The organism is Cyanobium sp. LEGE 06113 (assembly GCF_015207615.1).
Genome location: NZ_JADEWM010000004.1, coordinates 1 through 55611 on the forward strand (window position 1 = coordinate 1; position 55611 = coordinate 55611).

At 67.2% G+C, this 55611-nt stretch carries 50 protein-coding genes, 2 tRNA genes, 2 rRNA genes and 3 pseudogenes (1 of these 57 only partly in view); 27 read left to right on the plus strand and 30 right to left on the minus strand.

Going from position 1 to position 55611, the window contains the following annotated elements; genetic code table 11:
* Positions 1-200: 200 nt before the first annotated feature.
* The 6 genes from IQ220_RS07850 (at position 201) to IQ220_RS07875 (ending at position 5613) form a co-directional block, all read left to right on the plus strand.
* Positions 201-273, plus strand: a tRNA-OTHER gene (locus IQ220_RS07850).
* Positions 274-282: 9 nt separating this feature from the next.
* Positions 283-355 (plus strand) — tRNA-Ala (locus IQ220_RS07855).
* Positions 356-850: 495 nt separating this feature from the next.
* A 23S ribosomal RNA gene (locus IQ220_RS07860) occupies positions 851-3737 on the plus strand.
* A gap of 146 nt (positions 3738-3883) precedes the next feature.
* Positions 3884-4000, plus strand: a 5S ribosomal RNA gene (rrf, locus tag IQ220_RS07865).
* A gap of 174 nt (positions 4001-4174) precedes the next feature.
* Positions 4175-5065, plus strand: coding sequence for a YhjD/YihY/BrkB family envelope integrity protein (locus IQ220_RS07870; protein WP_228009020.1), 891 nt, complete (start codon positions 4175-4177; stop codon positions 5063-5065).
* 143 nt (positions 5066-5208) lie between these two features.
* Entirely contained in the window at positions 5209-5613 is a 405-nt protein-coding gene (locus tag IQ220_RS07875) for a hypothetical protein (protein ID WP_193914225.1), read from the plus strand.
* Between the two features lie 81 nt (positions 5614-5694).
* On the opposite strand, the gene IQ220_RS07880 is transcribed toward IQ220_RS07875, so the two are convergent.
* Genes IQ220_RS07880 through IQ220_RS07910 form a run of 7 tightly spaced genes read right to left on the minus strand, consistent with a single transcriptional unit; the run spans position 5695 to position 11124 of the window.
* Positions 5695-6087 (minus strand): DUF2834 domain-containing protein, encoded by a 393-nt coding sequence (locus IQ220_RS07880; protein ID WP_193914228.1) that lies wholly within the window; start codon positions 6085-6087, stop codon positions 5695-5697.
* Entirely contained in the window at positions 6084-6341 is a 258-nt protein-coding gene (gene xseB, locus IQ220_RS07885; RefSeq protein WP_186698491.1) for an exodeoxyribonuclease VII small subunit, read from the minus strand. Before xseB ends, IQ220_RS07880 begins: the two co-directional genes overlap by 4 nt.
* Positions 6342-6343: 2 nt before the next feature.
* Positions 6344-7543: an exodeoxyribonuclease VII large subunit gene (gene xseA, locus IQ220_RS07890; protein ID WP_193914230.1), complete on the minus strand. Its 1200-nt coding sequence runs from the start codon at positions 7541-7543 to the stop codon at positions 6344-6346.
* A gap of 4 nt (positions 7544-7547) precedes the next feature.
* A complete protein-coding gene (locus IQ220_RS07895) occupies positions 7548-7742 on the minus strand; it encodes a hypothetical protein (RefSeq protein WP_186698495.1) in 195 nt (64 codons plus the stop codon).
* Between the two features lie 18 nt (positions 7743-7760).
* Positions 7761-10325, minus strand: a complete 2565-nt coding sequence (hrpB, locus tag IQ220_RS07900) for an ATP-dependent helicase HrpB (protein ID WP_193914232.1) — start codon at positions 10323-10325, stop codon at positions 7761-7763.
* Positions 10326-10380: 55 nt separating this feature from the next.
* Positions 10381-10764: a hypothetical protein gene (locus IQ220_RS07905; RefSeq protein ID WP_186698499.1), complete on the minus strand. Its 384-nt coding sequence runs from the start codon at positions 10762-10764 to the stop codon at positions 10381-10383.
* Positions 10765-10821: 57 nt separating this feature from the next.
* Positions 10822-11124 (minus strand): DUF2973 domain-containing protein, encoded by a 303-nt coding sequence (locus IQ220_RS07910; RefSeq protein ID WP_193914234.1) that lies wholly within the window; start codon positions 11122-11124, stop codon positions 10822-10824.
* Between the two features lie 474 nt (positions 11125-11598).
* Here IQ220_RS07910 and IQ220_RS07915 point away from each other — a divergent pair, with 474 nt between their 5' ends.
* Complete coding sequence (locus tag IQ220_RS07915; protein WP_193914236.1) at positions 11599-12717, plus strand: trypsin-like peptidase domain-containing protein; 1119 nt, start codon at positions 11599-11601, stop codon at positions 12715-12717.
* A 25-nt stretch (positions 12718-12742) separates the two neighbouring features.
* Here the strand turns inward: IQ220_RS07915 and IQ220_RS07920 are convergent, their stop codons facing one another.
* The 4 genes from IQ220_RS07920 to IQ220_RS07935 all read right to left on the minus strand — a co-directional run bounded on the left by IQ220_RS07920 (position 12743) and on the right by IQ220_RS07935 (position 15844).
* Positions 12743-12970 (minus strand): hypothetical protein, encoded by a 228-nt coding sequence (locus tag IQ220_RS07920; RefSeq protein ID WP_193815399.1) that lies wholly within the window; start codon positions 12968-12970, stop codon positions 12743-12745.
* Between the two features lie 128 nt (positions 12971-13098).
* Positions 13099-14832, minus strand: coding sequence for an ABC-F family ATP-binding cassette domain-containing protein (locus IQ220_RS07925; RefSeq protein WP_193914238.1), 1734 nt, complete (start codon positions 14830-14832; stop codon positions 13099-13101).
* Positions 14833-15234: 402 nt separating this feature from the next.
* A complete protein-coding gene (locus IQ220_RS07930) occupies positions 15235-15498 on the minus strand; it encodes a hypothetical protein (RefSeq protein WP_193815401.1) in 264 nt (87 codons plus the stop codon).
* 94 nt (positions 15499-15592) lie between these two features.
* Positions 15593-15844, minus strand: a complete 252-nt coding sequence (locus IQ220_RS07935; RefSeq protein ID WP_186698509.1) for a hypothetical protein — start codon at positions 15842-15844, stop codon at positions 15593-15595.
* A 200-nt stretch (positions 15845-16044) separates the two neighbouring features.
* Here IQ220_RS07935 and IQ220_RS07940 point away from each other — a divergent pair, with 200 nt between their 5' ends.
* Positions 16045-16365, plus strand: a complete 321-nt coding sequence (locus tag IQ220_RS07940) for a hypothetical protein (protein ID WP_193815875.1) — start codon at positions 16045-16047, stop codon at positions 16363-16365.
* Here IQ220_RS07940 and IQ220_RS07945 read toward each other — a convergent pair.
* From IQ220_RS07945 to IQ220_RS07960, 5 genes and pseudogenes are all read right to left on the minus strand, one after another.
* Positions 16351-17544 carry an anhydro-N-acetylmuramic acid kinase gene (locus tag IQ220_RS07945; RefSeq protein WP_193914541.1) on the minus strand — a complete coding sequence of 398 codons (1194 nt, stop codon included), beginning with the start codon at positions 17542-17544 and terminating at the stop codon, positions 16351-16353. The genes IQ220_RS07940 and IQ220_RS07945 overlap by 15 nt on opposite strands.
* Positions 17545-17585: 41 nt before the next feature.
* The gene (locus IQ220_RS15705; protein WP_228009045.1) at positions 17586-18221 is read right to left on the minus strand and encodes a peroxiredoxin; all 636 of its coding nucleotides are present in this window, start codon (positions 18219-18221) and stop codon (positions 17586-17588) included.
* Positions 18222-18383: 162 nt separating this feature from the next.
* A pseudogene (hflX, locus tag IQ220_RS15710) lies at positions 18384-20045 on the minus strand (GTPase HflX); the annotation flags it as partial.
* Positions 19964-20602 carry an HAD-IA family hydrolase gene (locus tag IQ220_RS07955; protein ID WP_193914242.1) on the minus strand — a complete coding sequence of 213 codons (639 nt, stop codon included), beginning with the start codon at positions 20600-20602 and terminating at the stop codon, positions 19964-19966. The gene IQ220_RS07955 and the pseudogene hflX, both read right to left, overlap by 82 nt.
* Positions 20592-21815, minus strand: a complete 1224-nt coding sequence (locus IQ220_RS07960) for an NAD(P)/FAD-dependent oxidoreductase (protein ID WP_193914244.1) — start codon at positions 21813-21815, stop codon at positions 20592-20594. The genes IQ220_RS07955 and IQ220_RS07960 overlap by 11 nt, the downstream gene beginning before the upstream one ends.
* 73 nt (positions 21816-21888) lie before the next feature.
* Here IQ220_RS07960 and IQ220_RS07965 point away from each other — a divergent pair, with 73 nt between their 5' ends.
* Entirely contained in the window at positions 21889-22656 is a 768-nt protein-coding gene (locus IQ220_RS07965; protein WP_193914246.1) for a phosphoadenylyl-sulfate reductase, read from the plus strand.
* The gene (locus IQ220_RS07970; protein WP_193914248.1) at positions 22643-23344 is read left to right on the plus strand and encodes a type III pantothenate kinase; all 702 of its coding nucleotides are present in this window, start codon (positions 22643-22645) and stop codon (positions 23342-23344) included. The genes IQ220_RS07965 and IQ220_RS07970 overlap by 14 nt, the downstream gene beginning before the upstream one ends.
* Here the strand turns inward: IQ220_RS07970 and bcp are convergent.
* Complete coding sequence (gene bcp, locus IQ220_RS07975; protein ID WP_193914250.1) at positions 23322-23789, minus strand: thioredoxin-dependent thiol peroxidase; 468 nt, start codon at positions 23787-23789, stop codon at positions 23322-23324. The two genes, IQ220_RS07970 and bcp, sit on opposite strands and share 23 nt — an antisense overlap.
* A gap of 176 nt (positions 23790-23965) precedes the next feature.
* Here bcp and IQ220_RS07980 point away from each other — a divergent pair, with 176 nt between their 5' ends.
* Entirely contained in the window at positions 23966-24751 is a 786-nt protein-coding gene (locus IQ220_RS07980) for an alpha/beta hydrolase (protein WP_193914252.1), read from the plus strand.
* Here the strand turns inward: IQ220_RS07980 and IQ220_RS07985 are convergent.
* The gene (locus IQ220_RS07985) at positions 24708-26936 is read right to left on the minus strand and encodes an AAA family ATPase (RefSeq protein WP_228009022.1); all 2229 of its coding nucleotides are present in this window, start codon (positions 26934-26936) and stop codon (positions 24708-24710) included. The two genes, IQ220_RS07980 and IQ220_RS07985, sit on opposite strands and share 44 nt — an antisense overlap.
* 140 nt (positions 26937-27076) lie before the next feature.
* On the opposite strand from IQ220_RS07985, the gene IQ220_RS07990 reads away from it, so the two are divergent.
* The 5 genes and pseudogenes from IQ220_RS07990 to IQ220_RS08010 all read left to right on the plus strand — a co-directional run bounded on the left by IQ220_RS07990 (position 27077) and on the right by IQ220_RS08010 (position 36435).
* Positions 27077-28144 (plus strand): efflux RND transporter periplasmic adaptor subunit, encoded by a 1068-nt coding sequence (locus IQ220_RS07990; protein WP_370566381.1) that lies wholly within the window; start codon positions 27077-27079, stop codon positions 28142-28144.
* Between the two features lie 114 nt (positions 28145-28258).
* Positions 28259-31626 (plus strand): annotated as a pseudogene (locus IQ220_RS07995) (efflux RND transporter permease subunit).
* Positions 31627-31635: 9 nt separating this feature from the next.
* On the plus strand, positions 31636-31935 hold the full coding sequence (locus tag IQ220_RS08000) for a hypothetical protein (protein WP_193914258.1): 300 nt from the start codon (positions 31636-31638) through the stop codon (positions 31933-31935).
* Positions 31936-32101: 166 nt separating this feature from the next.
* Positions 32102-33130, plus strand: coding sequence for an efflux RND transporter periplasmic adaptor subunit (locus IQ220_RS08005; RefSeq protein ID WP_370566382.1), 1029 nt, complete (start codon positions 32102-32104; stop codon positions 33128-33130).
* A gap of 6 nt (positions 33131-33136) precedes the next feature.
* A pseudogene (locus IQ220_RS08010) lies at positions 33137-36435 on the plus strand (efflux RND transporter permease subunit).
* Between the two features lie 19 nt (positions 36436-36454).
* On the opposite strand, the gene IQ220_RS08015 reads toward IQ220_RS08010, so the two are convergent.
* Positions 36455-38143 carry an alpha-D-glucose phosphate-specific phosphoglucomutase gene (locus IQ220_RS08015; protein WP_193914262.1) on the minus strand — a complete coding sequence of 563 codons (1689 nt, stop codon included), beginning with the start codon at positions 38141-38143 and terminating at the stop codon, positions 36455-36457.
* 223 nt (positions 38144-38366) lie between these two features.
* Between IQ220_RS08015 and IQ220_RS08020 the strand changes: the two genes are divergently transcribed.
* Positions 38367-38693, plus strand: a complete 327-nt coding sequence (locus tag IQ220_RS08020) for a hypothetical protein (protein ID WP_228009023.1) — start codon at positions 38367-38369, stop codon at positions 38691-38693.
* Between the two features lie 27 nt (positions 38694-38720).
* Here IQ220_RS08020 and IQ220_RS08025 read toward each other — a convergent pair whose 3' ends face one another.
* The 8 genes from IQ220_RS08025 to IQ220_RS08060 form a co-directional block, all read right to left on the minus strand.
* On the minus strand, positions 38721-39149 hold the full coding sequence (locus IQ220_RS08025; RefSeq protein WP_186698539.1) for a hypothetical protein: 429 nt from the start codon (positions 39147-39149) through the stop codon (positions 38721-38723).
* A gap of 115 nt (positions 39150-39264) precedes the next feature.
* Positions 39265-40482, minus strand: a complete 1218-nt coding sequence (locus IQ220_RS08030; protein WP_186698541.1) for an FAD-dependent monooxygenase — start codon at positions 40480-40482, stop codon at positions 39265-39267.
* Positions 40483-40522: 40 nt separating this feature from the next.
* The gene (locus IQ220_RS08035; protein WP_186698543.1) at positions 40523-40765 is read right to left on the minus strand and encodes a hypothetical protein; all 243 of its coding nucleotides are present in this window, start codon (positions 40763-40765) and stop codon (positions 40523-40525) included.
* Between the two features lie 16 nt (positions 40766-40781).
* A complete protein-coding gene (locus tag IQ220_RS08040; RefSeq protein ID WP_193914265.1) occupies positions 40782-42203 on the minus strand; it encodes a phosphatidylserine/phosphatidylglycerophosphate/cardiolipin synthase family protein in 1422 nt (473 codons plus the stop codon).
* Positions 42204-42262: 59 nt separating this feature from the next.
* Entirely contained in the window at positions 42263-42436 is a 174-nt protein-coding gene (locus IQ220_RS08045) for a hypothetical protein (RefSeq protein ID WP_193914267.1), read from the minus strand.
* A gap of 33 nt (positions 42437-42469) precedes the next feature.
* Complete coding sequence (locus IQ220_RS08050) at positions 42470-43585, minus strand: DUF4912 domain-containing protein (protein WP_186700100.1); 1116 nt, start codon at positions 43583-43585, stop codon at positions 42470-42472.
* A gap of 251 nt (positions 43586-43836) precedes the next feature.
* Positions 43837-44595 (minus strand): phycobilisome rod-core linker polypeptide, encoded by a 759-nt coding sequence (locus IQ220_RS08055; protein ID WP_186698546.1) that lies wholly within the window; start codon positions 44593-44595, stop codon positions 43837-43839.
* Between the two features lie 88 nt (positions 44596-44683).
* On the minus strand, positions 44684-45289 hold the full coding sequence (locus IQ220_RS08060) for a phycobiliprotein lyase (RefSeq protein ID WP_186698548.1): 606 nt from the start codon (positions 45287-45289) through the stop codon (positions 44684-44686).
* A gap of 49 nt (positions 45290-45338) precedes the next feature.
* Between IQ220_RS08060 and IQ220_RS08065 the strand changes: the two genes are divergently transcribed.
* The gene (locus tag IQ220_RS08065) at positions 45339-46094 is read left to right on the plus strand and encodes an EamA family transporter (RefSeq protein ID WP_370566383.1); all 756 of its coding nucleotides are present in this window, start codon (positions 45339-45341) and stop codon (positions 46092-46094) included.
* Positions 46013-46246 (plus strand): EamA family transporter, encoded by a 234-nt coding sequence (locus tag IQ220_RS15715; RefSeq protein WP_228009024.1) that lies wholly within the window; start codon positions 46013-46015, stop codon positions 46244-46246. Before IQ220_RS08065 ends, IQ220_RS15715 begins: the two co-directional genes overlap by 82 nt.
* Positions 46247-46273: 27 nt before the next feature.
* On the opposite strand, the gene IQ220_RS08070 is transcribed toward IQ220_RS15715, so the two are convergent.
* Together IQ220_RS08070 and sufR are read right to left on the minus strand one after the other, a co-directional pair.
* Entirely contained in the window at positions 46274-46642 is a 369-nt protein-coding gene (locus IQ220_RS08070) for a hypothetical protein (protein ID WP_193914269.1), read from the minus strand.
* 35 nt (positions 46643-46677) lie between these two features.
* Positions 46678-47328 carry an iron-sulfur cluster biosynthesis transcriptional regulator SufR gene (gene sufR / locus IQ220_RS08075; protein WP_186698554.1) on the minus strand — a complete coding sequence of 217 codons (651 nt, stop codon included), beginning with the start codon at positions 47326-47328 and terminating at the stop codon, positions 46678-46680.
* Positions 47329-47795: 467 nt separating this feature from the next.
* Here sufR and IQ220_RS08080 point away from each other — a divergent pair, with 467 nt between their 5' ends.
* The 8 genes from IQ220_RS08080 (at position 47796) to IQ220_RS08115 (ending at position 55573) form a co-directional block, all read left to right on the plus strand.
* Positions 47796-48158: a ferredoxin-thioredoxin reductase catalytic domain-containing protein gene (locus IQ220_RS08080; protein WP_193814438.1), complete on the plus strand. Its 363-nt coding sequence runs from the start codon at positions 47796-47798 to the stop codon at positions 48156-48158.
* A gap of 18 nt (positions 48159-48176) precedes the next feature.
* Positions 48177-49616, plus strand: a complete 1440-nt coding sequence (sufB, locus tag IQ220_RS08085; RefSeq protein WP_193814439.1) for a Fe-S cluster assembly protein SufB — start codon at positions 48177-48179, stop codon at positions 49614-49616.
* Between the two features lie 85 nt (positions 49617-49701).
* The gene (gene sufC, locus IQ220_RS08090) at positions 49702-50517 is read left to right on the plus strand and encodes a Fe-S cluster assembly ATPase SufC (protein WP_193914272.1); all 816 of its coding nucleotides are present in this window, start codon (positions 49702-49704) and stop codon (positions 50515-50517) included.
* Complete coding sequence (sufD, locus tag IQ220_RS08095; RefSeq protein ID WP_193914274.1) at positions 50517-51656, plus strand: Fe-S cluster assembly protein SufD; 1140 nt, start codon at positions 50517-50519, stop codon at positions 51654-51656. The genes sufC and sufD overlap by 1 nt, the downstream gene beginning before the upstream one ends.
* Before the next feature lie 92 nt (positions 51657-51748).
* The gene (locus IQ220_RS08100) at positions 51749-52999 is read left to right on the plus strand and encodes a SufS family cysteine desulfurase (protein ID WP_193914276.1); all 1251 of its coding nucleotides are present in this window, start codon (positions 51749-51751) and stop codon (positions 52997-52999) included.
* Between the two features lie 32 nt (positions 53000-53031).
* Entirely contained in the window at positions 53032-53667 is a 636-nt protein-coding gene (locus IQ220_RS08105; protein ID WP_186698562.1) for a sulfotransferase family 2 domain-containing protein, read from the plus strand.
* Positions 53657-54808, plus strand: coding sequence for an S-methyl-5-thioribose-1-phosphate isomerase (mtnA, locus tag IQ220_RS08110; RefSeq protein WP_193914278.1), 1152 nt, complete (start codon positions 53657-53659; stop codon positions 54806-54808). The genes IQ220_RS08105 and mtnA overlap by 11 nt, the downstream gene beginning before the upstream one ends.
* Before the next feature lie 90 nt (positions 54809-54898).
* Entirely contained in the window at positions 54899-55573 is a 675-nt protein-coding gene (locus tag IQ220_RS08115; RefSeq protein ID WP_193914280.1) for a class II aldolase/adducin family protein, read from the plus strand.
* Between the two features lie 26 nt (positions 55574-55599).
* On the opposite strand, the gene IQ220_RS08120 is transcribed toward IQ220_RS08115, so the two are convergent.
* Positions 55600-55611: the 3' portion of a sodium:solute symporter gene (locus IQ220_RS08120; protein ID WP_370566384.1), read on the minus strand. Its footprint extends 1389 nt past the window's final position; the window shows 12 of its 1401 coding nt (coding positions 1390-1401); its start codon lies off the right edge, out of view; it ends in the stop codon at positions 55600-55602.

Here is a 55611-nt window from a genome sequence, read left to right on the forward strand (position 1 = left end):
GGCAAGCGCAGAACAGATCCGGCATGCAAGCCAGGTTGTCATCAGGGATCAGCACACCGCAAGGTGAGTTGAGATCAGGTGATGCCTTGGTGGAAGTGTTGTGGTGTGGGAGAGCGTGAAGCCTTTTTCAGTTCCTAAACGTTGTCTAGGTCACCCCCTGAGGGTAAGCCCAAGCCGTGTGATCGGTTTGGAAATCTCCTGGGCCATTAGCTCAGGTGGTTAGAGCGCACCCTGATAAGGGTGAGGTCCCTGGTTCAAGTCCAGGATGGCCCATTCATGTCTGGGGGTTTAGCTCAGTTGGTAGAGCGCCTGCTTTGCAAGCAGGATGTCAGCGGTTCGAGTCCGCTAACCTCCATTCAAGTGTAGGTTCTCAGACTAGTTCTCAGATCAATTCTCAGAGTAGTTCTCAGAAACAGGAGATCAGTCCTGAGGGAGACGTGACCAAGACGGTATCGGTAACAGGACAGTATCGGTAAACCGGTATTGGTGTGAGCCCAAGCGCGACTCCAGCCTCATGCCTCCATCTTTTCAGGTGGTGGCATGATGCTGGACTCCCAGTAGCTAGAGCATTTTAGATGTTTTAGCGGCTGAGGGTTTGGCGAAGAACCTTGACAACTGCATAGGTGAATCTGGAAATAAAGCATCTCATGGATGTTTGATTTCAGATGGATTGAAAGATCCAGATGAGATCAAATCAATTCTATGAAGTTAAGAGCCGAGAACTTCCAGTGTTCTTAGCACTCCGCCGAGGAGTGAAGAGTTTGATCCTTCATTCAAACCGCAACCGCAAGGGAGCAGGTGAATGTTGAGAGAATAGGCCTCAACAGCCTGAAGCACTGGGAGATGAAATGGTCAAGCTACAAAGGGCTCACGGTGGATACCTTGGCACACAGAGGCGATGAAGGACGTAGTTACCTGCGATAAGTCTCGGGGAGCTGGAAACACGCATTGATCCGGGAATTTCCGAATGGGGCAACCCCTAGAACGGCCACCTGAATCCATAGGGTGGCGCGAGCCAACCCAGCGAACTGAAACATCTTAGTAGCTGGAGGAAAGGAAAGTAAAAACGACTCCCTCAGTAGCGGCGAGCGAACGGGGAAGAGCCTAAACCGATGCTTTCGAGCATCGGGGTTGTGGGACAGCAACGTGGACCAGGGACGTTAGGAGAAGCGTTTGAATGGCGCGCCATAGAGGGTGAAAGCCCCGTAACCGAAAACGAAACTGGCCTAGCTGAATCCCGAGTAGCACGGAGCACGTGAAATTCCGTGTGAATCCGCGAGGACCACCTCGTAAGGCTAAGTACTCCTGTGTGACCGATAGCGCAACAGTACCGCGAGGGAAAGGTGAAAAGAACCCCGGGAGGGGAGTGAAATAGAACATGAAACCGTGAGCTTACAAGCAATGGGAGCCCGACTGATCGGGTGACCGTGTGCCTGTTGAAGAATGAGCCGGCGACTTATAGGCACTGGCAGGTTAAACCGGAAATGGTGGAGCCATAGCGAAAGCGAGTCTGAATAGGGCGTTGGTCAGTGTTTATAGACCCGAACCCGGGTGATCTAACCATGGCCAGGATGAAGCTTGGGTGATACCAAGTGGAGGTCCGAACCGACTGGTGTTGAAAAACCAGCGGATGAGCTGTGGTTAGGGGTGAAATGCCAATCGAACCCGGAGCTAGCTGGTTCTCCCCGAAATACGTTGAGGCGTAGCGTCTTGTGCTCCAGCAGGGGGGTAAAGCCACCGTTTCGGTGCGGGCTGCGAGAGCGGTACCAAATCGAGACGAACTCTGAATACCCTGTGTGTAGCAAGGCAGTCAGACTGTGGGGGATAAGCTCCATGGTCGAAAGGGAAACAGCCCAGACCGCCAGCTAAGGTCCCCAAATCAATGCTGAGTGATAAAGGAGGTGGGATTGCCCAGACAACCAGGAGGTTTGCCCAGAAGCAGCCATCCTCAAAGGAGTGCGTAATAGCTCACTGGTCGAGCGATCCTGCGCCGAAAATGAACGGGGCTAAGCATTGTACCGAAGCTGCGGATTTAATTGTTCTTAGGAACAATCAAGTGGTAGGGGAGCGTTCCATGTGGGGTGAAGCGTTAGCGTAAGCGGGCGTGGACTGCATGGAAGTGAGAATGTCGGCTTGAGTAGCGAAAACATGGGTGAGAATCCCATGCCCCGAAACCCTAAGGGTTCCTCCGGCAGGCTCGTCCGCGGAGGGTTAGTCAGGACCTAAGGCGAGGCCGAAAGGCGTAGTCGATGGACAACAGGTTAACATTCCTGTACCTGTCATGTTTTGGGAAGGGGGACGGAGAAGGCTAGCCCAGCCAGACGTTGGTTACTGGTTCAAGCGTTCGAGGCGTTGAGGGGTGGAGAAAACATCCTGAGCTGAGGCGTGAGTACGAGCTGCTACGGCAGCGAAGTGGGTGACGTCAAGCTTCCAAGAAAAGCCCTATACCCGTTAAGGCATGATGGCCTGTACCCGAAACCGACACAGGTGGGGTGGTAGAGAATACCGAGGGGCGCGAGATAACTCTCTCTAAGGAACTCGGCAAAATGGCCCCGTAACTTCGGGAGAAGGGGTGCCACCGCAAGGTGGTCGCAGTGAAGAGGCCCAGGCGACTGTTTACCAAAAACACAGGTCTCCGCTAAGTCGCAAGACGATGTATGGGGGCTGACGCCTGCCCAGTGCCGGAAGGTTAAGGAAGCTGGTCAGCGTAAGCGAAGCTAGCGACTGAAGCCCCGGTGAACGGCGGCCGTAACTATAACGGTCCTAAGGTAGCGAAATTCCTTGTCGGGTAAGTTCCGACCCGCACGAAAGGCGTAACGATCTGGGCGCTGTCTCGGAGAGAGGCTCGGCGAAATAGAATTGTCTGTGAAGATGCGGACTACGTGCACCCGGACAGAAAGACCCTATGAAGCTTTACTGTAGCTTGGTATTGTGCTCGGGCTCGGAATGCGCAGGATAGGTGGGAGGCTATGAACCATTGCTTGTGGGTGATGGTGAGCCACTGGTGAGATACCACTCTTTCCGAGCTAGAGTTCTAACAGCCACCCGTTATCCGGGGGCTGGACAGTATCAGGTGGGCAGTTTGACTGGGGCGGTCGCCTCCTAAAAGGTAACGGAGGCGCGCAAAGGTTTGCTCAGGCTGGTTGGAAATCAGCGACGAGTGTAAAAGCAGAAGCAAGCTTGACTGTGAGACCTACAAGTCGAACAGGGAGGAAACTCGGCTTTAGTGATCCGACGGTTCTGCGTGGAAGGGCCGTCGCTCAACGGATAAAAGTTACTCTAGGGATAACAGGCTGATCTCCCCCAAGAGTTCACATCGACGGGGAGGTTTGGCACCTCGATGTCGGCTCATCGCAACCTGGGGCTGAAGTCGGTCCCAAGGGTTGGGCTGTTCGCCCATTAAAGCGGTACGCGAGCTGGGTTCAGAACGTCGTGAGACAGTTCGGTCCATATCCGGTGCATGCGCAGGAATATTGAGAGGATTTCTCCCTAGTACGAGAGGACCGGGAGGAACGCACCTCTGGTGTACCAGTTATCGTGCCAACGGTAAACGCTGGGTAGCCATGTGCGGAGAGGATAACCGCTGAAAGCATCTAAGTGGGAAGCCCACCTCAAGATGAGTATTCCCATGGGTTAACCCAGTAAGGTCACGGGAAGAACACCCGTTGATAGGCTCTACGTGGAAGCGCAGTAATGTGTGAAGCGGAGGAGTACTAATAGACCGAGGGCTTGACCATCAACTCGAGCTCTTAACAGCTTGTTTCCAGAGGATGAGCAAGAGATGACCATCAAGGTTGTCTGGAGCTGATCTAACCTATGCAGTTCTCAGGGTTCAACCTGAGAGCAAGACAAGAAGCAGAAGACTCCATCATGAGTCTTCTATCCTGGTGTCCATGGCGCAGTGGAACCACACCGATCCATCTCGAACTCGGTTGTGAAACGCTGCAGCGCCGACGATAGTTGGGGGGAAGCCCCCTGAGAAAATAGGTCGATGCCAGGTAAAACCTTTTTTGTGCTTTGCTCCGATGATCAAAAGGTCACCCTGTGGGTGGCCTTTTTTTGTGCCGATTGTCCGTAGCGCCCATCGGTTGTTGGTTGCTGCGGCATGGTGGACACCTGTCCATGGGAGGAAGCGTTGCCCGCAAGCCCAGGCTCGGTTCGATCGAAGCTGCCCATGAGACTGCCCATGAGATGGGTGCGGGCCCTCTGGGCTGCTCTGCGCCTGTGGTTTCACCACGATTGTGTGGACCTCAGTGCGGCCTTTGCCTATCACGCGATGCAGTCGGTGTTTCCGATCGGCCTGATTGCCTTGTCGTTGGCTGCGCGGGTGCTGGGCCAGGATGAAGGCTTGGTGGATCGGCTTTTGAGCGGAGCCCGCCAAGTTCTGCCCGGCACGGCCATGCCTGCCGTGACCTCAGGCTTGAATGCCTTCCTGCGTCAGGGCGGGGGGGCTGGATTGTTGGGTGTGGTGGTGCTGGTGCTGACGGCCAGCAATGCCTATCTCACCCTGCAGCGGGGCGCTGACCGTATCTGGTGGAGTCGACCCGATGGTCCTGGTGAGATCGGCTGGCGCCGCCTGCTCTGGCGCTTCTTCGCGCTGCGGCTCAAGGCCCTGGCTCTGATGGGCTTGCTGGCGCTGGTGATCGTGATGGATCGGCTGGCTCATCAATCGACCCTCCCCGGCAGCCTGGTGCTCAGGGATCTGCTGCCCACGATCTTTCCCCGGATGCTGGACTTTCAGCGTCCCTTCGATTTAGGGGTGGGGCTTCTCAGCACCTTGGGATTTAGTCTGCTGGCGTCGCTTCTGCTGCTCTGGATGCTTCCTTCGCGTCATGTGCCCTGGCGTGATCTCTTGCCTGGAGCCGGCTTTCTCGCTGCTTCATTCACTCTGCTCAACCTCTTGCTGGGCCGGGTGCTTGTGGCCCTTGGTCTGCGATTTCAGGCCTATGGGCTGGTGGGTGGCGTGCTGGTGTTTGGCCTCTGGGTGTGGCTGATCGGCGTGCTCATTTATTACTCCCAGTGCCTCAGTGTGGTCATCCGCCGCCCCAGCCGCGCGCGGCCCTGAAGCACCCCGCTCACGTTCCCAACGCAGCGACGCCAGGGCTCCCGATCATGTCGATGCCCGCTGCGCCGGCCCTGCCAGGCCAGGATGGAACGGTGTGGAGCTCAAGGCTTGACACCGCCAGCCCCTTGCATCGTCCTGGAATCATGCCGAGGTCATTCCCATGGGTGTGGATCGGCCTGCTGGGGCTGTTGCTGCTCGCGCCCTCTCCCGCCGGCCGCGTGCTGTTGGACGTGCTCGGTGGCATCACCCTCACCCTGCTGCTGTTGCCGCTGTTCCTGGCTGGCGCGGGTGTGGTGGCCTGGCAGCTGTTGAAGCGGCGCATCAGGGTGTGTCCCAGCTGCGGCCTGACCAGCTTCGGGGCCCCTGTCTGCCCGGCCTGCGGCACCGGGCTGGACGCTGACGCCGTTGGCGTTGAGCAGGCCCAGGTGTTCGGGGGTGATGCCTTCACGTGCCGTGCATCTGGAGGCGTTGATGCCGCCTCGGCCACGATCGATGTGGATGTGGTGTCCTCCCAGGACCTGGATGACGAGGGAACGTCACCGCGCTGATCATGCATCTCCGTGCTGATGCAGCCTCGACAGCTGAGCAGCGGGCCATCGCTGGGCCCGGTCCAGGCGCTCACAACGCCCTCAGGCACTGGAGAGTTCGTCGAGCCGTCGCTCGCGCAGATAGAGAAACAGGGGGGCGCCGCAGGCGAAGGCGATCAGGAGGCAGGCCGCGATCACCAGGGGCAGCCCACGCATCTTCAGGCGGCGGCTTTCCTGCACGATCCAGATCAGCACCGCCGTGGCCCCGATCGCCAGATCCCGCGACAGGGAGGCGGCGGCTGGGTTGGCGTTGGCCAGGCCGATGAACTGGCCCAGATCAAAGCTGCCGCCATAGGCGCGCATGTAGTCGAGATTGGCGAGCCAGGGCAGCACCGCCCCCGCCACGGCCAGGCCCAGGTAGAGCCAACGCAGCCAGGCGCTGGGGGGCTGCTCGGGCCTGAGGGCAGCCGGGGCTGGGCTGGGAGACGGGGTCATGGCGTGTAGGGGGTGGGGTCGCTGTTGTCATCGCCGCTGGGATCCCAGAGCAGCACCTCCTGCTCCACCTTGCTGAGGATCTGTTCACAGCGCTCGGCATAGGCCTGGGCCCGCCGGTAGTGGCCAGTCATCTCCTCCACATCCAGATCAGGGCTCTGCAGCTCGGCCAGAATCAGCTCCAGAGCCGTGTGGGCCTCGCGGTAACTGAGGCCGGCCGCGATCGTTTCGGCGCTGCGGGATCTCTTGCTGGCCATGGTCAGGATCGGGGCTGGTCCGCAGAGGGCTTGGGCCCAATCTCGCGCACCTCGGCCACGGCCCGACCATCGGCCCATTCCAGCATCACCTGGGAGCCAGGTCGCACCGCCCCGACCGACCGCAGCAGCTCCCCCTCAGCTGAGCGGATCAGGCTGAAGCCCCGCCTGAGCACCTGCTCGGGGGAGAGGGCTCGCAGCAGGGCCTGGGTCTGCCGGAGGGTCTGGCGGCGTTGCTGCAGCAGCTGGCGGGGGTGCAGCTGCTGCAGGCGTTCCTCAAGCCGCCCGACCTGCTGGCGCTGGCCCTGCAGGTGCCAGCGGATCAGCTGTCCGAGCTGTCGGCGCGTCTGCAACAGGCTGGCCAGCACGCTCTGACGCTCCGGCAGCAGAGCCACCAGGGCGGCGGTGGGTGTGGCGGCGCGGTAGTCGGCCACCAGATCGGCGATGGTGGTGTCGTCCTCATGGCCGATGCCGCTCACCAGAGGCACCGGGCTCTCGGCCAGGAGCCGGGCCAGGTCTTCTCCGTCAAAGACGGCGAGGTCTTCGCGGCTGCCGCCGCCGCGGGCCAGCACGATGGCCTCGATGCCCTCCCGGGCCACCCGGCCATAGAGGCTGCGCAGCGCGGCGCAGATGCGGGCCTCCACGCCTCCCTGCACAGGGATCGGCACCAGCAGCACGGCCGTGGCCGGCCAGCGCTCCGCCGCCGTGCGCAGCATGTCGGCCAGGGCGGAGCTGGGCACGCTGGTGAGCAGGGCGATGCGCTGGGGGGCGTGGGGCAGGGGCCGCTTGCGCTCCTCATCGAACAGCCCCTCACCGATCAGCGCCCCCCGCACCTGCTCGAAGCGGCGCATCACGCTGCTGAGGCTTGGCCTGAGGTCCAGCACCTGCACGCACAGGGAGGCGCGGCTGGCCCAGAAGTTGATCTTGCCCACCACCACCACCCCATCGCCATCAGCGGGCTGCAGGCTGAGCTTCTGTCGTTGGGAGGCCCACACCACGGCCGAGATCGAGGCCTGCTCATCCACCAGGGTCATCCACAGGTGCCCCTTCTTGAGCTGGGGCCTGCTGACGGTGGCCTCCAGCAGAAAGCGGGGGGCAAAGCCCCGCTCGATCAGCGCCCCGATGGCGGCATTGAGCTCCCTGACGCTGTAGCGCGGCAGGGCCTGGCCTGGGGGCCAGGGGGCCGGGGAAGGGACCGCCAGCATCGGCTCAGGACTGCAGCTGCTGGTAACAGCGCCACCAGTAGAGGCTCACCAGGCCCGCCAGGAGGGCCAGCAGCTGGCCGGCGGGGTGGTCGAGCCGTACCAGGCCGATGCAGCAGATCACCAGGGCACTGCTCAGCAGCCTGGATCCATCCCGCCGGTTCCCCGGGAACAACGGCCTGCCGGCCAGGAAGCGCGCCATCGCCACCACCACTCATCACTACGACGTGGCACCACTCTGACCGAGGGCCGCCTTGGTGAGGCGGGTGGGCTGGGCCCGGGCACCGTCCTCGGGCCAGGGATGTCTGGGATAGCGGCCACGCAGCTCCCGTCGCACCTCCCGATAGCCGGCGGCCCAGAACCCCGCCAGATCCGAGGTGATCGCCGCTGGCCGCCCCGCCGGACTCAGCAGGTGCAGGGTCACCGGCAGCCTGCCGCCGAGCACGGTCGGCCCCTCTGCGACCCCAAAGAACTCCTGCAGCTTCGCCGCCAGCACCGGCGCTCCGCCGCTGTAGTCGAGGCGCACCTGGCGCCCTGTCGGCAGGGTGAGGCTTCCAGGCAGCAGCTGATCCAGCTCGCGCCGCCGCGACCAGGGGAGCTCAGCCCAGAGCGCCTCGGCCAGGTCGAGCTGGGCCAGGTCGCCGAGGCTGCGCATCCCCACCAGGGATGGCCCCAGCCAGCTGCCGAGCTGCTCCAGCAAGGCGCTGTCCTTTCGGTCTGGCCAGGGCGCCCCCAGGTACTGGTGAGCCAGGTTGAGCCGCTGCTGCAGCTGGCGTGTGGCCGCGGTCCAGGGCAGGGCCGTCAGCCCCCGCTGGCACAGCCCCTCCTGCAGGGCAGCCGCCACCGCGGCGGCGTCGGCCTGGGGCCAGGGCCTGCGCTCCAGCACCAGGGCATCGAGCCGCAGGGTCCGCTCGCAGCGCACCCTGCCGGCGCTGGCATCCCAACGGGCCTGCTCCAGCCACTGCCCCTGCTGCTCCGCCAGGGCCTGCAGCTGCTCCAGCGGCAGCGGCACCGCCAGCAGGATGCGCGCATCCTGCTGGGCTCCATCGAGCACCGCCACGGCCAGGGCCGGCTCCCCCACCAGCGGGTCCTGGGGGTGGAGGGTGGCTCCGCGGCCGCTGCGCAGCAGGAAGCGACCGCGGCCATCGGGCCGGGCCAGGGCGAGCCGTTCCGGATAGGCGGCTGCCACCAGGCGGGCCGTGAGCGTGGCGTCATCCCCGGGGGTGTTGCCGGGCAGCCCGGACAGATGCATAGCGGGATCCGAGGCCTTGCCCGCTGCGGCCAGGCGCAGCCACTGGGCCTGGAGCCGGCGCAGGGGGTGGCCGCTCGACTGGCGGCGCAGCCAGTCCAGCCGGGCGAGCAGATCGCTGCCGGCCTCCTGGCGGCCGAGGGGGTCGCGCTCGCTCAGCAGCACGGCCAGGGCACTGGCCAGGGGCTGCGCTCCCCACTGCTCCGCCACCACCAGCATGTGGCCGAGCCGGGGGTGCAGGCCCAGCTCCGCCAGGCGGCGGCCGTGGCGGCTCAGCCTGCCGTTGGCCTCGATGGCCTGCAGCTGCTCCAACCGCTGCAGGGCCTCTGCCAGGGCCGCGGCGGGCGGCGGATCGAGCCAGGCCAGCGCCGTGCCGAGGGGATCGCCCCACCTGGCCAGCTGCAGGGCCAGGGGAAGAGGGTCGGCCTCCAGCAGCGCCGCAGGGTCGTGGGCGGGGCGTCGCTGCTGCTCGGCGGGGGACCAGAGCCGCACGCAGTGCCCCGGTCCCAGCCTGCCGGCCCGCCCGGTGCGCTGCTCGGCACTGGCCTGGCTGGCCGGCAGGGTCACCAGGCCCTCCAGGCCGGTACCCGGATCGAAGCGACTACGGCGGCTGAGGCCGGCATCGATCACCAGGCCCACACCGGCGATGGTGAGGGAGCTCTCGGCCAGGCTGGTGGCCAGCACCACCTTGGGGCGCCCGGGCCTGGCGGCGGCGATGGCGATGCTCTGCTGTTCCAGGGGCAGGCTGCCGTGCAGGGCCACCCAGTCGATGGCATCGCCCCAGCCGCAGGCCTCCAGGGCCCGCCCGCAGGCGTGGATCTCCGCCTGACCTGGCAGGAACACCAGGGCGGTGGTGCCCAGTGCGGCATCGGCTGCAACAGGGTCATGGGGCCAGCCCTGGCTTTCGAGGGCGCGCACCACCTGCCGGGCCAGGGGCTCGTCTGGGCGGGGCAGCTGGTGCGCCACGCTCACCGGATGGCTGCGGCCGGCGCTGCGCAACACGCTGGCCTCGGGCATCTGGGCGGCCAGGGCCTCGAGTTCCAGCGTGGCTGACATCACCACCAGGCGCAGGTCGGGAGCCAGCAGCTCCCGGGCCTGGCGCACCAGGGCCAGGGCCAGGTCGGTGTCGGCATGGCGCTCGTGGAACTCATCGAGTATCAGACAACCCACTCCCTCCAGGGCCGGATCCGCCTGGAGCCGGCGCAGGAACAGGCCGCCGGTGAGCACCTCGATGCGGGTGGCCGCACTGACGCGCCGCTCCAGCCTCACGCTGTAGCCCACCCGCTGGCCCACCGGTTCGCCCAGCTCAGCAGCCAGCCGCTGGGCTGCAGCCCGGGCGGCGAGACGCCGTGGCTCCACCATCCACACCCGTGGCGTGGCCGGGCCAGCGCCGGTGTTGAGGGCGCCCAGCGCGGCTCCCGGCACCCGGGTGGTCTTGCCGGCACCGGGTGGGGCCTGAAGCAGCAGGGTGGCGCCCGGCAGGGCCAGGGTGGCCTCGATGCTGCCCAGCAGAGCATCGATCGGCAGCGGCTCCATCAGCCTGCCAGTCCAGGCCGGGGCCGCGCCGGCGGCCTGATCGCAGACTCCGGCGTCAGCGCACGTGCCTCACGCCATCCACCGGGTGGTAGGCCTCGCCGGTGAGTTCTTCGTAGACCACGGCGGGCAGCCCGGTCTCGAACATCGTCTGCAGGGCCTCCTTGAGGTAAGGGTTCCAGCCGCCGGTGCTCACCTTGCCGTGGCGCACAGTCCAGTCCCAGGTGCCCTGGAGATCCCTGGGAATGCGGCCTTCCCGGTCGCGTCGGGCCACCAGGTCCTGGGATTCCACCAGGCCCACCAGCACTGGCGCCTTGCCATAGGCGGGGGTGAGGCTCAGCTCCAGCCGGATCGGATCGTCCTTCACCAGTTTGAGGCGAAAGCGAGGAGGCAGCTTGAGGTTCCGCAACAGTGCCGCCACGATGCGCGTGCGTGGATCCAAATGCTCGCCCTCCCTGAAATCACGTGCTCAACGGTGAGCCTATTCAGTGATGGGGCCTCAGCCGGGATCGCCGGGGAAGGCGGGCCGCTCGTTGTCACCGCTGAAGCGCACGGTGAGCAGATCTTCATCGGTGAGCTGGCCTTGGGCGTCCAGCAGTTCGGGGTGGATGGTGAGCCGTCCCGTGCGATCGGCGGCCCCGGGAACGGAGGGGGCGCCAGCGTTGGCGCGTTGCGGCGGGCGATCCCCGGGGGCCGAGACGGCCCTGAAGCCCTGGCCCATCACCCGGAAGGCCTGCCAGAGCAGGGCCAGGAAACAGATGCCGTAGAGGATCGGAAAGATCTGGGAGAGGATCGCGTTCATGGCCTGGGGCCTGCTGCAGTTGGACTCGGACGGACCGTCTGCCCCATCATTGCCTGGATTGACTGGAATTGGCTCCGCTGTTGGCCAGCATCCAGGCCCACAGGGTGGTGCAGGCAGCGCCAAAGGTCAGAAAGGCGAGTAGCAGTCGCTCGGTGTCCATGGGTCGATACAAATCTTTGCTTAATCTAGGGGGTGGTGTGGCGCTGCGGCGTCTGGAGCGCCAGGGAGCGTTCCGTCTGCTGGCCTGCCTACGGTTGGAATGTCATCTCCTGTCGGTTCGCCGCTTCCCTTCGCTGGTCAGCCCATCGCTGGCTCCGAGTTGCCTTCACCGCCCCCAGATGTTCTGATCTGATCGCCATGGCCCACCTGCGCCTGCGTTCCATCCCCGTCCGCTCCCGGGCCGTTCGAGCCAGGGCCAGCCGCTCCGGGGCTGCTCTGCCCGGTCTCACAGCGTCCCTGCTGGTTTCGGGGTCCATGTTGGCTGTCCTGGTCGCTCCTCCGGGGTCGCTGAGGCCTTTCAGCCAGCCGCTGGCGCCCGCCGCCTCGGCCCAGTCCAGGGGATCGGCTGCAGGGGCGGCCCTGGGCCGTCAGTCGTTCGTGGCCGCAGCCGTGCGCCGCGCTGGCCCCTCCGTGGTGACGATCGACACCGAGCGCACCGTGCTGGTGCGGGGCGGCCGGGGTGGCGCCTCCAGCTCGCTGCTCAACGATCCGGCCTTTCGCCAGTTCTTCGGGCTGCCTCAGCAACGGGCCGCACCCCCTTCCCAGCGCACCGAGCGAGGCCAGGGCAGTGGCTTCATCATTCAGCCTGACGGCCTCATCCTCACCAACGCCCACGTGGTCGAGAAGACCGACAGGGTGACGGTGGGGCTGCAGGACGGCCGGCGGGTGGAGGGCACGGTGGTGGGGCTCGACCGCCTCACGGACCTGGCGGTGGTGCGGCTCGCTGGACGGGGACCCTGGCCCGTGGCCCCCCTCGGCGATTCAGAGGACCTGCAGGTGGGTGACTGGGCGATCGCGGTGGGCAACCCCTACGGCCTCGACAACACCGTGACCATGGGGATCATCAGCAATCTCAACCGCAACGCCGCCAAGCTGGGCATCACCGACAAGCGGCTGGAGCTGATCCAGACCGATGCCGCCATCAACCCCGGCAACTCCGGTGGACCGCTGCTCAACGCTGACGGTGAGGTGATCGGGATCAACACGCTCGTGCGGCAGGGGCCGGGCGCTGGGCTGGGCTTTGCGATTCCGATCAACCGGGCCCGTGACATCGCCAGACAGCTGCTCGCCACCGGCAAGGTGAGCCATCCGATGATCGGCATCGTCATGGACCTGGTGCGCCCGGGCGATGGCACGGGGCTGACCAGGGGGGTGCGGGTGGCCTCGGTGCTGGCCGACGGGCCTGCCGAGCGAGCGGGTCTGCAGCAGGGCGATGTGGTGGTGGCGGCCGGCGGGGAAACGGTGCTGGAGCCTTCCCAGGTGGTGGCTGCGGTGGAACGGGCCGGCGTGGGCGGAGAGATCACCCTCAACATCAGCCGGCAGGGTCAGAGCCGGAATGTGACGCTGGTGCCGGTGCAGATGGGCGGAGCCTGACAGCGCCGCCCCCGGCCTGAGCGGTTCACGCCTCCTGCCCCCAGGTGTTGGGCTGGCCGCCGCCGAACTGGGAGGGGGCACCGAGCTGTTGACGCATCACCCACTGGGTGGCTGCTTTCTGGCTGTGCCACGCCTGCAGGAGCTGCTTGGCGATCCCTTGCAGGGCCTGGAGGTCGGCGGTGTCGTCGATGGCACGGCTCATCCTTTCCAGCTCGAATTGCTGACCGAGGCTGAGGGAGAGGGGTTCCGACATGGAAGGCGTCGCGAAGGGGCGATGGACCAGGCCAAAGCTACAAACTGTTTCAGTCCTGCTCGTAGCCGTTGCAACAGGGGGGCTTTGTTGTCCTCGTTTCCTGTTATGTCGGACGCGGCGGCGGCCCCTCAGGCGGCCTTGCCCTTCCCCTTGCGGCCAGCCGCCCTGGCCTGCTGTTTCTCCCGGTTGGCTGCTGTCTTCGCCGCCTTCGCCTCGCTGATGGCCAGCTGGCGCGCCAGTTCCGCCTCCTCCTCCTTTTTCTCCAGGTAGTAGGCGTAGTCGCCCCGGTACAGCACGAGCTCACCATCGCGGATCTCCACGATGCGGTTCGCCACCCTGCTGATGAAGTAGCGGTCGTGGCTCACGAGCAAGGCAGCCCCCTCGTAGGCGATCAGGGCGTCCTCGAGCATCTGTTTGGCGGGGATGTCGAGGTGGTTGGTGGGCTCATCGAGCACCAGCAGGTTGCAGGGGGTCAGCAGCATCAGGGCCAGGGCCAGCCGTGCCTTCTCGCCGCCGGAGAGCTTGCCGGCCTGCTTGAACACGCTCTCGTTGCTGAAGCAGAAGTTGCCGAGCAGGGAGCGCACCTGGGTCTGGGTCCAGTCGGGCACCACCTCGAAGATCGTGTCGATCACGGTCTTGCTGAGGTCCAGGGCCTCGGCCTGGTTCTGCTCGAAGTAGCCGGCGATCACGTTGTGTTCCCCGAGGCGGGCGTGGCCCTCGCTGGGCTGCTCCATCCCCATCACCAGGCGCAGCAGGGTGGACTTGCCGGCGCCGTTGGGGCCCACGAAGGCGATGCGGTCGCCGCGTTCCACCTCCAGGCTCGCTCCCAGGAAGAGGATCTGATCGCCGTAGCTGTGGCTGAGGTCGGCGATCTCGGCCACCAGGCGGCCGGAGCGGGGCGCTTCGGGGAACTGGAAGCGGGGCCCACCGATGCTCTCGATCGGCGCTTCCACCCGCTCCACCTTCTCCAGCAGCTTCTCGCGGCTCTTGGCCTGGGTGGAGCGAGTCGCGCTGGCCCGGAAGCGGTCGATGTACGCCTGCTGGCTGGAGAGCTCCTTCTGCTGGCGCTCGAAGGCGGCCTGGGTGGCCTCCCGCTCCAGGGCCTTCTGCTCCAGGTGCTGGCTGTAGTTGCCCAGGTAGGTGCGGGAGACCCCGCGCTCGGTCTCCACGATCTGGGTGCAGACCCGATCCAGAAAGGTGCGGTCGTGGCTGATCACCACCTGGGCGGCGCTCTGCTGGATCAGATACCCTTCGAGCCACTGAATCGTCTCCACATCCAGGTGGTTGGTGGGCTCGTCGAGCAGCAGCAGATCGGGCTCCTGCAGCAGGATCTTGCCCAGGGCAATGCGCATCTGCCAGCCGCCGGAGTAGTCGCCCACCAGCTGTTCGGCCCCCTCGGCGCTGAAGCCGATCGTGGGCAGCAGCTTGTCGATGCGGGCGTCGAGCTCGTAGCCGTGCAGGGCCTCGAAGCGGCTGTGCAGGCGGCCCAGCTCGTGGATCAGCTCGTCGAGGTGATCGGGGTCGCTGGCGGCCTGATCGCTGGCCATGGCGTGCTCCACGGCGTGCTGGCGCACCAGCACCTCGGCCGCTTCGCCGAAGGCCTGGAACAGCTCCTCGCGCACGGTGCGCTCCAGGTTCACATCGAATTCCTGTTGCAGGTAGGCGATGCGGGGATCGCCCTGCTTCACCACCTGGCCGCTGCTGGCCTCCTCCAGGCCGGCGATGATCTTCATCTGGGTCGACTTGCCCGCCCCGTTCACGCCCACCAGGCCGATGCGGTCGCCCGGCTTCACCTCCCAGGTGACATCCCGCAGCACCTCCCCGGTGGGATAGATCTTGCCGAGGCGTTCGAGGCGGAGCACGGGGCGGAGCGGGGTGAGGGGGACAGGCGGGCGCCGCAGCGACGGCGGAGTGACCTCATCATTTCGCATCGTTGCCGCAGCGGTGCAGCCGGCGCTGTGCTGGGGTAGGCAGTCTGCCCGGCCGCAGCCCTCCACCTGGCCGCAGCCGTCTCGGCCAGACTCGATCCAGCCGGCAGTGCTTCTCGATGATCAGGCGTCTGGAACAGGTGGCGGCTCTGGTGGTGGCGGCGGGCCTGGCGATCGTGAGCTACTGGCTGTTCTTCAGCTGGGCCCAGGGAGGAGGCGCCCGCCGTCCTGCCGAGTCACCGCGGTCGGCCCTGCCGCAGCATCGAGTCACGCTGGTTGCAGCGCAGCCGGCACCGCCAGGCTGGATTCCGGAGCCGAGCGAACTACCCCGGAGGCTCAGAGACCACCGCGGGCCTTGAGCAGCCACTGTTTGCTGGCCCCGTCCTCGAGGGAGGCCACGTGGGCCTTGACCTGCTCGCGGCTCACCGGCAGCCCGTACTCGGTCCCGAGGGTCACGATCTGATCGAGGGCGCCGCCCGGATCCTGCAGGGCCTGGCGGAACAGCTTCTGGGTGAGCTCGGCGTCGGCGCTGATGCGCTCATACAGGGCCCTGGCGTGGTCGCTCGACCCTTCGCCGGTGCTGATGGAGCTCTCGACCATGACGGCGGTCCAACTGCTTCGAGGCTATGCACGCCAGAGCGAATCGGCAGGAGGCCGTAGCGGCCTGTTGCCAAGCGGCTGGAATCCCTGCTCTTCAGGCGGCCTTGGGGTTGTCGTTCACCGGCGTGCCGCAGGCGGAGGCATCTTCCATCGTGCGGGCATCGAGGCAGAGCACCTTGCGGAGTTCGGCGTAGTTGTCGGCCAGGGCGGTGCGGCCTTCCTGCTGGGCCCCGTACTCAGCTCGCTGCAGCACGTGGTGCAGGTGGGTGAGCAGGTAGGTGCTGATCACGGCGGACACCAGCACATCACTGCGTTCGGCGGTGCGGCGCTTACGGCTCTGGGGCATGGGGCCAGCTCCGGGGGATCGGGGAACGGGTGGGCTGCCTCCACCATAGGCATGGTTAGTATCCATGTGCACCCGAGAGTTGCCATTAGGATCCTGCTGGACCTCCGGGGCGCTCCAGGCGCGCCGAACGGGTGCGCTGAACGGGCGCGCTCCCTGGCCCTCCCGTCCCTGGTTCAGCTCACCCTTTCTGGCTTCCTGGCGTGCCGACCCGGCAAACCTCCTCCAGCGGGCGTCCCAAGTCGCCCAGGATCCAGGTGGTGTTGCCTGAGGAGCTCTGTCAGCGGCTGGCTGCCCTGGCCGAGCAGGACTCCCGCACCGTGAGCAACATGGCCAAGGTGCTGATCCAGCAGGGGGTCGCCCGGCTGGAGCAAGCCCGCCGCGGCGGTGAGGGCGCGGGCCCCGTCAGTGCCGACGCCCTGCGCCAGCAGCTGGAGACCCAGGGACAGCAGCGCACCCCAAGACTGCGGGGCGCCCCGAAGCGGCTGCGCCTGCAGCGGCCGGGCCCGTCAGCCGGGAGCTGAGCCGGGGGGAGGCACCCACACCCCCAGCAGGCTGGAGCGCCGGGCACCGGTCACCGCAGGGGCGTTGCCCGGATGGCCTCGATGGTTCCACCAGGCCAGCAGGGCAAAGGCCAGGGCCTCACGGTCGCTGTCCTGCAGGCCGAAGTCGGCCAGCGGCCGCACGATCACGCCCCGGCAGCGCTGCCGCAGCTGCGCCACCAGCAGCTGATTGCGGGCACCGCCGCCGGCCAGAAGCAGCTCCACCGGCTGGGGGCCATGCCTCAGCTCCTGGGCCACGGCAGCCGCACTGAAGGCGGTGAGGCTGGCGAGCACGTCGGCCGGCTCCAGCTCGGCCGGGGCGCTGCTGGCTGCGGGGCTGCTGGCTGAGGCGAGGCCAGCTGAGACCCTGAGATCCTGCAGCCGCCGCTCCAGATCGGTCCGCCCGAAGAGCTCCCGCCCGGTCGACTTGGGTGGGGCCTGCTGGAAATAGGGCTCCTGCAGCCAGGTCTCCACCACGGCGTGATCGATGTGGCCACGGCTGGCCCAGGCGCCGCCGGCATCAAAGCTGTGGCGCCCGCCACTGAAGCGCTCCACCGCCAGGTCCACCAGGGTGTTGGCGGGGCCGCAGTCCCAGCCCAGCAGGCTGGCGTGACGCTCGGGACCGTGGGCCGGCGGGATCAGGGTGAGATTGGCGATGCCGCCGAGGTTGAGCACCCCCCTCCAGCCGTCGATGCGCCCCAGCAGTGCTGCATCGGCGGGAGGCACCAGCGGGGCCCCCTGGCCAGCGAGGGCCAGGTCGGCGGCGCGAAAGTCGTGCACCACCGCTCGTCCCAACCGGGCGGCCAGCCTGGTGGCCTGCAGCAACTGCCAGCTGTTGCCCTCGTGCTCAGGCGCTGGAGGGCGGTGCCACACTGTCTGGCCGTGGCAACCCACCAGCTCCGCCTGGCCCTGGGGATCGCAGGCCAGGGCGGCCTCCGCCTGCACGTCGGTGACGGCTTCGGCCAGTTCAAGGATGGCTGCGGCACTGCAGGGATCCCCCTGGCCAAAGGCGATCAGCCGCTGGCGCAGGTCGGCGGGGTAGGGCACCGCTGCGCGGCCGAGCAGTTCCCAGCGGGGTGTGGTGGCGGGGCCAGCAAAGCTGGCCAGCACGGCATCAACGCCATCGGCACTGGTGCCGCTCATCAGGCCCAGCACCTTCATGGGGGAAGAGTGGGCCATGACGGCCCCGCTTCAGGTCAGCCTCACTTGTTGGGCTGAGGGGTCATGCGCAGGTAGGGCTTCACTTCCGTGACACCCTTCGGGAACTTGACGCGGGCTTCGTCTGTGGAGATGGAGGGCACCACCACACAGTCCTCACCGTCCTTCCAGTTCACCGGCGTGGCGACCTGGTGGTAGTCGGTGAGCTGCAGCGAGTCGATCACGCGCAGGATCTCGTCAAAGTTGCGGCCCGTGCTGGCGGGGTAGGTGATCTGCAGGCGCAGCTTCTTGTTGGGGTCGATGATGAACACCGAGCGCACCGTGAGGTTGTTGAGCGACTTGGGATGGATCATCCCGTAGAGATTGCTCACCGTCTTGTCGGCATCGGCGAGGATCGGGTAGTCGACGCTGGTGCTCTGGGTTTCGTTGATGTCACCGATCCAACCCTTGTGGCTCTCGGCGGAGTCGACACTCAGGGCGATGGTTTTGACGTTGCGCTTCTCCCATTCGGGGCGCAGGCGGGACACGACCCCCAGCTCAGTGGTGCAGACGGGGGTGTAGTCGGCGGGATGGGAAAACAGCACCACCCAGCTCTCGCCGGCGTAGTCATAGAAGTGGATCGGACCCAGCTGGGATTCCTGGGTGAAATCGGGAACGGTATCGCCGAGTTGTAGCGCCATGGCAGGGAGGGGGTCGGGATGGGGTGAAGGGAAGGGAAGGGCGCCTTCGCCCGTAGCGTTCGATGCTGCCACAGCCCCCCCACCCGCTGGCGGGGGCCAGCCCCGCAGGGCCTCCTTCAGCCGCTGCAGCCCAAGCCCCTCGGTGGCGGACACGAACAGGGCATCGGGCTCAAGGGCCTGGGCCCGCTCGATCTCGGTGGCGGCACAGCGGTCGATCTGGTTGGCCACCAGACGGTGCGGCATCGCGGCCCCGAGCGCCTCGAGAATGGCCAGCACCGTGCGGCGCTGCTCCGGCCAGGCCGGATCGCTCAGGTCCACCAGCAGCAGCAGGCCATCGGCGTCGAGGGTTTCCTCCAGGGTGGAGCGGAAGGCCTCCATCAGCGCGGGGGGCAGTTCGCGGATGAATCCAACCGTGTCGGTGAGCAGCAGGGTCTCGCCGGGGAGGCCGCCCGCCCCGCCCAGGCCGAGCCGGCGGGTGGTGGGATCAAGGGTGGCGAAGAGCTTGTCGGCGGCGAGCACCGGCTCCGTTCCCTCCGCCCGGGTGAGGGCGTTGAGCAGGGAACTCTTGCCGGCGTTGGTGTAACCCACCAGGGCCAATCGTTTGAGGGCCTGCCTTCCGCTACGCAACCTGGCCCGGTGGGCCTCCAGCTGACGCACATCCCGTTGCAGGCGCTCGATCCGCCGGGCGATGGCGCGGCGATCCTTCTCCAGCTGGGTTTCGCCCGGCCCCCGGGTGCCGATGCCACCCCCCTGGCGCGAGAGGCTGCGACCGCGCCCGCTGAGCCGGGGCAGGCGGTAGCGCAGCTGGGCCAGTTCCACCTGGAGGCGCCCGGCCGCACTGGCCGCCCTCTGGGCGAAAATGTCCAGGATCAGCTCGCTGCGATCGCTGATCGGCAGGTCCAGCAGGCGCTCCAGGTTGCGCGCCTGCAGTGGGCTCAGCTCCCGATCCGTCACCACCAGGCTGGCCCCCAGGCGCCGGGCTTCCAGGGCGGCCTCCGCCAGCTTCCCCTCGCCCCACACCGTGTGGGGCGAGACCTGGCTGCGGCGTTGCTCCACCACCCCCACGGCCAGGGCGCCGGCGCTGCGCACCAGCCCCTCCAGTTCGCCGATCAGCCGCTGGGCGGCGGCCCGGTCGCCCGGCGTGAGGGCCAGCAGCAGCACCCGTTCCTGGCCGCCCGTGCTTCGCACCGTTACGGGCTCGGCGGCAGTGCTGCCCGGCTCGCCCGTGGACGGGGCCCAGAGGCCGGGGTCGATGGCGCAGAGGGCGCCCAGCTCCCCCAGTTGTTCGCTGCTCCAGGGTTGGCCCTGCTGGCCGCTGGGGACGAACAGGGCGCCCTTCCAGTGGCCCCCAGCCTCGGCCTGGTCGCCGTAGCGCAGCCAGAGCTGGGGTTGGAGGTCGAGCCCCACCACCCCTTCCTGGTTGCCAGGGTCCAGATGGCGGGCCCGGCCGCAGCAGGTGAGCAGCCGCAGGGCGCGGCCCTGGCGCCGCTGGGAGCCCGGCAGCTTCTCCAGCAGCTGGCCCGACTGCTCCAGCGGGCCCACCCAGAGCAGCCGGCACAGCCCACGCCCATCCACCACCAAGGTGAGCGGCAGGTTCAACTCCCGACTCTCGGCCGCCAACCGCTGCAGGCAGAGCAGCTCGGCAACGCCATCCTCCGGGTGCCGCCGGTGGCAGAGCTGCTCCAGCCGCCGCCGCTGGGCGGGCCTCAGCCCCACGGTCCGCCCCGAGAGCACCCCCTGTCTCACGGTCGTTGCACCCGCACACAGCGCAGTCCCGCCGCGGCGGCGGCCGCTTCGTCGTCGTGGCTGTCGCCCACGTGCCACACGGCTGAGCCAGGCAATGCCAGCTGCTCCAGGGCCAGCAGCAGCGGCGCGGGCTCCGGTTTGGCGGCTCCCACGGCACTCGACACCACCACGGCGTGCAGCCAGCTTCGGAGCCCGAGCTGCTCCAGCAGGGGCTCCAGGCGGCTGTCGAAGTTGCTCACCACCGCCAGCTTCAGGCCCTGTCCGTGCCAGCGCTGCAGCAGGGCGGGAACCTCGGGATAGGGCTGCCAGAGGCCGGCATCGGCAAAGCAGTGGAACAGCTCAGGCCCCAGCTCTGCGGGGGGGCGCTCCACCCCCACGGCCTCCAGGGTGGCGTTCACCCGTGCCGTCCACCAATCCTGCTCAGCCTGGCGCAGGGCAGCGCCCTGAAGCGAGGGGAAGGCCAGGGGCGGCGCAGCCGCAAACACCGTTCGGAAAGCCGCGTTCAGGGCCTCAGCATCGAGGCTCAGCCCATGGCGGCAGGCCGCCTCGGCGTAGGTGTGCCCCACAGATTTGCGCAGGCCGATCAGGGTGCCCATGGCATCGAGCAACAGGCCCCGCGGGCGCTCAGCTCCCATGCATGGCAGCGGCTGCAGGCCTCCAGTCGGCCAGCCAGCCGGCGGCCACCCGCAGCTGGTGGCTGCGGCCGGGCAGCCGGGTGAGGTAGGCGAGGCGACGCAACTGGAAGGCGGCCGGGCCGGCGAGGGTCACCCCGCCCCCCACCAGGCTGGCGTCGCCCACGCCCAGGCTCATCATCTCGCCCAGGTCGCGGAACCCGAAGGGCTCCAGCGGTTCCCCAGCCCTGGCGCGCACCAGGTTGGCGGCGAGGCAGGTGGCCTGCTGAAAGGCCACCTGGGCGTTGGCCGGCAGGTCGTTCTCACCGCTCTTCACACAGGCGATATCCCCCGCTGCAAACAGATCGGTGTAGCCCTGCAAGCGCAGGGTGTCGTCACACAGCAATCGGCCGCGGCGGTCGCTCGTCGGCGCCGGTTCAATCGTCGGCGGCTGGAAGGCCAGGCCTGCGGTCCAGATCGTGGCCTGCACGGCCAGGGTTTCGGCTCCGGTGGGCCCCTCCAGCTCCAGCCGGCTGGCTCCCACCTCCCGCACCCGGGTGTGGGTACGGAGCCGCACGTCGCGCAGCTGCAGGGCCCGCACCGCCTGCTCCCGGTTGAAGGCCTTGGCCTGCTGCAGCGGCTCGCCGGCCTGCTCGATCAGCTCCACCAGGGCTGTGCCGCCCAGCAGGTCGGACAGCTTGCAGGCCAGCTCCACGCCGCTCGGGCCTGCCCCCACAATTGCCAGTCGCTGCAGGGGGCGCTGCTGGGCGCGCAGTTGCTGCACCAGCTGTTGCAGGCGCTCGACATCGTCGAGGCTGCGGAAGCTGAGGGCATGGGCCTCCACTCCTGGAATGCCAAAGCTGCTGGTGTCTCCTCCGGTGGCCAGCACCAGCTGGCCGAAGTCCAGGCGGCGGCCGCCGCGGGTGGTGACCTGCCTGGCCGTGCTGTCGATGTGGGTCACCCGATCGCGCATCCAGGCAATGCCCTTGCTGGCCAGCAAGGCGTCGTAGCGGGGCGCGATCTCCCAGCCGCGCAGCTCGCCGCTCAGCAACTCATAGAGAAGCGGCAGGAACAGGAAGCGATCGTTCGGCTCGAGCAGCAGCACCGGCGGCGGTTGCCGCTGCTCGGCGAGAGCCAGGGCGGTGTACAGACCGGCGAAGCCCCCACCCACGATCAGCACCGGGCCACTGGCCTGGGCGGCAGGGCGCTGCTGGGAGGTCACGGTGGTGGCCGTCATGGCTCGGTAGGGGGGCGCCCACACACGGCCGGAACCCTAACCAGTGCTCTGGCCCAGGAGCGATGATGAACGGATGGTGATTGCACAGGCCCCAACCCTGCCCACCGACCGCAACGGCCAGGTGGTGTCTCTGGAGCCGTCCCGGCGCTGTCTGGTGGGGCTGTCCCCCCTGGAACAGCTGGCCTGGGCGCTGGACATGTTCGGCGACGGCTTCGCCATCACCACCAGTTTCGGCATCCAATCGGCCGTGCTGTTGCACATGGTGAGTGCCCTGGGGCAGCAGCGCCATCTGCGGGTGCCCGTGATCTGGGTTGACACCGGCTATCTCCCCGCCGAGACCTACCTCTATGCCGAACAGCTCCTCGGGCTGCTCAGCATCGACCTGCACGTGGCCCAGGCCAGCCTCAGCCCCGCCCGCATGGAGGCCCTGCACGGCCGTCTCTGGGAGACAGGCCGGGTGGAGGACATGGAGACCTACCACCGCATCCGCAAGGTCGAGCCCCTGGACCAGGCCCTGCAGCAGCTCGCAGTGGCCTGCTGGGCCAGCGGAGTGCGCGGATCCCAGACCGAGCACCGCCGCGGCATGGACGTGCTCGACGCCGTGCGCAACCGCTGGGCCCTGCGGCCCCTGCTCCAGTGGAGCAACCGCGACGTGTACTACTACATGGAGAAGCATCAGCTGCCCCAGCACCCCCTCTTTGCCCAGGGCTATTCCAGCGTCGGTGACTGGCACTCCAGTGGTCCTGACGACGGCTCCAGCCCTGGTCGTTCCAGCCGCTTCGGTGGGCTTCAGCAGGAGTGCGGCATCCATCTGCCCGGGTTGATGGGTGAGGGCATCTGATCCGGCGGAGGAGGCGCCAGGCCTCTGGCTGCTGATCGGCAACAGCCGCTGGCACTGGGCCCGCGGCAGCCTGGATCAGTGGCGCTGCTGGAGTGTTGCCCCCGGAGCCGAGGCGGGTCCGGGCCACGCGCCAACGGCCTGGGCGGCCGTGGGTCCCGTGGCGGCCCAGTCAGGACTGGATCCCACCACGCGGCTGGGTCTGAAGCAGGTGCCGCTCGTTGCGGCGCCCCCCTGGCTGGGCGTCGATCGGGCCCTGGTGGGCTGGCAGGCCTGGCAGCAGAGCGCTGGGCCAGTGCTGGTGGCCGACGCCGGCACGGCCCTGAGCCTCACCCGGGTGGGGGGTGACGGGCGTTTCGCCGGCGGCCGGATCCTCGCCGGAGCGGCGCTCCAGTGGCGGGCCCTGGCCGCCGCAACGGCCCAGCTGCCCACCCTGCCAGCCAGCTGCGGCCAGCTCCCTGCGGATCCCTGGCCCCATGACACCGCTGAGGCGATCCGCTCAGGTGTGCTGCGCGGCCTGGCCGCGGCTGTGGAGCTGGCCTGGCGGGAGGCCTGCCGGCTCTCGCCTGGCTGCTCGCTCTGGATCACCGGCGGGGATGGAGCTGAACTCGCCGCCCTGCTGGGCCGTGACGCTGAGCCGGATCTGGCGCTGCGGGCCCTGGCCCGGCTCAGGCCAGCCCCAGGTCGCTGAGGATGGTGTCGGCCATGCTGTCGGCCTTCACCTTGGTGTAGATCCGCTCCAGCTTGCCCTCGGCATCGATCACGAAGGTGTGCCGCATCATTCCCATGTATTCCCGGCCCATGAAGGTCTTGAGGCCGTAGCTCTCGTAGGCCGTGGCCACGGGGCAGGGCTCAGCGTCGCTGAGCAGGGTGAAGGGCAGGGTGTACTTGGCGATGAACTTGGCGTGGCTGGCCGCGCCGTCCTTGCTGATCCCCAGCACGGCGATGCCGTGGTCGGCGAAGGCGCTCCACTGGTCGCGGAAGTTGCAGGCTTCCTTGGTGCAGCCCGGGGTGTCGTCCTTGGGGTAGAAGTACACCACCACCCTCTGGCCCCTGAGGCTCTGCAGGCTCACGGGTGTGCCGTTCTGGTCGGGCAGGGTGAAATCCGGGGCGGCATCGCCGATCGCGAGGGCCATCGTGCAGGCAACAGACAGTGGGGAGAGATTACGGGCTCGCCCCGATAGGAGGTGGCTCGGTGGTCCGCCGTGCCAGGCCGCTTGGAGCGAGGGTGTCGGTTTGTTGACGCGTCTTGCGCCTTGCGGGCAAGGGTGGCAGCGAGGGCTACTTTGATGAATGAATTGACTCAACTCTCGTGATCAAGAGCCTGCTGGCCGGACTGTTCGTTGGTGCGGCCCTGACTTCTTCCGCCCTGCCCGTTTCAGCTGCTGTTGACAACGATCTGCCCGTTCGCTGGAACACAGGTGGTGCCGTGTGGTCGACCAACCAGGGCGCTGTGGACACCTACCTGGAAACCGGCGATGTCACCGACCGCGGCCTCCAGGGCGGCCTCCAGAACTCCGGCTGGACGGCCGATGAGGTGCGTGACGGCATGAAGAAGACCTACGACGTGGATCTGATCGGCGTCACCCGCTTCCTCTACTCCGACGAAGGCGTCAAGTTTCTCAAGAACCAGTCCACCAGCTACTTCCCGTACTGGAGCATGAACACCTACGCCGTGCAGGCGTTGCGCTCCGCGATCATCGAGGACGCCCGCGACGGCGAAATCTCCTCGGCCGGCATCATGACCGCCCTGCCCACCGACATGCGCCTGGCTGATTTCTGCGGCACCTACACCGGCGCCCAGAACGTCTGCGCCGAGGGACGTTGCCAGGGTGATGCCCAGTGCACCTCCCTGCTCTCCTGGTATGTGTTCCTGCCGGCCTGCATCCAGGCCAACCAGATGGCCGACCCCGTGGCCGAAGTGCGCACCACGCTCCCGCCCCCGCTCCGATGGCTCAGCCCATGCCCATCCGCGGCCTCTGGTGAGCCCCGGCCCCAGGGCCTGCTTCAAGTGCTTCTTTCAGCCCCGGGTTACCCCCGGGGCTTTTTGCTGTTCAAGCGCCCTTGGGTGCCTCCACCAGCAGCAGGGTGTGGCTGAGGGTCTGGGGCAGCGGCCGCCCCAGGTTCTGGCGCAGCAGTGTGGCCATCGTCTCCAGGGCCGCCGCCGCGCCGGCCGCACCCAGTTGCGCCCGCAGGCCCTCGCGGTAGCGGCTCTCAGGCGCCAGCCAGCGCTCGATGCGGCCGCTGTCCAGGCTGAGCTGGAGGGCCTCGTCCCAGCACTCCCGGCCGACGCTCGCTCCGTGCTCCTGCAGGATCTCCTCCACCGCTGCGAGGGGGGGCTGGCTGGGGGCCAGGGCCTGCCGTTCGGCGCTGACGATCCTGGCCAGCGCTGCCGGTGGGGCCCCGCTGGGCCAGCTGCGCTGCAGTGCCTCCGCCGGCCCCAGCCGGGGCTGGCTGAACAGCAGCCTGCCCCGGCCACCTTCGCTGAGCAAGGGCACCAGGGCTCCGATCCAGTCGGCCAGCACCGGAGCGCTGGCCTGTCGCCAGGGATGACGCGCCGCGATCCACTCGAAACGCCCTGAGGCCCCGGCGCCGAGGGCCTCCAGCAGGGCTGTGGGGTGGTGGGGCGGCACCACCAGAATCTCGGGGCGGCGCAGGGCATCGAGCACCTGCAGCTGGGCGCCGAGCCGCTCCCGTTCGGTCTCGCTCGCCACGGTCATCACCACCCCGCCCTCGGGGGTGGCCTCCAGCGGATCCAGGGCCCACAGCAGGGAGTGGGCCTCCAGCACCAGCACACGGTCGTGACGCTGCCAGCGTGCCCCTGCCCAGAACCGTCGCCGCAGCTGATCCAGGCGGGCGCCCTCGGCCCCGGCCTGCCGCTGCAGCCAGCGCTCCAGCTGAGGGTCCTCCGGACTGCCGCTGAGGATCTCGCCCCCCTCGGCTGCGTTCTCAGCGGCGGCGGCGAGCTGGGCGGCACGGCGCTGCTGCAGTCGCTGCCGCCGCCCCCCTTCCCAGCCGAGGCCCCCGGGCTGCCAGAACAGCTGTCCCTGCAGGCTGTCCGGCAGGTATTGCTGCGCCACCCAGTGCTCCGCGTAGGCGTGGGGATAGCGGTAGCCGATGCCGTCTCCGAAGGCCTCGCCATCGCGGTTGCCATCGCGCAGATGGGCTGGCACCTGCTGGCGGTTGGCCTGCCGCACGCACTTGAGGGCGTCAAAAAACCCCAGCACGCTGTTGCTCTTCTCGGTGGAGGCCAGGTAGAGCGCGGCCTGGGCCAGGGGATAGAGGCCCTCGGGCAGGCCTACCCGCTCGAAGGCGGCGGCGCAGGCCTCCACCACCACCACTGCCTGGGGATCGGCCAGGCCCACGTCTTCCCCGGCCGCGATCAGCATGCGCCGGAAGATGAAGCGGGGGTTTTCCCCCGCCTCCACCATCCGGGCCAGCCAGAACAGGGCCGCATCGGCGTCGCTGCCGCGCAGTGCCTTGATGAAGGCGCTGATCGTGTCGAAGTGGGCATCCCCCTGCTTGTCGTAGAGCACGGCGCGCTGCTGGATCGACTCCTCCGCGATCGCCAGATCGATCGGGATCGTCCCCTCGGGTCCAGGCGGGGTGGTCTCCACCGCCAGTTCGAGGGCATTGAGCAGGCTGCGGGCGTCGCCACCGGCCACATCCACCAGGTGATCGGCGGCCTCGGGGCTGAGCTGCACCGCCAGCTGGCCATAGCCTTGCTCAGGATCGCGGAGCGCCCGCTCCAGCAACTGCCGCAGCTGGGGGGCCTCCAGCGGCTGCAGTCGAAACAACCGCGAGCGGCTCACCAGGGCCTTGTTCACCTCGAAGTAGGGGTTTTCGGTGGTGGCGCCGATCAGGGTCACCGTGCCGTTCTCCACCCAGGGCAGCAGCGCGTCCTGCTGGGCGGTGTTGAAGCGGTGCACCTCGTCCACGAACAGCAGGGTGCGCAGGCCGTGCTGATCGAGTCGGCGGCGGGCTTCCTCCACGGCGCTGCGCAGGTCCTTCACTCCCGAGAGCACGGCATTGAGGCTGGTGAAGTGGGCGCGGGTGCTGCCGGCGATGATCCGCGCCAGGGTGGTTTTGCCAGTGCCGGGGGGGCCGTGCAGGATCAGGTTCCCCACCCGGTCGGCGGCGATGGCCCGCCGCAGCAGCCGGCCTGGCCCCAGGATCGCCTCCTGGCCCACGAACTCCTCCAGGGCCCGAGGGCGCAGGCGATCAGCGAGCGGCGCCAGGGCCCGGCGCTGCTGCTCACCGTGATGGCTGAACAGGTCGCTCAAAGGGTGCTGGGGCAAGGGTGCGCTGTGGACGATCCTGGCGCCTGTCCCGGCGGCAGGCATCCGTCACCGCCATCCTCCAGACTGTGACTCAGTGGCTTGGGCTTCTTTTGCGGGAACGGCATGGGGCCCGGAGCGCTGTGGTGCTGGTGCTCTCCTCCACGGGCGTGATCTTTGCGGGCTGTGCCCAGCCGCCGCCGCCGCCACCCCGGGTGGTGGGGGTGGCCGCTGTGCCAGTGGAGTCGGCGCCCTTCCAGGACACCGTCGACACCATCGGCACCCTGGAGGCCCTCGAGGAAGTGTCCCTGGCCACCCGCGCCACGGGTCGCATCGACCGCCTGCTGGTGCGGGAGGGGCAACTGGTCCAGCAGGGCCAGCCGATCCTGCAGCTTGACCAGACCCAGGCCCGCGCCCAGCTCGCCGCCACCAGCGAGGAGCGCGACAACCTCTGCATCGATTTCCGCCGCTTCGACTTCCTGGCTGCCAAGGGGGCGGCCAGTGCGCTGCAGCGCGACAGCTTCCGGGCCCGCTGCCTGCAGGCCAACGAGGAGGTCAAGGCCCGCCAGGCCGACCTCGCCTTCAGCAACCTGCAGGCACCGATCACCGGCGTGGTCAGTGATCTGGAGGTGAGGCAGGGGGATGTGGTGCAGGCCGGCACCCCCTTCACCAAGGTGATCCGCAACGACAGGCTGCTGATGCGGATCGACATCCCGGCGGTGCAGTCGGCCCGGGTGCGGGTGGGCCAGGCCGTCACCGTGCGGCGCCCCGATGCCAGCGGCACCCTGGTGCGGGGCCGGATTGACTTCATCGATCCTGTGGTCACCTCCTCCAGCCAGGGCCTGCTGGTGAAGGCGGAGCTGCCCAATCCCACCGGCACCCTGCGCACTGGCCTGCGTCTCCAGACCCTGGTGGAGCTGGACCGTCAGACCCTGCCTGCGGTTCCCTTCGCGGCCGTCACCCAGTCGTCCGGCCAGAGCTTCGTGTATCGCCTCGGCACCCTCAGCGACCTGCGCCGCCAGCCCGGCAAAGCCCCCCTGGAAGAGCTGAGCAAGCTGCCGCCCAGCACCCGCTTCGCCCTGCAGACCCCCGTGCGGCTGGGCCCCCTCCAGAACAACCGCTATGCCGTTCTGGAGGGGGTCGGGCCCGGAGCGCAGGTGATCACCACCAACCTGCTGAACCTGCGCCACGGAACCCCGGTGAAGCTCAACTGAACCCCTGAGCTCCTGAACCGCTGAGCTTTCCGGACCTGCCGATCTTCCCCTGTGTCGCCCTCCAACTCCTTCATCGTTCGGCCGGTGCTCACCACGGTGTGCAGCCTGATCATCGTGATCGCCGGCTTGATCTCGATCCCCGTGCTGCCGATCGAGAGCCTCCCCGACATCGCCCCGCCCACGGTGAACGTGAGCTCCCTCTACGGCGGCGCTGATGCCATCACGGTGGAGCAGGGCGTCACCAACGTGCTTGAGCAGCAGCTCAACGGGGTGGAGGGGATGGACTTCATCAGCTCCAGCAGCTCCGCCGATGGCCGCAGTGAGATCACGGTGTCGTTCAACAGCGGCACGGATCCGGATATCAACCAGGTGAATGTGCAGAACAGGGTGGCCCTGGCCAACCCTTCACTGCCGGAAGAGGTGCGTCAGTCTGGCGTGGTGGTGAACAAGGCCTCCAACCAGATTCTTCTTGTCTACAACTTTGTAAGCGAAGATCCAGACAAGATCAGTTACTCCGCTGAAACCATCAGTGGCTTGCTTGATCAGAATCTCACCGATTCCATCAGGCGCGTTCCCGGGGTTGGAGACCTCACCTATTTCGGCGAACGCCGCCTGGCCTTCCGGCTCTGGCTCGATCCCGACAAGCTGGCTGCCTTCGGGCTCACCTCCAACGATGTGGTGAATGCCCTCAGGAGCCAGAACCGCTTGGTGCCGGCGGGCCAGATCGGTGGCGAGCCTGCCCCTGCAGGACAGCAATTCACCTTCACCGTGCAGCTGCAGGGTCGGTTGATCAACGTGGAGGAGTTCAACAACATGATCGTCCGCAACACGCCTGAGGGTGGTGTGGTGCGGTTTCGGGATGTGGGTGAGGCCAGTCTGGGCGGAGAAAATTATGCGCTCCAGGCAACCGATATCAATGGTGTTCCTTCCGTTGGCATGGCGGTGTATCAGTTGGGGGGCACCAATGCCCTGGATACATCGGAGGGGATCAAGGAGGTGCTCGATGAGTTCGAGGCTACCATGCCCGTGGGCCTGAAGATGGAGAAGATCTACGACAGCACTGATTTCATCAACGCTTCTATTGAAGGAGTTGTGAGTTCACTGCGCGATGCGGTGATGCTGGTGGTGCTGATCCTGTTTCTGTTCCTCCAGGACTGGAAAGCCACACTGGTGCCGGGTATCGCTATCCCCGTGGCCTTGATCGGCACCTTTGCCCTGGTGAATGTCTTTGGTTTCTCGCTCAATCAGCTCACCCTGTTCGGCTTGATTCTGGCCACCGGCCTTGTTGTGGATGACGCGATCACCGTGATCGAAGACACCTCCACCAAGAAAGCCGAAGGCAAGACGGCAGTGCAGGCGGCCATGGGCACCATGGATGAGCTGTTCACCGCGGTGATCGCCACCTCGGTGGTGCTGTTTGCGGTGTTTCTGCCAGTGCTGTTCTTTCCCGGCGCCACCGGGGCCATCTACAAGCAGTTCGCTGCCACGATCATCTTTTCGGTGGCGATTTCCACCTTCAATGCCCTCACCTTCTCGCCGATGCTGGCGGCTCTGCTGCTGGCCCAGGAGAGCGAGCCTCCGGGGCGGCGCACCTATGCGATCGCGGGTGGGGCCATCGGTTTCGTCTACGGCGTGCTCAGCGCCGGTAGCGGTGTTTTCGGCACCTTGGTGGCCCTCGCGGTAGGCCTGGTGGTGGGCTACGCGTTGCTCCTGATCACGGGATTGCCCCTGCGCCTGCCGTTTGTGATCGGCGGCGCGGTGAGCGGGCTGCTGCTGGCCGGGGGGACCAGCCCGATCGTGGTGCTGCTGTTCACCGCTCTGGGCATCACCCTGGGCTGGCTGACCCCAGTGATCTTCCGGCGCTTCAACGGCTTTTACGCCGGCCTCGAGCGTCGCTATCACGGCCTGCTGGATTGGGTGCTGGGTCGTCGTGGCCTGGTGATGGCCGTGCTGGCGGGAGGGATCGTGCTCACTGGGGTGGCCTTCAGCGCCATTCCCGGTGGCTTTGTGCCGGTGGAAGATCAGGGGTATGCCATCGGTGTGCTGCAAGCGCCGGATGGGGGCTCGATTCAGGTCACCGACCGGATCAATGCCAAGGTGGCCGCCATCATGCGCGAGGAAAAGGAGATCACAACGGCGGCCTTGTTCAGTGGCGCCAGTTTTGACGGCAATGCTCCCAACAATGGGCTGTTCTTCTTGGGAACGCGGAACTGGAGCGAGCGGACCAATCCGGATCAGTCCGTGGAGGCGATTGTGGCGCGGCTGAACCGGCGCTTCGCCCAGGAGATCCAGGAGGCCCGGGTGGTGGTGGTGGAGCCTCCCTCGATTCCGGGCTATGGCCAGTCCGGCGGTTTTGAGTTCCAGCTGCTCGATCGCAGTGGGGGGCGCTTTGATCTGCCGGAATTCGCCGTTGCGGCTGGTCAGATCATTCAAGCGGCCAACGCCGACCCCACCTTCAGCTCCGCACCGCCCGTGCGCACCCAGTTCTCGCCGGCGGCCCCCCAGCTGGCGATCGATGTGGACAGGGATCGGCTGGCTTCCCTCGGGGTCGACTTCGGCGAGGCGATGCGCTCCTTCAGCATCAACTTCGGGGCCTCTATGTGAATGACACCTTCCAGGAAGGGAAGGTGCGCCGGGTGTTCGTGCAGGCCAACGACATCACGCGGGCCACCCCCGAGCGCCTCAAGGCCCTCTATGTGGTGAACAGCTCCGGCGAACAGGTGCCCCTCTCCGAATTCTTCACGGTGCGACCGATTGAGGGCCCCGCTGTGGTGCCGCATTTCAATCTCTACCGCTCGATCAAGATCGATGGCCAGCCAGCGGTGGGCAAGAGTTCCGGCCAGGCCATCAACGGCATGCGCCAGATCTTTGAGGCTCAATCGATCCAGGGCCTGGGCTTTGACTGGACGGGCATCTCCCGGGAGGAGGTGAAAGCCGGCGCCCTGGCGGTGGTGATCTTCGCCCTGGGCATCCTGGTGGTGTATCTGGTGCTGGCGGCCCAGTATGAGAGCTACGCCGACCCGCTGATCATCCTGATGACCGTGCCCACGGCCATGCTGGGGGCCTTGGCCTTCCTGGCCATTCGCGGCGAGGTGCTCAACATCTACGCCCAGGTGGGCCTGGTGATGCTGATCGGCCTGGCGGCCAAGAACGGCATCCTGATCGTGGACCTGGCCAACCAGCGCATGGCCGCCGGCGCCAGGGCCCTGGAGGCGGCCAGGGATGCGGCCCGCTCCAGACTGCGGCCGATCATCATGACGGCCATCTCTTCGCTGTTCGGCTTCCTGCCCCTGGTGGTGGCCAGTGGTGCCGGTGCCCGCAGCCAGGCCTCCCTCGGCACGGTGGTGTTTGGCGGTCTGCTGGTGGCCACCGTGCTCTCCCTGCTGGTGGTGCCGGTGTTCTATGTGGTTGTCAAGGCGCTGATGGGCGGCGATGCTGAGCCTGAGGCAGGGTCCGGGCCTACCCCAGGGCTGCAACCCTGAAGCCCGAGCATGCCTGAGATCAATTCCAATCCCCAGCTCCCAGCCCCGCGTCGTTCGACGGGGATGAATGGCCGCAAGGTTCTGATCGCCCTGGTGGTGGGAGTGGTGATCGGTGGCGCCATCGGCATCTTCATGGAATCGATCGTGGCCAACACCCCCAGCGAGATCGATTCCGAGCAGCTCCACTGGCTCCGCCGCCTGCTGGCTGCGGCCGGGGGGCTGAGCGGCCTGGCGATCGAATCCGTTCGCCAGCTGCAGACCGCCTGCACCGACCCTGCCTACCGCAATCGCAGGCGGCTGCGCCGCTGAGCGCGTCGTCTCAGCACAGTGGAGGGCCAGGTCCGCCCGACGCGGCTACCTTTGGGCAGCAGCCTGCCAACCACCTGTGCTCCGCGTCACTGTTGCTGCTGTGGTGCTGTTGGGCAGTGCCTGCGCAGCGCGGCCTCCCCAGGCCCGTTCACCGCTGCAGGTCCAGGTGGCCACCCTGGGCAAGGACACCTTCAGTCCGGCGATCGAGGTCATGAGCAGGCTGTCCTCCACCACGGATGTGTCGTTGCGACCCGAAGCCGAGGGACGGGTCGTGCAGATCCTGGCCCGGCAGGGCCAGCAGGTTCAGGCTGGCCAGCCGATCCTGGTGCTCGACAACGCCCAGGAGAGCGCCACCCTCGATGCCAGCAAGGCCGAGGCCCGCAAGAATCAGGTGAATGCAGAGCGTTACATCTTTCTGAATCAGCAAGGCGCGGTCTCCACCAAAGAACGTGATTTTTATGTCACCCAGGCGATTGAGAGTCGAGATCAGGTCAAGGTGCAGGCGGCCAATCTCGGCTACAAGGTGGTGCGCGCGCCCATCGCTGGCGAAATCGGTGATCTCGACTCTGTGAAGCTCGGCGACTTTGTGCAAAAGGGCCAGGCGATCACCGGCATTGTTGACAACCGGCGACTCTGGACTCTGATGGACGTGCCGGCGATCCAAGCCTCCAGGGTCCGCCTGGGTCAGCAGGTCGAGTTGCTCACCCAGGGCAACCCGCCCATCACCGCCAAGGGCCGGGTGGTGTTCATCTCGCCTTACTTCGGGGTGAGCGGCAGTAGCACGTCCCCCAACACGGTGCTGGTGAAGGCCGAGTTCCCCAATTCCGCTGACCAGCTGAAAACCGGCCAGTTTGTGCAGAACCGGATCATCACCGAGGTGAGTCAGCAGCTGGCCGTTCCGGTGCAAGCCGTATCGATGCAGGCCCAGCAGCCGTTTGTCTACCGCATTGAGCAACTGAGCACCATTCTGCCGAAGATCCGCGGCTCGAAAGACATCCCCGAGGCCAGCCGCGAGCGACTGGAGAAGTTGCCCCCCTCCACGACAGTGGTTGTGCAGACTGCCGTCAAGCTGGGGCCGCTGCAGGGCAACAGCTATCCGGTCTTGTCTGGTATCTCTGCAGGTGATCGGGTGGTGGTGAGCAATACAGCCCTGTTACGCAACGGCATGCCCGTCAGCATTGCTGCAGCCAGCTGAGGGTTCATGTCACTCTCAGATCGTTTCATCAAGCGACCGGTCCTCACGACGGTCTGCAGCATCCTGATCGTGCTCATCGGGCTGATTGCGATCCCAACTCTGCCGATCGAGAATCTGCCAGCGATTGCGCCACCCCAGATTCAGGTCACGGCCACCTATGGAGGGGCCAACTCGCTGGTCACCGAGCAGGCGGTGACCAATGTGCTCGAGCAGCAGATCAACGGGGTTCCCAATGCAGCCTATATTTCCTCGCTCACGACGAATACCGGTCAGAGCACCGTGAATGTGTTCTTTGATGAGGGAACTGATATCAACATTGACCAAGTCAATGTGCAAAACAGGGTGTCTCTGGCAATGCCTCAATTGCCATCCCAGGTGTCCAGCACGGGTGTGTCTGTTATTCAGACCACTCCTTCTATTCTTTTGGCTTATCAGGTTTCCTCCACAGAGGGGCAATTTGATGCTGCCTATCTGAATGGCCTGATCTACGAGCAGCTTTATTACCAGCTCGGCCGTGTTCCAGGAGTGGCCCAGGTCACCCTGTTTGGAGGCAGCAACCCAGCCTTCTGGTTGTTCGTGGACCCCGTCAGGCTGGCAGCCAATCAACTGACCGCTGACCAGGTGGTGTCTGCTGTGCAGAGCCAGAACACGGTGGCGATCGGCGGGTTGGTGGGAGGGCCACCCGCCAGTGGGAATCAGGCCTTCACCTATCCCATCTTGGTGGAGAACAACGGCAATCTGATTTCGGTTGATGATCTCAATCAACTGATCATCGGCCGGTCGCCCCAGGGCAATCTGTTGCGCCTCCAGGATGTGGGTGAGGCCAGGTATGGCTTCAACACCTTCGCCACCCAGGGCGTGGATATCGAGGCCCATCCTGCCATCACCATCGGCGTCTATCAGACACCGGAAAGCAATGCCCTGCAGGTGTCCCAGGCGGTGGTGGCGTTGATGGCTGAATTCACTGACCGGTTACCACCTGGTGTGATCCTCACCCAGATCTACGACGTGGGTCAGTTCATTGAGGCGGCCGTGGATGGTGTGGTGGATGCTCTCGGCCTGGCCATCGTGCTGGTGCTGGTGATCCTGTTTCTGTTCCTGCAGGATTGGCGCGCCACGGTGGTGCCGACCCTGGCCATCCCGATCTCCCTGGTGGGCACCTTCGCCTTCATCAAGGTGTTCGGCTTTTCGATCAACCAGCTCACCCTGCTGGGGCTGGTGCTAGCCACCGGTCTGGTGGTGGATGACGCCATTGTGGTGATTGAGGCTGTGGCCAGGAACATCGAATCCGGGCTGCGCCCCAGGCAGGCCGCGCTGGAGTGCATGGGAGAGCTGATCGGCGCCCTGATCGCCACGGCCCTGGTGCTGATGGCTGTGTTTGTGCCTGTGGCGTTCTACCCAGGCGGCATCGGCATCATCTATCGACAGTTCGCGCTCACGATCGCCTTTTCGATCGCCATCTCCGCCTTCAATGCGCTCACCTTCTCGCCGATGCTGGCGGCCCTGGTGTTGCGCGCCGACAAGCCGCCGCAGCCGAGGGGATGGGGCTGGATCCTGGCTGGCGTGCTGGTGGGCCTGGCCTTCGGGCGTTTCAGTGCGGCCTCCTTCGGGCCGGGGGCCTACGTGGCCGGTGTGCTGGTGTTCGGCATTGCCGGCAGCCGGCTTGGGGCGATCTTTTCGCTGTTCAACAGCGGTTTCGCCCGCCTTGAGAAAGGCTATGCGGGGTTGATCGCCACCTTGATCCGTCGCCGCAGGCTCATCCTCGGGGCGTTGCTGGGGGGCATCGCCCTCACCGTTGTGGCCTTCGGCGCACTGCCCACGGCCTTCATCCCTGAGGAAGACCAGGGTTTCGGGTTGGGTTTTTACCAGCTCCAGAATGGAGCGTCCCTCAGTCAGACCCAGAAGCTGGGTGAACAGATCGCCGCCGTGCTCAAGCAGGAGGAGGATGTGACCAGCGCCGGCATCATCAGTGGTGCCGGCTTCAATGGCAGCAGCCCTGACCAGGGCCTCTTCTTCTTCGGACTCAGGCCACTCGAGGAGCGCTCCGGTACGGATCACAAAGCCCCTGCCATTGTGGATCGCCTCAATGCGAAGCTCTCCAAACTCAGCCTCGGCCTGGCACGGGCTGCCCAGCCGCCGGCGATTCCCGGCTTCTCGGCCCAGAGTGGCTTCTATTTTCAGTTCAACGATCTCTCCAACGGCTCCTACAGCTTCAATGAGCTCGATGGCCTGGCCCAGAAACTGGTGGCCAGCGGCCAGGGAAGTGGTTTCTTCTCCACTCTCTACACCCAGTTCATCCCCAGTGCACCGGCCTTTGGCCTCAAGATCGACCGCTCGATCATGGGCAGCCTGAATGTGGATTTCCAGCAGGCGATGCAGACGATTGCCGTGTTGGCCGGGGGTAACTTTTCAGGACTCACCTATGAAAGTGGCCAGGCGCGCAACATCTATGTGCAGGCCGATGCCGCCGGCCGCGGCGAGCTGGATGATGTGCTGAGTTACTACGTGCGCAGCGAGGATGGCGATCTGGTGCAGGTGTCTCAGTTCGCCACTAGTGAACTGACCAGCGCCCCTCCCGTGATCAGCCACTACAACCTCTACCGCACGATTCTGGTTCAGGGTGCGGAGGCCGTGGGGAAGAGTTCCGGGCAGGCACTGGCAGCCATCCAGAAGATCTTCACCAGGCTTGACTTCAACAACATCGGCTACGCCTTCACCGGTATTGCGGCGCTCCAGCTCTCAGCCGGTAACGCCAGTGTGCTGGTGTTCGGCCTTGGGGTGCTGATTGTGTATCTGGTGCTCTCCGCCCAGTACGAGAGCTATGTGACGCCCGTTGTGATCCTGATGACGGTGCCCCTGGCCATGCTCGGAGCCCTGGCCTTTCTGGCCCTGCGCTCGATCGATCTCAACATCTATGCCCAGGTGGGGCTGGTGACCCTGATCGGGCTGGCGGCCAAGAACGGCATCCTGATCGTGGAGGTGGCAGAGCTGCACCTGCAGGAAGGCATGGGGGCGGCGGAAGCGGCCATCGCCGCGGCTGAATCCCGCTGCGCCCGATCCTGATGACGGCCATCGCGGCCCTGGCCGGCTTTCTGCCCCTGGTGCTGGCCAGCACGGCTGGAGCGAACAGTCAGCAGTCGCTGGGCACGGTGATCTTCGGCGGCTTGCTGGTTGCCACTGTGCTCTCGCTTGGGGTTGTGCCGCCCTTTTATGTCACGGTGAAAGGGCTGGAGCAGCGCTGGTTCGGCGGCCGCCGCGATGACGACGCGGCCCCGGAGGCTGAGGCCGGATCTGCGCTGGGGTGATCGCTGAGCTGATGATCGCTCAGGTGATCACCGTGGGCCGCTGCATGCCGGTGCGGCTGCGGATCTCAGCCAGCCCATCGATGGCACGGATCAGGTCGCCCAGTGCCACCTGGGGATCCTGTTGCAGTGCCCCCCCCGGCGGCACGTAGCTCTCCAGATACACCCGCAGGGTGGCCCCCTTGGTGCCCGTCCCGGAGAGGCGCAACACCACGCGGCTGCCGTCATCGAGCAGCAGTCGCAGACCCTGGCCGCCGCTCACGGAGCCATCCACCGGGTCGGTGTAGGCGAAGTCGTCGGCCAGCTGGATGCTGCGGCCGGCGAACCCCTGGCCGAGCAGGGAGGGCTGCATCGCCTTGACCCGGCCGTAGAGCTCCTGGGCCGCCCCACTGTCCACGGCCTCATAGTCGTGGCGGGAGTAATAGTGGCGCCCGAAGCGTGCCCAGTGGGCGGCCATGATCTCCGCCACCGAGCAGCGCCGGCTGGCCAGGATCTGCAACCAGAACAGCACGGCCCAGAGGCCATCCTTCTCCCGGATGTGGTGGCTGCCGGTGCCGAAACTCTCCTCGCCGCAGAGGGTGATCCGGCCGGCATCGAGCAGGTTGCCGAAGAACTTCCAGCCGGTGGGGGTCTCGAAGCAGTCGATGCCCAGCTCTTTGGCCACCACATCGGCGGCGCCGCTGGTGGGCATGGAGCGGGCCACCCCGGCCAGGCCGCCGGCGTAGCCCGGAGCCAGGCCGGCGTTGGCGGTGAGCACCGCCAGGCTGTCGCTGGGGTTCACGAAGCAGTGGTTGCCCAGGATCATGTTGCGGTCGCCGTCACCATCACAGGCGGCCCCGAAGCGGTAATCGTTTCCCTCAAGCAGCAGGGACGCCAGCTCATGGGCGTAGGTGAGGTTGGGATCCGGGTGGCCGCCGCCGAAATCCTCAAGCGGAACGCCATGGCGCACCGTGCCCGCCGGAGCCCCCAGCAGGCCCTCCAGGATGCGGCTGGCGTAGGGACCCGTGACCGCATGCATGGCATCGAAGGCCATCGGGAAATCTGAGCGCAGCAGAGCGGCGATGGCGTCGAAGTCGAACAGCTGCTGCATCAGGGCTGCGTAGCCCTCCACGCCATCGATCACCTCCACCTGCAGCGCGCCGAGCGTCCACTGGCCAGGAGACTCGAGCCGCCGGGCGGGTTCGGTGTCGGCGCTGGCGGAGTCCTCGCTGGCGGAGTCTTCGCTGGACGCTTCGGCGATGCGATAGCCCTCCAGCCGCTGGGTCACCGCATAGATGGCGTCGGTGAGGGATTCGGGTGCCGGCCCGCCGTTGGCTCCGTTCAGCTTGACGCCGAAGTCCCCCTCGGGGCCGCCGGGGTTATGGCTGGCCGAGAGGATGATGCCGCCGATCGCCTGGCGTTCACGGATCAGGTGCGAGGCGGCCGGGGTCGAGAGAATCCCCTCCGTGGTGGTGATCACCCGGGCCAGGCCATGGGCGGCCGCCATGCGGCAGATCACCTCAATGGCGTGGCGGTTGCCGTAGCGACCATCGCCCCCCAGCACCAGGGTGCCGCCCTCCACGCCTGGCAGCACCTGGAAGATGGCCTCGATGAAGCTCTCCAGGTAATGGGGAGTGGCAAATTGGCGGCTGCTCTTGCGCAGGCCGGAGGTGCCCGGTCGCTGGTCGCTGAACGGCTGGGCGAGGCGCACCTGCCGAACGGTGATGGCCATGGGGCACCGGTTTGGGGGCCACCAAACTACCGCTGGCCCCAGTGGCCGCCTGGGTCGTCCCCAATGCCTGACCCCGCCGTGCGTTCTGGCTAGGTTGGATGGATTGCCGACGATGCCTTTCATGGCTGTCCATGCCTCCGCTGGCCGCCTGGCTCGGCTTCTGGCCGCAAGGGGTCTGGCTGTGGCGGCCCTGAGCCTCACGTCCCTGGGGGTCGGAGGAGGCTTGGCTCAGGCGCAGGCTGTCTGCGCGGCGGGTGGGGCCAAGGCCAGGCCCTACGACCAGGCCGTTCAGCACACCCGCAAGGCCGCCGAGGCCGTGCTGAGCCGGGGCGGCGCCGAGAGTTGTCTGCGGGGCAAGCTCACCAATGCCCTGCTGGGCCTCTCGGCCAGTTGCGAGGCGGCCGGCCAGAGCAATCGCCTCTGCCAACTCGCCGATCAAGCGGTGGTGCAGCTGAACTGGACGCTGCCGTTCATGGATTCCACCTCCCGGCAGCTGCTGGATCTCTCGGCCTCAGGCCGCTCTGGCCAGGGCCAGGCCAGCGCGCTTTAGGCCCGCTCCCCACGGCTGTCTGATTGTTCAGGAGCCCGGCACGAGGCCGAATCCCCGGCCAGGAGCCTGGGGCCTGGACGGCGGGCTGGTGGTCCGCAGAGGCTGGCTCAGCTGCCGGCAGAACCGAATCATGTCGGTGGCTTCGCCGATCAGCCGCTCGCGGCGTTGAAAGTCGTTGCGGGGCACCACCACCGCGTCCTGGCTGATCTGCCAGAGCGCGTCCTTGCAGTTGCCGCTCAGCCTCGGATGGTCGAGCAGGGGATCGGCGGTGCTGCGGGCCTGATCACAGTCGGGGGCGAGGTTGTCGCGGCCGCAGGCGATCGTGTCCAGCTGCAGTTGGCGCAGCAGCTCCTGGCTGGGGTAGTCAGGGTCGCGAGCCCTGACAGGGCCCTGGAACAGGACGGTCAAGGCCAGCGCGGCAAGGGCGGGAACCAGCAGCAGGTCATGGCGATTCATGGCAGGGCTGGCTGTGCCGTACGCCTCACCATCATTACGGTGGATCTCAGCCGCGGTTGATGGTCGGCTCGGCAGCTGTCCGTTCCGCCTGGTGGCCACGTCCTCTGCGGAGCGATCAGCGGCCCAGGCTGGCCAGGTCGGTGATCCCCTGGCGCAGGGGTTCCTGGCTGCGCTGCCAGTGGTGGGCCAGTGGTGGCGCCAGCCAGCCTGAGCTCGCCTGCAACAGGCGGCGCAGGCCGCTCTGCCGCTGCAGCCAGAGGCCGCGGGCGGTCTCCTTGGCCTGCAGGTCTTGCAGGCCAAGGGTTTCGGGTTGCCGCAGCGCTTCGATGCGGGCCAGAACCGCATCGAGACTCCTGGCCGGCGCGGTGTGCTGGGCCGGGGCGCTGGCCAGGGCTTCCCCCAGCAGCTGGCCGGCCACCCAGGCATCCCGCAGCGCCAGGTTGATGCCCTGGGCCCGCACCGGACTCATCGGGTGGGCGGCATCCCCGAGCAACAGCAGGCCAGGGCACCACCACCGCTTCGCCAGGCCCACCTCCACCCGCAGCCGCATCGGTTCCGCCGGCTCGCCGGGCTGGGAACGCAGCGCGGCGGCCAGCTCGGGCGGGCTCTGGCGGGCCATGCGTTCCAGCCACTGGCGCGGCGAGACGTTGGGCTCGGTGGCGCCGGCCTGCAGCACCCAGCCCAGCTGCAGGCCACCGCTGGCGGACACAAAGGCGCTGAAGATGCCCTCGGCGCCCACCATCGTGGTGAAATCGCCCGCCAGGGGATCGGGGCCGGCTTCCGGCAGAGCGAACCAGAGCACGTCGATCGGGCTGGCCCTGCGCCTGAGCTCCAGCCCCGCCGCCTCGCGCAGGCTCGACTGGCGCCCGTCGCAGGCCACCACCAGGCTGGCCGGCAGCTGCTCGCCCCCGGCCAGCTGCACGCCGCTGATCCGGCCGCACTGCTGCCTGATCAGTCCGCTCACCCGCTGGCCCAGCAGCACGCGGGCGTTGCCGAGGGCCCGCAGGCGGGCGATCACGGCAGCCAGCAGGGCCGGCTGGCTCACCAGGAGGCAGCCGGGCTGGCCTTCCCCCTCCATGGGCTCGGCCACCCGGAACAGGGGCCGGCCATCGAGACAGAAGCGCCAGCCCGCCAGGGCACGGTGGGGAAGATCGCCCAGCTCCCGTGCCAGCCCCATCGCCTCGAGGGCCTCCAGGCCATGGGGCATCAGGGCTTCGCCGCGGAACTGGCGCTCCAGCCTGGAGGCCGCCTCCACCAGGGTCACCGGCACACCGCGCTGGGCCAGCAGCAGGGCCAGGCAGCTGCCCGCCGGTCCTGCCCCCACCACCACCACGCAGGGGCCGGTTGGGCAGGGGGCGGTGTCGGTTGTGGGCTCAGAGGAAGGCGTTGTAGTTGCGGTTGGTGAGGCTCTCTCTCTCACTCTGACCCATCAGTTGGCTCTTTTTGGTGAGCAGGTAATCCACCAGCTCCTGTTGCACGTCCAGCAGTTCCTTCGTGCAGCCCCGGAATGCAGCCCGGTGGCGAATTTCGTCATGGCGGGTCTGAAGATCCCGCAACATCAGTTGGATCGCATCAAGGGTGGTCGATTCAGCCTTGGCGGCGGATCTTGAGTCCATCAGCGGTGGAGCCTGTCTAGCCAGATCGTACGGGGCCATCCTGGACCAGCCGCTGCCGGCCCCGGCCACAGAGTCTCTGCTGGCGGTCGCGTTTGCGCTGCAGCCGAGCGGAGATGCCGAGTTCCGCCCCCTTCCAGAGGCGATCGATTTCCCGAGTGAAATGGGCCGCCAGCTGGGGCGACTCGATGATCAACAGGGTTTCATCGTTCTGGTGGGCGGCACTCGGACTCCAGTTGAAGGAGCCCGTGACCACGGTGCGTTGATCGAGCACCGCCAGCTTGTGGTGCATCTTGTCGCCGCTGGCCAGGCGCGGGGTGCCGACTCCCTCCAGGGGTTGGCGCTGGGGGGCGTTGCCTGCCTCCAGGGCACAGCGGTGATCGGGCAAGGCCACCCCCAGCAGATCCAGCACTTCGCTGAAGGAGCGGTTGGCAAAGCCCGGGTCAGCCAGCAGCCTGATCGCCACGCCGCGGCGGTGCAGCTGCCCCAGGGTGTTGCCCAGCTGCTGATCGGAGAACACGAACAGGGCCAGATCGGCGCTGCGGCGCGTCTGCTTCAGCAGGCTGTCCAGTTGCTCCACGCCATTGGCGCGATCGCGGCGCCGATGGGGCGCGAACAGCACCGCCACGGGGGTGCCTCGCACCCGCACCCTCTGCAGCCCGGGGCTGTCCTTGCCCAGGCCGAAGCGGCTGTCGGCTGCGCCCCCCGGACCATCCCCCCACAGGCGATGGAATTCAGCGCGGAACAGCTCGGCCAGCTCCGGGCTCTCGATCTGCAGCAGGTGGTTCACGTTGCCGCGGGTCTGGGGGGCGCCCGCATCGCCATGAAGTCCGGACGCGGTGAAGTTGGCGGAGCCCGTGACCACCACCGCCTCATCGATCACCAGGAACTTGTGGTGCATCAGACCACTGCCGGCGCTGCCATCGGCGGTGTCGTCCAGCATCGGCACGCCGCCGCGCCGCAGGATCGCCACCGCATCCCCCCCGCCGAGGGCCTGGAGCTGGTGATGCCGTCGCCGCTCCCGGGGGGACAGATCGGCCAGATGCTGCTCCGACCACTCCTGGCTGTAGGTGTTCTCCAGCACCACCTGCACCTTGATGCCCCGCCGTTGCTGGGCGACCAGGGCCTCGGCCACCCTGGGCAGGGAGAGTTCCTGCACCGCCACCAGGATGCTGCGCCGGGCGGAGCTGATGGCGTTGAGCAGCATGGCCTCCAGGTCATCGCCCTGGCGCCACTCGCCGCTCACCGGGCTCCGGTAGCGGTTGCCCGACCGGTGGTTGAACGCCACGGTGAAGCCCTGGGGCAGGGGCGGCTCTGGTTCAGGGGCACCGCCGACTGTGGCCACGGCTGTGCAGCCCACCAGCAGCCCGGAGGCCGCCAGCAGGGCCAGGCTCAGACCACGGCGGACCCTGGTGGTGGTCGTCAGAAGCTCACCCGCCATTTCCTGATGTCCACGGCTGGCAGCAGTGTTGCCTCAAGCGCCCAATCAGGGCCTGGAACCTAGTGGTGAGAGGGCATCTCAGCCGTACGCAGCATCAGCACAAACCAGAGGGTACCCACCACCACGGCCGTGAGCACCGCTGCTGGCAATCCCACCCAGCGCAGCACCAGGGGCACCGCCACCGGGAAGGCGAGGGCCCCGGCGAGGGGCGTGATGGCAACCACAAGGCGCATCGGTGTGGCGGGGGTGGGCACAGCCAAGTCAGGTCAGAACCACTCGGCTACAGCCTGGTCGGCCGGGTTGCTGTTGTCTTCCGGAGTGGTGCGACTGAATTCGAGTGTGATGTTGCGGCTCTGATCGCCGTCTGCGGCCACGGCCTCGATGGGATAGATCTGGCGGCCGTCGCGGAAGGGCACCTGCACCCGGAAGGTGCCGTCGGCAGACAGGGGCACGTCCTCGCCGCCGATGGCGAGCTTGGCCGAGGGGTCAGTGGCGCCGTAGACAATCAGCTCGGCGTCGGCCACCAGCCAGAAGGAGCGCTGACGCGGCGCCACGCCTCCGATGCCGGACTCACTGCGGCCGCTGGCCCAGATGCCGGCGCCGGAGGCATTGAGGCCGCCGCTCTCAAAGCCTGCCGTGTCGAGCTCATGGAAGGCCTCGGAACCCCGCCTGATCTGCCGCCACTGGGATGTGGCGCTCTGGTAGAGCCGCTCGTGCAGATCCTGATCAGCTCCTGCAGGGGAGGTCGACGGCGTTGCAGCGGCACTGATCGCTGCTGGAGCCGTCGCACCGGTCTCGAGCGTGAAGGGGACGAACTGGTCGAGGATCTGGTCGCTGGGGTGGAGGGCCGGAACCCGGGCAACAGAGGAGAAGGCCAGCGAGATCCAGCCGCCCGCCGAGCCCTTGCGGTAGCCCAGCTCGACCCGGTAATCGCGATCACTCAGGGGAACAGGCAGGTACCACTCGGTGGCGTGACTGTCGACGACCACCTCCTGCAGGGTATGGGGGTGGGCGGAGCCGCCCGAGAGGCCGGTCACATCGGCAAGCCTCAGGCAGAGCTGGTTGGCCCCTGCGGCAAAGGCGGCGTTGCGATCGGCTTCGGTGATGTCCCAGAACACGTAGGCCCACTGCGGGTCGCGGGGCAGGAACACCACGCTGGTGTCAGCCGTGGGCCGGGGGGCCGGCGGCATGTCGGCCTCAATCGACTTCAGCGATGGAGTCTCGGCCTGGGAAGCAGCATTCCCCTGCACCTGGTCGAACCCCTCATCTGGCTGGTCGTCCTTGCGGGCCCCAATCTCAGAGACCAGCTCATCCTTGGACTTGCGGCTGTAGAGGGTCACGCCCAGATCGCTGGCAATCTGGCGGAGTTGCCGGAGCGTCATACGGGCCAACGAGGACAGGGCTTGGCTCACTGCGTAAGGTTTCGTTTGGGATCAGTGTGATGCACTTTTCACCTGGCGGGCCCGTCCGCTCTGGTGGGGTCAGCATCCACTGACCAGGACTCACGCTCCGGTCCCGCCGGGGATCACGGCGGCCCTGCCGGCGGAGTCCACCCCAGCCGCCCAGGGTCACGCCAACCGCCATGAAAAAAGCGGCCCTGGGCCGCTTGGTTTCTGCGTTTTGAGCGGTCGCGTTAGCGGCCGATGCTGCGGTAAGGCACCTTGGCCAGGTAGTTGATGTCGGCAGCGGAAGCCGCGCTGCTGGCCCGCATTGCCGGCAGGCTGCGCACCCAGGGCAGATAGTCCTCGGGGAAGCCGCCACGGCGCTGGCGGGAGCGCTCTGGGTAGGCCTTGGCCGTGCCCGTGTACACCACCTGGGGGAAGCCGAGGATGCTGCGGTAGTAGGCGTCGTAGCGGGGGCTGGTGATGTTGAACGGGGTCTCGCCCAGATCCCGGCTGCCCACCACCCGGTTGCGGTGGTAGGGCACGGTGTCGTAGCCGAAGCTGCCCAGGTACTCCTCCGAATCGAGGATGTCGTCCACCATCCCCTTGACCCCTCGGGTCATCAGCACGGCCGACCAGGCGATCTCCTCAGACTTGCCATGGGTGGGGCGGCCCAGCAGCTTCTCCACCAGGTGACGGGCCACCTTGTAGTTGCTGTTCAGGTTGTAGAAGCTGCGGTTGAAGGTGTCGGAGAGACACAGGGAGCGGATGAAGTCCCGCACCGTGATCTGGCCGTCCCGCAGCTGCGACTCGAGGGTGCGGTCGCGGTCCACCTTGAAGGCATGGAAGAAAATCTGGCGGTAGGCCGCTTCGATCACGAAATTCTGATCTTCGCGGTCGATGGCCTTGTCCATGGCCGCAGCCTTGGGATCCTCATCAGAACCCACCCGCAGAGGGTCCACCCGCGAGTTCTGGGTGGTGGGTGCGTACTTCAGGAGGGGCAGGGCCACGCGATTTCAGCATCCGTCGGCCGTGATCGTAGAAGTGCCGCCCCAGCCCCACCGCCGCAGTCCCGGCAGGACTCACAGTCCGTAACGTTTACCAGCCCAGCGGTGAGAGGCTCTGGCCGGCGTTGAGGCGCTCCTTGCCCGCCGTGGCGGCGGGCCGGGGATCAGCCAGGATCCTGGTTTCCACACAGAACGACGCGGTGTTGGAGAGGCCTTCCACGGTGCTGGTGCGCAGCCGCACGTTGGGACCGGCAAAGCTGAAGCGCTCCAGGCTGTTCATCGTCTCGTAGCTGGTGGTGAGCAGCAGCCCATCGCGCTCATCCATGGCGAAGTGGCCGGCCACGGGAGCCGTTTCGGCGTAACCCCTGTCGCGCAGCAGCAGCCCCTGGCGGCCTGCCGCATCGGTGGGGATCAGCCCGAAGACGCTCTCACCCTCATGGGCCTCGCCGGCCTGGTCCCAGGCCATCGAGGCGTTCCAGGTGACGCGGCAGCCCCCCACCAGCCCGCCGGAGGGCTGGCCGTGCAACGCGGCGATGGCGATCAGGCGCGGATCGTCAGCGGCGAGTTCCACCACCTCGATCCAGGAGCCGCCCGCCTCCGCCCGGCGATGGAGCAGGTGGTGGCTGCTGCGCTGGGAGCGCCAGCGGCCGCAGCTCAGCCGAAAGAAGCCGAGGGCATCGGCGATGGCGTCAGTCACGCGGGCAGGGCAGTTGGCACGATGATCGCAAGCCAGCGGACGAAACGAGGTGGTGATCGGCGTGGCGGCGGCGCTTTGGGCCGCCCTCGGCTGGACCCTCGCCAGCAGTCTGTGGCGACGGCTCCCCCCCTCCCTGGGGGCGGCGCGGCTGAACCTGCTCAAGAACCTGCTGGCCCTGGCCCTGCTGGCCGTGCCCCTGGCCCTGGTGGTGGGCGCCCCCGGGCTCTCCGCCCTGCCCGGCACAGGCCTGGCCCTGCTGGCCGCCAGTGGGGTGCTGGGCATCGCGGCGGGCGACAGCCTCTTTTTCGCGGCTCTGCGGCGCCTGGGCACCCGCCGCACCCTCACGGTGGAGGCCGGCGGCCCCGCCCTCACCGCAGCGGCGGCGGCACTCCTGCTCGGGGAGGCCCTGGGCCCGCAGCAGTGGGCCGGGATCGGCCTGATCAGCGTTGCCCTGGTGCTGGTGGCCCGTCAGGGCTCCCCTGCCGCAGTCGGCGCTGCGGGGCCGCCGGCAGCGGCCGGGCTGCTGCTGGCCGCGGCGGCGATGGTCTGCGGCAGTGCCGGCGCCCTTCTGGCCCGGGCGGCCCTCCAGGGCGGTGCGATCAGCCCCTTGGCGGCCACGGGCCTGCGCCTGGCTGCGGCCAGCCTGGTGATGCTGCCCTTGCTGCCCGGCTGGTGGGCCGCTGGCGACGGCCCGCCGGCGCCTGCGCCCGCAGTACCGGCTCGATGCGCTCCCTCTGGGGGCTGGTGCTGCTGGCCACCCTGCTGGGCACGGTCGGCGGGATCGCCCTGCAACAAGTGGCCCTGAGCCGCCTGCCAGCAGGACTGGCGGTGTCGTTGCTGGCCACGGCGCCGGTGATGGCCGTGCTGCTGGCGCCGCTGGAGGGAGACAGGCCACTGCTGAGCGGCTGGCTGGCGGCCCTGGCTGCCCTGGCCGGGGTGGTGCTGCTGGTGAGCTGATCGACTCAGCCCGGGGGCAGGTGGTGGTCAGGAACCAGCGTCATCGATCCTGAGGCGCTGATCTGCGGCGGCCTTGGCGCTCCGGCACAGCTCAGGGAGCTCCAGGGCCAGGGCCGTGCTGCCCAGGCCCGACGCGATTGACTCGAGCTGGCGGCCTGCGGCCTCGAGCTGATCCAGAAAGGTGTGCCGAAAGGAGGGGTCGTCGCGCAGCTGCGGTACCCCGCAGGCCCAGTGGTTCAGGGCAGTCCGATCAGGGGGCGACCCCTCCCGCCGTGCGGCGATGGCCTGGAGGGTGCGCAGGCCATGGGCCAGAATCCTGAGGTGATGCCGCTCCAGGGCGGGGAGCAGGGTGGCCTCCAGCTCGGCCAGCTCGTTGGCGCTGAGCGGACCTTGCATCCCTTGCCTGGGGGAAGCGGGCATGGCGGGCGTGCTCAGGAGGCGACGGCGGGCTGGAGCCGGAACCCGCAGGAGTGCCCTGCTTCCAGCCGCCACTGCACCCTCTCCACCACGCAGTCGGGGAAGGTTTCGCGGATCAGGCGCAGTTCCTGATCACAGACGCAGGGAAACTGCTCGGCGATCCGCATCACGGAGCAGTGGAATTCCTGGATCACCCAGGAGTGGCCATCGGGATCGGGGCTGCACTCGGCCACATAGCCCTCCTGCCGCCTCAGGTCCACGAGCCGCTCAAGCCGCTCCTTCAGGCTGCCTGCCCCCACATGGCGGCGGTACGACTGGGCTTTCTGACTTCCCTGCTGGCAGAGCAGCAGGTTCACGGTCTCCTCGGAGAGAGACTCGGTCATCGACTGGAGCAGACCGAGGGCAAAATCCTCGCTTCCGTCTGGAAACTTGCCCTGCCCCTGGGCGGTGAGATGCCACTGGTTGCTCGGGCGCCCAGGACCGGCGGCACTGAGGCTGGAGTGCACGAGCCCCTCCTCCTCCAGGGTGCGCAAGTGGCGCCGCATCACTTGCACGGAGACATCCAGCCGCCGGGCCAGTGCCGCTGCCGTGGACTCTCCATGGCGCAGGAGCAGGGCCAGGGCCGCCTCCCGGGTGGAGGAGGGTGTGGTGTCGGCGCTGTTCACTGCGGCGCCAGGGGCTGGTGAACGGCCCACAGACGCGAAGCAAGCCGCGGAGGTGTCACTGATGACTGGAGTGGCGAGGCCATCCGGGGCTGAACCTGAAACGATTGCAGTGGTCGGGGTGCGGTAGGCGATGGGTCATCGCATCACTCACACCGGGTGCCAACACGATGCCACGGGTTCGTGGCGATTGGGTGGCCAGACCCGCCGGCCCTCACCTGGGCGGCACAATGGGAGAGCACCCACCCCCAGGATCTGTGCCCTAAGCTGCGGGAAAGGAAACCTAAGGGTTTCGTAATCAGCGGTTTTGGTCAGGTTGGCCGCTTCAGAGCCGATCCTGAGTCTCCTTGCTCAAGCCGGCACCTCGGCCCGTTGAGATCAGCGCCCAGCGTCCTCGCTTTCCTGCCCGGGTTCCTGCTGCCACGCCTGTCAGCCCTCTTCTGCCCTCCCTCTGTCGCTCTTTCCCCTCCATGTCTGATTCCGCCGCCGCCAGCTCCGCACCCAGCCCCGAGAGCCTGGAGGTGATCCGGAAGTTTGCTGAGACCTACGCCCAGCGCACCGGCACCTACTTCTGCAGTGATCCGGGGGTGACGGCGGTGGTGCTGGAGGGCCTGGCCCGCCACAAGGAGGACCTCGGCGGTGCCCTTTGCCCCTGCCGCCACTACGAAGACAAGGAGGCTGAGGTGGCGCAGGCCTTCTGGAATTGCCCCTGTGTGCCGATGCGGGAGCGCAAGGAGTGCCACTGCATGCTGTTCCTGACCGAAGACAACCCTTTCCGCGGTGAGAAGCAGTCCATCAGCATCGAAGAAATCAAAACCCTCGCCGCCGGCTGATCCACCGCTTTTCCCAACATGTCTACAGCCACCGTCGGAGAACTTGTTTCTCAGCCGTATAAGTATGGTTTCGTCACTGACATTGAAACCGATAAGATTGCCAAGGGCCTCAGCGAGGACGTGGTTCGGCTGATCTCCGCCAAGAAAGAGGAGCCTCAGTTTCTGCTTGATTTCCGTCTGCGTGCCTACCGGCAGTGGCTGCAGATGCAGGAGCCCGATTGGGCGGCACTGGGCTTCCCGGCCATTGATTACCAGGAGATCATCTATTACGCCGCCCCCAGACAGCAGGAGAAAAAAGCCAGCCTCGATGAGGTGGATCCCAAGCTGCTGGAAACCTTTGACAAGCTCGGCATCCCCCTGGGTGAGCAGAAGCGGCTTTCCAACGTGGCTGTGGATGCCGTGTTCGACAGCGTTTCCATTGCCACCACCTTTCGCGAAAAGCTCGCCGAAGACGGTGTGATCTTCTGCTCGATCAGCGAGGCCGTCAAGGATTTTCCCGAACTGATCGAGGCCTACCTGGGTACGGTGGTGCCCACCAATGACAATTTCTTTTCAGCACTCAATTCCGCCGTCTTCAGCGATGGCTCTTTTGTTTTCATCCCCAAGGGTGTGGCGTGCCCGATGGAGCTGTCCACCTATTTCCGCATCAACTCCGGTGATACCGGCCAGTTTGAGCGCACCCTGATCGTGGCTGAGGAGGGTGCCTCCGTGAGTTACCTCGAAGGCTGCACGGCACCGATGTTTGACACCAACCAGCTGCACGCTGCAGTGGTTGAGCTGGTGGCCCTCGATGACGCCTCCATCAAGTATTCCACCGTGCAGAACTGGTATGCCGGCGATGAGAATGGGAAAGGAGGCATCTACAACTTCGTCACCAAGCGGGGCCATTGCCGCGGCGAGCGCAGCAAGATCAGTTGGACCCAGGTGGAAACCGGATCAGCCATCACCTGGAAATACCCCAGCTGCGTTCTGCAGGGAGCTGATTCAGTCGGTGAGTTCTATTCTGTGGCCCTCACCAACAACCGTCAGCAGGCTGACACCGGCACCAAGATGGTGCATGTGGGCCCCCGCACCCGCTCCACGATCGTGAGCAAGGGTATCAGCGCCGGCCACTCCTCCAACAGCTACCGCGGCCTGGTGCAGATCGGCCCGAAAGCCCTGGGTGCCCGCAATTACAGCCAGTGCGATTCGATGTTGATCGGCGATCAGGCTGCTGCCAACACCTACCCCTACATCCGCTGCCAGCAGCCCGAGGCCGCTGTGGAGCACGAGGCCAGCACCTGCCGCATCTCGGCAGACCAGCTCTTCTATCTGCAGAGCCGCGGGATCGGCTTTGAAGAGGCGGTGTCGATGATGGTGAGCGGCTTCTGCCGCGATGTGTTCAACCAGCTGCCGATGGAGTTTGCCGCCGAAGCCGACAAGCTGCTGGCCCTCAAGTTGGAGGGATCGGTGGGTTAGGCCTCTCCACCACCTCTCCCCTGTGGCTCCAACTGTTCAGTCCAGCTCAGCACCGTTCAGCCCCCCGTTCCGTTTCTGATTTTCCGTGATTCGCCCAGACGCACCCGTACTCCTAGAGATCCGCGACCTGCAGGCTTCGGTGGAGGACCAGCCCATCCTCAAGGGGGTGAACCTCACGATCAGAGCCGGTGAGGTGCATGCCGTGATGGGCCGCAATGGCAGCGGCAAGAGCACCCTCTCCAAGGTGCTGGCCGGTCACCCCTCCTACACCGTCACCGGCGGCTCGGTCCACTACCGCGGCGACAACCTGCTGGAGCTGGATCCGGAAGAGAGGGCCCGCATCGGCCTCTTCCTCGGCTTCCAGTACCCGGTGGAGATTCCCGGGGTGAGCAACCTTGAGTTCCTGCGGGTGGCCACCAACGCCCGCCGCAGCCAGCAGGGTGCCGAGGAGCTCGACACCTTTGCCTTCGAGGATCTGGTGCGCGAGCGCCTGGCGGTGGTTCAGATGGACCCCGCCTTTCTCGATCGCAGCGTCAACGAGGGGTTCAGCGGCGGTGAGAAAAAGCGCAACGAGATCCTGCAGATGGCCCTGCTGGAACCTGTGGTGGCCATCCTCGATGAAACGGATTCCGGCCTCGACATCGATGCCCTGCGCATCGTGGCCGGCGGCGTCAACCAGCTCGCCAGCCCCGACAACGCCACCCTGTTGATCACCCACTACCAGCGCCTGCTGGAGGTGATCACCCCGGACTATGTGCACGTGATGGCGGCTGGCCGCATCCTGCGCAGCGGTGGCAAGGAGCTGGCTCTTGAGCTGGAGCGCACCGGCTACGACTGGGTGGACGAGCAGGTCGCCCGCCTCGAGGCAGCTGCCGAGCGCCAGCCTCTGGAGGTGGGCTGATGGTGGCCAGCTCCCGGGCTCCTGTGGCCCCTGCTCCCACTGCCTGCACCGAGGCCTGGCTCAGCGCCCTGGCCGGGGCAGCGCTGCCCACCCGCCGCCAGGAGGACTGGCGCTTCACCGATCTTTCGGCGCTGCAGAACCTGCCCCAGTGCCTCGCTGCTCCCGCCACCAGCTGCTGGGATCTGGAGACGCTGCCGGCCGGCATCAGCCGCCTTTCCGCCGAGGCGGCGGCTGCCGAGCAGGGCCGCTCGCTGGCGGCCACCGGCTGCAGTGAGCACTGGCCGGTGCGGCTGAATGCCGGTGCTGATCCGGCCCTGCTGGCCCTGCGGGTGAGCGGCTGCGCCGATCCCCTTGAGCTGTTGTGGCAGGCCGGTGCCGGCGAGGGTCTGCGGGCCAGGCGGCTGCTGCTGGTGCTGGAGCCGGGGGCGAGCCTCGATCTGTTTCTGCTGATCACCGCCGCCGGCCCCCAGGCCCTGAGCCTGGTGATCGAGGTGGCGATGGCCACCGACAGTCGCCTCAACTTCGGCAGCCTGGCCATCGGCAAGGGCGGCCAGGCCACCCTGCTGGCCCACACGGCCATCCGCCAGGCCTCCGGCAGCCAGCTGAAGCTGGTGAACGGCAGCTCTGGCTGGGCGCTGCTGCGCCAAGAACCCCGCTTGGTGCAGACCGATGGCGCCGCCCACGCCTGCCTGCGCGGGCTGCAGCTCGTCGATGGCGAGCAGGTGGCTGACACCCATAGCCATGTGTGCTTCGAGGGCCCGGCCGGCAGCCTCGACCAGCTGCACAAGGTGGTGGCCGATGATCGCGGCCGCAGCGTGTTCAACGGTGCTGTGCAGGTGCCCCGGGTGGCCCAACAGACCAATGCGGCCCAGCTGAGCCGCAACCTGCTGCTCTCCGACCGCGCCAGGATTGACACCAAGCCCGAACTGGAAATCGTGGCCGATGACGTCAAGTGCGCCCACGGCGCCACCGTGAGTCGCCTGCAGCGCGAGGAGCTCTTCTACCTCCAGAGCCGTGGCATCGCCGCCGCCCAGGCCGCCGCCCTGCTCAAGCGCGGCTTCTGTGAGGAGGTGCTGCGCGAGCTGCCCGCCACCGCCGCCCGCCATCGCCCGCTCCAGAGCCTGCTGGGAGAAGCCTGAAGCTCCATGCCGATCACCTCCGCCATCGCCAAGCTGCCGCCAGCCCCGACAGCGCCCCGCTCTCCAGCCCTGCGGGAGCGGAGCCGGCCGTGATGGCGCCTGACAACCTGGCCCTGCAGACGCGGCCCGACTTTCCCCTGCTCGCCCAGACGGCCTGCCTCGGCCAGCCGCTGATCTATCTCGATCACGCCGCCACCAGCCAGAAGCCGCGGCAGGTGCTCTCGGCCCTGCAGCGCTACTACGACCACGACAACGCCAACGTGCACCGGGGCGCCCACCAGCTGAGCGCCAGAGCCACGGAGGGCTTTGAGGGCGCCAGGGCCAAGACGGCCGCCTTTGTGGGTGCGGCCAGCCCCCGGGAGATCGTGTTCACCCGCAATGCCAGCGAGGCGATCAACCTGGTGGCCCGCACCTGGGGCGAGGCCAACCTCAAGCCGGGCGATGAGATTCTGCTCTCGGTGATGGAGCACCACAGCAATCTGGTGCCCTGGCAGCTGCTGGCCGCCCGCACCGGCTGTGTGCTGCGCCATGTGGGCCTCACGGCCACCGGCGAGCTCGACCTCGACGATCTGCGCGCCCAGCTCAATGACCGCACCCGGCTGGTGAGCCTGGTGCAGGTGAGCAACACCCTCGGTTGCCTCACACCGATCGCCGAGATCGCGCCCCTGGCCCATGCCGTGGGGGCACTGCTGCTGGTGGATGCCTGCCAGAGCCTGGCCCACCTGCCGGTGGATGTGGCCCGTCTCGACTGCGACTTCCTCGTGGGCAGCTCCCACAAGCTGTGCGGCCCCACGGGCATGGGCTTCCTCTGGGCCCGCGAGGCCCTGCTGGAGGCGATGCCGCCCTTCCTGGGGGGCGGCGAAATGATCCAGGACGTGTTTCTTGACCACAGCAGCTGGGCTGAACTGCCCCACAAGTTCGAAGCGGGCACCCCGGCGATCGGCGAGGCGATCGGCATGGGGGCCGCGCTCGACTATCTGCAATCGATCGGGCTGGAGCGGATCCACCGCTGGGAGCAACAGATCACCCGCCGCCTGTTCGAGCGGCTCAACGCCATCGACGGGGTGACGATCCTGGGGCCCACTCCAGACCAGCAGCCCGATCGCGGTGCCCTCGCCGCCTTCACCGTGGAGGGCCTGCACGCCAATGATCTGGCGGCTCTGCTCGACTCGGCCGGGATCTGCATCCGCAGCGGCCACCACTGCACCCAACCGCTGCATCGGCTCTACGGGATCCCCGGCTCGGCGCGGGCCAGTCTCAGTTTCACCACCTCCCCCGAGGAGATCGACCGCTTCGCGGAGGAACTGGAGGGCACGATCGGCTTCCTGCGCGAGCACAGCTGAGATCGGGCCACCGGGCCCACCTTCCCTCTCCCATGCTGCTGCTTCCCGAGCGCAAGGCGCTGTTCCTGCACATTCCCAAGACCGGGGGGCAGACCATCGAGCGCCTGCTCGGTTTCCCCCACCGCCACCAGCATCACTCCAGCAAGGGCCTGCCCAGTGACTGGCAGCGCTGGTTCCGCTTCACCTTCGTGCGGCACCCGGTGGATCGCTTCATCAGCGCCTGCAACTACTACGTGGACATGGCGGGGCGCCATCAGCGCCGCTACCGGCAGCCCGCCGAGCGGGGTGTGATCGCCAGCTTTCGGCTCTGGTTGCTGGAGGAGAAGCCCAGCCTGCCGCAGGTGGTGGAGGCACTGCAGGCCCAGGATCTCTACCGCCGGCATGCTGGCTTCGCGCCCCAGCTGCGGCGCATCAGGGCTGTGCAACCCCAGTTCCTGGGCCGGTTCGAACGCTTTGCCGACGATGTGAACACGGTGCTGACACTGCTCGATGTGGACGCCAGGCTCGAGGCGGGGGCGCCGCGCATCAACGCCTCGAAGCGGCACTATCGGCAGGTCGATCTCGATGGGCCTGCCCTGCAGGCGCTCAGCCGCATGTATCGGGCTGATTTCCAGCAGCTGGGCTACAGGCCCGCCCCTCCCACTGCCCTTCCCAACGATGAACATTGACGGCCAGGCCTGGCGCACCATCTGGCTGGAGCCCGATGGCCGTTCGGTGGGGGTGATCGACCAGACCCTGCTGCCCCATCGCTTCACCACCCGCCAGCTCAGCAGCTGTGACGCGGCGGCCGAGGCGATCCGCACGATGGTGGTGCGGGGGGCGCCCCTGATCGGTGTCACGGGGGCCTATGGGCTGATGCTGGCCCTGCAGAGCGACCCCAGCGACACCGCCCTCGCCCAGGCCTACGACCAGCTCAATGCCACCCGGCCCACGGCCGTGAACCTGCGCTGGGCCCTGCAGCGGGTGCGGCAGCGGGTGCAGGCCTTACCGGAACGAGAGCGGGCCGAGGTGGCGCGTCTCGAGGCCGCGGCGATCGCCGAGGAGGACGTGGCCATGTGCGCGGCCATCGGCGACCACGGCCTGGCGCTGTTTCAGGCCTTGGCCGCGGGCCGAGCGCTCGAACGGCAGGGGCGGCCGTTCCAGGTGCTCACCCACTGCAATGCCGGCTGGTTGGCCACGGTCGACTGGGGCACGGCCCTGGCGCCGATCTACAAGGCCCACCGCGCCGGCCTGGACCTGCACGTGTGGGTGGACGAGACCCGGCCCCGCAACCAGGGAGCCAGCCTCACCGCCTTTGAGCTGGGCCGGGAGGGGGTGCCCCACACCGTGATCGTGGACAACGCCGGCGGTCACCTGATGCAGCACGGCCTGGTGGACGCCGTGATCGTGGGCACCGACCGCACCACCCGCAGCGGCGATGTCTGCAACAAGATCGGCACCTACCTCAAGGCCCTTGCCGCCCACGACAACGGCGTGCCCTTTTACGTGGCCCTGCCGGGCTCCACCATCGACTGGAGCCTGCGCGACGGCCTCGCGGAGATTCCGATCGAGGCCCGCTCCGGCAGTGAGGTGACCCAGATCAGCGGTCGCCTGCTCAACACCGGCGCCATCGCCGCAGCTGGAGAGTCCGCTGCCATGGAATCCGCCACGGTGGCCCTCACTCCGGAGGGCAGCGAGGGCTTCAATCCGGCCTTCGATGTCACCCCGGCCCGGCTGGTGACAGCCCTGATCACCGAACGGGGCGTGGCCCCGGCCAGCGAGGCCGGCCTGGTGGGGCTCTATGGGGACCTGGGCGGTGCGGGCGGCTAGGGCAGTTCGGGCGGCGCGGGGGCTCAGGGAGGTTTGCAGTAGAGGCCAGCCCCGCTGGTCTTTAGCCTCGGGATTCCCGCGTCTCCGCCCATGGCCAGCCCGGAGCTCGAGCTGCGCCAGGCCCTGGTGCTGGCGGCCCGGCGGATGAACAGCGCGGGGATCAACCAGGGCACCTCCGGCAACCTCTCAGCCCGGATCCCCGGGGGCCTGCTGATCACCCCGAGTGGCACGCCCTACGAACGGATGCAGCCCGAGGACCTGTGCGCCATCGATGTCCATGGCCAGCCCCTGGATGCCGTGTCGCGTCAGCAGGGTCTGAGGCCCTCCTCCGAGTGGCGGCTGCATGCGGACCTGCTGCGCAGCCGGCCGGAGCTGAACGCTGTGGTGCACTGCCATTCGATCCAGGCCACCGCCCTGGCCTGCCATGGCCGCGGCCTTCCCCCGTTCCACTACATGGTGGTGATGGCCGGTGGGCCGGACATCCGCTGTGCGCCCTATGCCACCTTCGGCAGCCAGCAGCTCTCCGATCTGGCCCTGCAGGCCCTGAGCGGGCGCCGCGCCTGCCTGCTGGCCCAGCACGGCCAGGTGACCCTGGGAGGCACTCCCGAGCAGGCGCTGGGCCTGGCGATCGAGGTGGAAACCCTCGCCCACATGTATCTGCAGGCCCTGCAGCTGGGTGAGCCGCCCCAGCTCTCGGGCGAGGAGATGGACCGGGTGGCGCACACCATGGCGGCTCTGCACTACGGCGAGCAGCGGCCGGCCTGATGGCTCGAGAGCTCGGCCGCCCGCTCTCAGGCCGGCAG

What these genes read in the sequence shown, in the direction of transcription:
- IQ220_RS07945 (WP_193914541.1), bottom strand. Translation starts at nt 17,544, where the DNA reads ATGAAGGTGCTGGGCCTGATGAGCGGCACCAGTGCCGATGGCGTTGAT.
- IQ220_RS07915 (WP_193914236.1), top strand. Translation starts at nt 11,599, where the DNA reads ATGTTGGCTGTCCTGGTCGCTCCTCCGGGGTCGCTGAGGCCTTTCAGC.
- IQ220_RS08000 (WP_193914258.1), top strand. Translation starts at nt 31,636, where the DNA reads ATGCCTGAGATCAATTCCAATCCCCAGCTCCCAGCCCCGCGTCGTTCG.
- IQ220_RS08040 (WP_193914265.1), bottom strand. Translation starts at nt 42,203, where the DNA reads ATGGCGGGTGAGCTTCTGACGACCACCACCAGGGTCCGCCGTGGTCTG.
- IQ220_RS08115 (WP_193914280.1), top strand. Translation starts at nt 54,899, where the DNA reads ATGGCCAGCCCGGAGCTCGAGCTGCGCCAGGCCCTGGTGCTGGCGGCC.
- IQ220_RS07960 (WP_193914244.1), bottom strand. Translation starts at nt 21,815, where the DNA reads ATGACGGCCACCACCGTGACCTCCCAGCAGCGCCCTGCCGCCCAGGCC.
- IQ220_RS07870 (WP_228009020.1), top strand. Translation starts at nt 4,175, where the DNA reads ATGAGACTGCCCATGAGATGGGTGCGGGCCCTCTGGGCTGCTCTGCGC.
- IQ220_RS08070 (WP_193914269.1), bottom strand. Translation starts at nt 46,642, where the DNA reads ATGCAAGGTCCGCTCAGCGCCAACGAGCTGGCCGAGCTGGAGGCCACC.
- IQ220_RS08050 (WP_186700100.1), bottom strand. Translation starts at nt 43,585, where the DNA reads ATGACGCTCCGGCAACTCCGCCAGATTGCCAGCGATCTGGGCGTGACC.
- IQ220_RS07880 (WP_193914228.1), bottom strand. Translation starts at nt 6,087, where the DNA reads ATGACCCCGTCTCCCAGCCCAGCCCCGGCTGCCCTCAGGCCCGAGCAG.
- IQ220_RS07965 (WP_193914246.1), top strand. Translation starts at nt 21,889, where the DNA reads ATGGTGATTGCACAGGCCCCAACCCTGCCCACCGACCGCAACGGCCAG.
- xseA (WP_193914230.1), bottom strand. Translation starts at nt 7,543, where the DNA reads ATGCTGGCGGTCCCTTCCCCGGCCCCCTGGCCCCCAGGCCAGGCCCTG.
- IQ220_RS07935 (WP_186698509.1), bottom strand. Translation starts at nt 15,844, where the DNA reads ATGCCCCAGAGCCGTAAGCGCCGCACCGCCGAACGCAGTGATGTGCTG.
- IQ220_RS08105 (WP_186698562.1), top strand. Translation starts at nt 53,032, where the DNA reads ATGCTGCTGCTTCCCGAGCGCAAGGCGCTGTTCCTGCACATTCCCAAG.
- bcp (WP_193914250.1), bottom strand. Translation starts at nt 23,789, where the DNA reads ATGGCCCTCGCGATCGGCGATGCCGCCCCGGATTTCACCCTGCCCGAC.
- IQ220_RS08035 (WP_186698543.1), bottom strand. Translation starts at nt 40,765, where the DNA reads ATGGACTCAAGATCCGCCGCCAAGGCTGAATCGACCACCCTTGATGCG.
- xseB (WP_186698491.1), bottom strand. Translation starts at nt 6,341, where the DNA reads ATGGCCAGCAAGAGATCCCGCAGCGCCGAAACGATCGCGGCCGGCCTC.
- IQ220_RS07910 (WP_193914234.1), bottom strand. Translation starts at nt 11,124, where the DNA reads ATGAACGCGATCCTCTCCCAGATCTTTCCGATCCTCTACGGCATCTGT.
- IQ220_RS07930 (WP_193815401.1), bottom strand. Translation starts at nt 15,498, where the DNA reads ATGGTCGAGAGCTCCATCAGCACCGGCGAAGGGTCGAGCGACCACGCC.
- sufD (WP_193914274.1), top strand. Translation starts at nt 50,517, where the DNA reads ATGGTGGCCAGCTCCCGGGCTCCTGTGGCCCCTGCTCCCACTGCCTGC.
- mtnA (WP_193914278.1), top strand. Translation starts at nt 53,657, where the DNA reads ATGAACATTGACGGCCAGGCCTGGCGCACCATCTGGCTGGAGCCCGAT.
- IQ220_RS07920 (WP_193815399.1), bottom strand. Translation starts at nt 12,970, where the DNA reads ATGTCGGAACCCCTCTCCCTCAGCCTCGGTCAGCAATTCGAGCTGGAA.
- IQ220_RS08025 (WP_186698539.1), bottom strand. Translation starts at nt 39,149, where the DNA reads ATGAATCGCCATGACCTGCTGCTGGTTCCCGCCCTTGCCGCGCTGGCC.
- sufB (WP_193814439.1), top strand. Translation starts at nt 48,177, where the DNA reads ATGTCTACAGCCACCGTCGGAGAACTTGTTTCTCAGCCGTATAAGTAT.
- IQ220_RS08015 (WP_193914262.1), bottom strand. Translation starts at nt 38,143, where the DNA reads ATGGCCATCACCGTTCGGCAGGTGCGCCTCGCCCAGCCGTTCAGCGAC.
- IQ220_RS07895 (WP_186698495.1), bottom strand. Translation starts at nt 7,742, where the DNA reads ATGGCGCGCTTCCTGGCCGGCAGGCCGTTGTTCCCGGGGAACCGGCGG.
- IQ220_RS08045 (WP_193914267.1), bottom strand. Translation starts at nt 42,436, where the DNA reads ATGCGCCTTGTGGTTGCCATCACGCCCCTCGCCGGGGCCCTCGCCTTC.
- IQ220_RS08100 (WP_193914276.1), top strand. Translation starts at nt 51,749, where the DNA reads ATGGCGCCTGACAACCTGGCCCTGCAGACGCGGCCCGACTTTCCCCTG.
- hrpB (WP_193914232.1), bottom strand. Translation starts at nt 10,325, where the DNA reads ATGGAGCCGCTGCCGATCGATGCTCTGCTGGGCAGCATCGAGGCCACC.
- IQ220_RS15705 (WP_228009045.1), bottom strand. Translation starts at nt 18,221, where the DNA reads ATGGCGCTACAACTCGGCGATACCGTTCCCGATTTCACCCAGGAATCC.
- IQ220_RS08080 (WP_193814438.1), top strand. Translation starts at nt 47,796, where the DNA reads ATGTCTGATTCCGCCGCCGCCAGCTCCGCACCCAGCCCCGAGAGCCTG.
- IQ220_RS07875 (WP_193914225.1), top strand. Translation starts at nt 5,209, where the DNA reads ATGCCGAGGTCATTCCCATGGGTGTGGATCGGCCTGCTGGGGCTGTTG.
- IQ220_RS15715 (WP_228009024.1), top strand. Translation starts at nt 46,013, where the DNA reads ATGCGCTCCCTCTGGGGGCTGGTGCTGCTGGCCACCCTGCTGGGCACG.
- IQ220_RS07955 (WP_193914242.1), bottom strand. Translation starts at nt 20,602, where the DNA reads ATGGGAGCTGAGCGCCCGCGGGGCCTGTTGCTCGATGCCATGGGCACC.